This window comes from Streptomyces sp. NPDC059477, assembly GCF_042749375.1.
GTDB lineage: Bacteria > Actinomycetota > Actinomycetes > Streptomycetales > Streptomycetaceae > Streptomyces.
Genome location: NZ_JBHYUG010000011.1, coordinates 1 through 44,474, shown reverse-complemented (window position 1 = coordinate 44,474; position 44,474 = coordinate 1). Strand labels below are relative to the sequence as shown.

Annotated in this window: 32 protein-coding genes, 1 tRNA gene, 1 rRNA gene and 2 pseudogenes; 13 read left to right on the top strand and 23 right to left on the bottom strand. The window is 71.3% G+C overall.

Annotated features, from left to right (window positions below):
• On the bottom strand, positions 1 to 1,271 hold a 1,271-nt coding region (locus tag ACFXAZ_RS08270), incomplete at its 3' end, for a HAMP domain-containing protein (RefSeq protein ID WP_384586589.1).
• A gap of 9 nt (positions 1,272 to 1,280) precedes the next feature.
• Positions 1,281 to 1,967, bottom strand: coding sequence for a response regulator transcription factor (locus tag ACFXAZ_RS08265; RefSeq protein WP_384586587.1), 687 nt, complete (start codon positions 1,965 to 1,967; stop codon positions 1,281 to 1,283).
• Positions 1,968 to 2,305: 338 nt separating this feature from the next.
• Here ACFXAZ_RS08265 and ACFXAZ_RS08260 point away from each other — a divergent pair, with 338 nt between their 5' ends.
• From ACFXAZ_RS08260 to ACFXAZ_RS08225, 8 genes are all read left to right on the top strand, one after another.
• Positions 2,306 to 3,082 (top strand): amino acid ABC transporter ATP-binding protein, encoded by a 777-nt coding sequence (locus ACFXAZ_RS08260; protein WP_384586585.1) that lies wholly within the window; start codon positions 2,306 to 2,308, stop codon positions 3,080 to 3,082.
• Positions 3,083 to 3,200: 118 nt separating this feature from the next.
• Positions 3,201 to 4,052: a glutamate ABC transporter substrate-binding protein gene (locus ACFXAZ_RS08255; protein WP_384586583.1), complete on the top strand. Its 852-nt coding sequence runs from the start codon at positions 3,201 to 3,203 to the stop codon at positions 4,050 to 4,052.
• Positions 4,053 to 4,249: 197 nt separating this feature from the next.
• A complete protein-coding gene (locus tag ACFXAZ_RS08250) occupies positions 4,250 to 4,927 on the top strand; it encodes an amino acid ABC transporter permease (RefSeq protein ID WP_384586581.1) in 678 nt (225 codons plus the stop codon).
• Positions 4,924 to 5,847, top strand: a complete 924-nt coding sequence (locus ACFXAZ_RS08245) for an amino acid ABC transporter permease (protein WP_384586579.1) — start codon at positions 4,924 to 4,926, stop codon at positions 5,845 to 5,847. The genes ACFXAZ_RS08250 and ACFXAZ_RS08245 overlap by 4 nt, the downstream gene beginning before the upstream one ends.
• Before the next feature lie 185 nt (positions 5,848 to 6,032).
• Positions 6,033 to 8,057, top strand: coding sequence for an FAD-dependent monooxygenase (locus ACFXAZ_RS08240; RefSeq protein WP_384586577.1), 2,025 nt, complete (start codon positions 6,033 to 6,035; stop codon positions 8,055 to 8,057).
• A 222-nt stretch (positions 8,058 to 8,279) separates the two neighbouring features.
• Positions 8,280 to 8,327 carry a hypothetical protein gene (locus tag ACFXAZ_RS08235; RefSeq protein ID WP_365319592.1) on the top strand — a complete coding sequence of 16 codons (48 nt, stop codon included), beginning with the start codon at positions 8,280 to 8,282 and terminating at the stop codon, positions 8,325 to 8,327.
• 77 nt (positions 8,328 to 8,404) lie between these two features.
• The gene (locus ACFXAZ_RS08230) at positions 8,405 to 8,950 is read left to right on the top strand and encodes a cysteine dioxygenase (protein WP_384586575.1); all 546 of its coding nucleotides are present in this window, start codon (positions 8,405 to 8,407) and stop codon (positions 8,948 to 8,950) included.
• A gap of 64 nt (positions 8,951 to 9,014) precedes the next feature.
• Positions 9,015 to 9,446 carry a rhodanese-like domain-containing protein gene (locus ACFXAZ_RS08225; protein ID WP_384586573.1) on the top strand — a complete coding sequence of 144 codons (432 nt, stop codon included), beginning with the start codon at positions 9,015 to 9,017 and terminating at the stop codon, positions 9,444 to 9,446.
• 376 nt (positions 9,447 to 9,822) lie between these two features.
• On the opposite strand, the gene ACFXAZ_RS08220 is transcribed toward ACFXAZ_RS08225, so the two are convergent.
• The 3 genes from ACFXAZ_RS08220 to recA all read right to left on the bottom strand — a co-directional run bounded on the left by ACFXAZ_RS08220 (position 9,823) and on the right by recA (position 12,295).
• A complete protein-coding gene (locus ACFXAZ_RS08220) occupies positions 9,823 to 10,038 on the bottom strand; it encodes a hypothetical protein (RefSeq protein WP_384586571.1) in 216 nt (71 codons plus the stop codon).
• Between the two features lie 313 nt (positions 10,039 to 10,351).
• Positions 10,352 to 11,167 (bottom strand): recombination regulator RecX, encoded by an 816-nt coding sequence (gene recX, locus ACFXAZ_RS08215; protein WP_384586569.1) that lies wholly within the window; start codon positions 11,165 to 11,167, stop codon positions 10,352 to 10,354.
• A gap of 3 nt (positions 11,168 to 11,170) precedes the next feature.
• Positions 11,171 to 12,295: a recombinase RecA gene (gene recA / locus ACFXAZ_RS08210; RefSeq protein WP_384586567.1), complete on the bottom strand. Its 1,125-nt coding sequence runs from the start codon at positions 12,293 to 12,295 to the stop codon at positions 11,171 to 11,173.
• A gap of 273 nt (positions 12,296 to 12,568) precedes the next feature.
• Between recA and ACFXAZ_RS08205 the strand changes: the two genes are divergently transcribed.
• The gene (locus ACFXAZ_RS08205; RefSeq protein ID WP_384586565.1) at positions 12,569 to 12,889 is read left to right on the top strand and encodes a hypothetical protein; all 321 of its coding nucleotides are present in this window, start codon (positions 12,569 to 12,571) and stop codon (positions 12,887 to 12,889) included.
• Between the two features lie 36 nt (positions 12,890 to 12,925).
• Here ACFXAZ_RS08205 and ACFXAZ_RS08200 read toward each other — a convergent pair whose 3' ends face one another.
• The gene (locus ACFXAZ_RS08200; protein ID WP_384586563.1) at positions 12,926 to 14,296 is read right to left on the bottom strand and encodes an AI-2E family transporter; all 1,371 of its coding nucleotides are present in this window, start codon (positions 14,294 to 14,296) and stop codon (positions 12,926 to 12,928) included.
• A 60-nt stretch (positions 14,297 to 14,356) separates the two neighbouring features.
• A complete protein-coding gene (locus ACFXAZ_RS08195; RefSeq protein WP_382692666.1) occupies positions 14,357 to 14,551 on the bottom strand; it encodes a DUF3046 domain-containing protein in 195 nt (64 codons plus the stop codon).
• Between the two features lie 80 nt (positions 14,552 to 14,631).
• Between ACFXAZ_RS08195 and ACFXAZ_RS08190 the strand changes: the two genes are divergently transcribed.
• Positions 14,632 to 15,573 (top strand): hypothetical protein, encoded by a 942-nt coding sequence (locus ACFXAZ_RS08190; RefSeq protein WP_384586561.1) that lies wholly within the window; start codon positions 14,632 to 14,634, stop codon positions 15,571 to 15,573.
• A gap of 12 nt (positions 15,574 to 15,585) precedes the next feature.
• On the opposite strand, the gene ACFXAZ_RS08185 is transcribed toward ACFXAZ_RS08190, so the two are convergent.
• The 3 genes from ACFXAZ_RS08185 to ACFXAZ_RS08175 are packed head-to-tail and all read right to left on the bottom strand — an operon-like array spanning position 15,586 to position 17,671.
• Positions 15,586 to 15,894 carry an AzlD domain-containing protein gene (locus tag ACFXAZ_RS08185; protein WP_384586559.1) on the bottom strand — a complete coding sequence of 103 codons (309 nt, stop codon included), beginning with the start codon at positions 15,892 to 15,894 and terminating at the stop codon, positions 15,586 to 15,588.
• Positions 15,891 to 16,808 carry an AzlC family ABC transporter permease gene (locus tag ACFXAZ_RS08180; protein ID WP_384586557.1) on the bottom strand — a complete coding sequence of 306 codons (918 nt, stop codon included), beginning with the start codon at positions 16,806 to 16,808 and terminating at the stop codon, positions 15,891 to 15,893. The genes ACFXAZ_RS08185 and ACFXAZ_RS08180 overlap by 4 nt, the downstream gene beginning before the upstream one ends.
• Positions 16,709 to 17,671 carry an AraC family transcriptional regulator gene (locus ACFXAZ_RS08175; protein WP_384586555.1) on the bottom strand — a complete coding sequence of 321 codons (963 nt, stop codon included), beginning with the start codon at positions 17,669 to 17,671 and terminating at the stop codon, positions 16,709 to 16,711. Before ACFXAZ_RS08175 ends, ACFXAZ_RS08180 begins: the two co-directional genes overlap by 100 nt.
• 171 nt (positions 17,672 to 17,842) lie before the next feature.
• Between ACFXAZ_RS08175 and ACFXAZ_RS08170 the strand changes: the two genes are divergently transcribed.
• The gene (locus ACFXAZ_RS08170; protein ID WP_384586553.1) at positions 17,843 to 22,849 is read left to right on the top strand and encodes an ATP-dependent helicase; all 5,007 of its coding nucleotides are present in this window, start codon (positions 17,843 to 17,845) and stop codon (positions 22,847 to 22,849) included.
• Between the two features lie 210 nt (positions 22,850 to 23,059).
• Entirely contained in the window at positions 23,060 to 23,905 is an 846-nt protein-coding gene (locus ACFXAZ_RS08165; RefSeq protein ID WP_384586551.1) for an Fpg/Nei family DNA glycosylase, read from the top strand.
• A 1,087-nt stretch (positions 23,906 to 24,992) separates the two neighbouring features.
• Here ACFXAZ_RS08165 and ACFXAZ_RS08160 read toward each other — a convergent pair.
• The 10 genes and pseudogenes from ACFXAZ_RS08160 to ACFXAZ_RS08115 form a co-directional block, all read right to left on the bottom strand.
• Positions 24,993 to 25,463 carry a Dps family protein gene (locus tag ACFXAZ_RS08160; protein WP_384586549.1) on the bottom strand — a complete coding sequence of 157 codons (471 nt, stop codon included), beginning with the start codon at positions 25,461 to 25,463 and terminating at the stop codon, positions 24,993 to 24,995.
• A 218-nt stretch (positions 25,464 to 25,681) separates the two neighbouring features.
• Positions 25,682 to 26,065, bottom strand: coding sequence for a helix-turn-helix domain-containing protein (locus ACFXAZ_RS08155; RefSeq protein ID WP_384586547.1), 384 nt, complete (start codon positions 26,063 to 26,065; stop codon positions 25,682 to 25,684).
• 109 nt (positions 26,066 to 26,174) lie between these two features.
• Positions 26,175 to 26,351, bottom strand: a pseudogene (locus ACFXAZ_RS08150) (damage-inducible protein CinA); the annotation flags it as partial.
• A 231-nt stretch (positions 26,352 to 26,582) separates the two neighbouring features.
• Positions 26,583 to 26,951: pseudogene (locus tag ACFXAZ_RS08145) on the bottom strand (CinA family protein); the annotation flags it as partial.
• Positions 26,948 to 27,844 (bottom strand): CDP-diacylglycerol--glycerol-3-phosphate 3-phosphatidyltransferase, encoded by an 897-nt coding sequence (gene pgsA / locus ACFXAZ_RS08140; RefSeq protein WP_384586545.1) that lies wholly within the window; start codon positions 27,842 to 27,844, stop codon positions 26,948 to 26,950. The pseudogene ACFXAZ_RS08145 and the gene pgsA, both read right to left, overlap by 4 nt.
• Complete coding sequence (rimO, locus tag ACFXAZ_RS08135) at positions 27,841 to 29,328, bottom strand: 30S ribosomal protein S12 methylthiotransferase RimO (protein ID WP_384586543.1); 1,488 nt, start codon at positions 29,326 to 29,328, stop codon at positions 27,841 to 27,843. Before rimO ends, pgsA begins: the two co-directional genes overlap by 4 nt.
• A gap of 186 nt (positions 29,329 to 29,514) precedes the next feature.
• Positions 29,515 to 30,363, bottom strand: a complete 849-nt coding sequence (locus ACFXAZ_RS08130) for a helix-turn-helix domain-containing protein (protein WP_384586541.1) — start codon at positions 30,361 to 30,363, stop codon at positions 29,515 to 29,517.
• Between the two features lie 306 nt (positions 30,364 to 30,669).
• Positions 30,670 to 33,432: a DNA translocase FtsK gene (locus tag ACFXAZ_RS08125; RefSeq protein WP_384586539.1), complete on the bottom strand. Its 2,763-nt coding sequence runs from the start codon at positions 33,430 to 33,432 to the stop codon at positions 30,670 to 30,672.
• 251 nt (positions 33,433 to 33,683) lie between these two features.
• Positions 33,684 to 34,364, bottom strand: a complete 681-nt coding sequence (locus ACFXAZ_RS08120; RefSeq protein ID WP_384586537.1) for a two-component system response regulator — start codon at positions 34,362 to 34,364, stop codon at positions 33,684 to 33,686.
• A 422-nt stretch (positions 34,365 to 34,786) separates the two neighbouring features.
• Positions 34,787 to 40,246 (bottom strand): HAMP domain-containing protein, encoded by a 5,460-nt coding sequence (locus tag ACFXAZ_RS08115; RefSeq protein ID WP_384586535.1) that lies wholly within the window; start codon positions 40,244 to 40,246, stop codon positions 34,787 to 34,789.
• A 410-nt stretch (positions 40,247 to 40,656) separates the two neighbouring features.
• Here ACFXAZ_RS08115 and ACFXAZ_RS08110 point away from each other — a divergent pair, with 410 nt between their 5' ends.
• On the top strand, positions 40,657 to 43,404 hold the full coding sequence (locus tag ACFXAZ_RS08110) for a SpoIIE family protein phosphatase (protein ID WP_384586533.1): 2,748 nt from the start codon (positions 40,657 to 40,659) through the stop codon (positions 43,402 to 43,404).
• A 57-nt stretch (positions 43,405 to 43,461) separates the two neighbouring features.
• Here the strand turns inward: ACFXAZ_RS08110 and ACFXAZ_RS08105 are convergent.
• From ACFXAZ_RS08105 to rrf, 3 genes are all read right to left on the bottom strand, one after another.
• Positions 43,462 to 43,534 (bottom strand) — tRNA-Thr (locus ACFXAZ_RS08105).
• A gap of 76 nt (positions 43,535 to 43,610) precedes the next feature.
• Positions 43,611 to 44,273 (bottom strand): DegT/DnrJ/EryC1/StrS family aminotransferase, encoded by a 663-nt coding sequence (locus ACFXAZ_RS08100; RefSeq protein WP_384586730.1) that lies wholly within the window; start codon positions 44,271 to 44,273, stop codon positions 43,611 to 43,613.
• Positions 44,274 to 44,386: 113 nt separating this feature from the next.
• A 5S ribosomal RNA gene (gene rrf, locus ACFXAZ_RS08095) occupies positions 44,387 to 44,474 on the bottom strand; the annotation flags it as partial.

Here is a 44,474-nt window from a genome sequence, read left to right as displayed (position 1 = left end):
CGGGGGGTGGATTGCTGTTTCGGGGCGGGGCCTGGGGGCAGCTCCGGCGCGCGCGCGGGGGGCTGTTCCCCGGCGGACCGCGGGGGGCGGGGGGGGGCGACGACGACGGTCACGGTGTCGCCGTGGGAGGCCACGGTGACGGTGACGGCCTCGCCGGCCGGGGTGAACTTCAGCGCGTTGTCGATCACCGCGTCCAGCGCGCTGGAGAGCGTGACGGGGTCGGCCCAGCCGGTGGTGGCCGGGCAGTCCCCGCTGAGCAGCACCCCATGGGCGTCGGCCGTGGGTGTCCAGGCCGCGACGCGCTCGGCGGTGAGCGCGCCGATGTCGGTCAGCCGCAGGTCGGCCTCGGTGTGCTCGGCGAGGGCGAGGCCGAGCAGATCGTCCAGCACCTGGGCCAGGCGCTTGCCCTCGGTCTGGACCGAGGCGATCTCCGCGTTGCCCTCCGGCAGTTCGAGGGCGAGCAGTTCGATCCGCAGCAGCAGCGCGGCGAGGGGGTTGCGCAGCTGGTGCGAGGCGTCGGCGACGAAGGCGCGCTGCTGCTCCAGCACCTCCTCGACGTTGTCCGCCATCTCGTTGAACGACCGGGCCAGCCGTCTGAGTTCCGGCGGCCCCCCGGCCACCGCGACCCGGGACTTCAGCCGCCCGGTGGCGATGTCGTGGGTCGTGGCGTCCAGGACCCGTACGGGCCGAAGCACCCAGCCGGTCAGCCGCAGCGCGGCGCCGACGGCCACCAGCATCGCGGCGAGCAGGCCCGTGGCGATGACCGCCCAGGACCGCAGGATCCGTGAACGCAGCTGGCCGGTCGGCGAGTCGGTGACCACGACGGCGACGACATCGCCGTCCCGGATCACCGGCGAGGCGACGACGAGCCGTCCGCTCTGCCAGGGCCACACCTGCTCCGGATCGTCGCTGCGCCGGCTGAGCAGCGCCTCGTCGAAGGCCGCGCGCACCTCGCCCGTCTCGGGCAGGGTCCAGTCCCCGGGCGCGTGCGCCATGGAGTCCTTGTTGTTGTAGAAGACGCCGACACGGATGCCGTACACCTTGTGGTAGCTGTCGAGTTCGCTCTCCAGCGTCTCCTGGCGCTGGTCCGTGGTCAGCGGCAGGGGGGAGACGAACTGGGCGACGGCCGCGAAGAACGCCGTGTCGTCGATCCGGTCGACGACCACCTTCTGCTGCTCGGCGGAGGCCGTGCTGACGGCGAGCGGCACGCCCAGGGCGAGCAGCACGGCCGCCATCAGGACGATGAGCAGCGGGAGAAGCCGTGTGCGCACGTGCCCCCGCTAGGCGGCCGGGGCGACGAGCCGGTAGCCCACGCCGCGTACGGTCTCGATGAGCGCCGGCATGCGCAGCTTGGAGCGGAGCGAGGCGACATGCACCTCCAGGGTGCGCCCGGTCCCCTCCCAGCTGGTGCGCCACACCTCGCTGATGATCTGTTCCCGGCGGAAGACCACACCGGGCCGCTGGGCGAGCAGGGCGAGCAGATCGAACTCCTTGCGGGTCAGCTGGACCACCGTGCCGTCCACGGTGACCTGCCGGGTGGGCAGTTCGATCCGCACCGGGCCGAGGTGCAGTCCGCCGCCGCCGCTCCCGGTGGGGTCCTCGTGGGGGGTACGGCGGCTGACGGCATGGATCCGGGCGAGCAGCTCACCGGTGTCGTACGGCTTGACCACGTAGTCGTCGGCGCCCAGGTTGAGGCCGTGGATACGGGATCGTACGTCCGACCGCGCGGTCACCATGATCACGGGGACGCTGCTGCGTTTACGGATCTTGCCGCACACCTCGTAGCCGTCCTGGTCGGGCAGGCCCAGGTCGAGCAGGACCACCCCGAAACCGGCGCTGTCCGGGACGAGGGCCTTGAGGGCCTCCTCGCCGTTGCGCGCGTGGGTGACGTCGAAGCCGTGCCGGGCGAGCACCGCGGACAGGGCGGCGGCCACATGGTTGTCGTCCTCGACGAGGAGCAGTCTCATCGTGGCCTCCTCCGGTTCATCGAACGTACGGTCTCGACGGATAGAAAGATCCGGGCCGCCGGATCCTCGGCCGAAGGGCCCCCGTCACGCGCGTGAATGCGAAAGGCACGCGCGCGTGCACCCTCGCAGTCAGGCGGATGGACGACAGTGCCGTCAAGGGGGTTCCGCGGGAGTACTCCTACCGTTACCCGGCCGAAACGCGCTCGGGCCCGCTCTGCTACGAGGCGTGTCGGACCGCTACCGGATCGTGATACTCAAATTCGGCTCAGATGTAATGACGCTGGTTGCGCAGGGTAGCTACTGTCCTCCGAAACCGAGGAGGACGGAGCCAGTGAGCGATGACCGAAGTATCGGTGGTTAAGGACGCTGTGGCCGCGAGCGGTGAACTGGTCGTCCTGAGGAGCGTCAACAAGCACTTCGGCGCGTTGCACGTACTCCAGGACATCGAACTGACGATCGCCCGCGGCGAAGTCGTCGTGGTCATCGGGCCCTCCGGGTCCGGCAAGTCCACCCTGTGCCGCACCATCAACCGTCTGGAGACCATCGACTCCGGCGCCATCACGATCGACGGAAAGCCGCTCCCCCATGAGGGCAAGGAGCTGGCCCGGCTCCGCGCGGACGTCGGCATGGTCTTCCAGTCCTTCAATCTCTTCGCGCACAAGACCGTGCTGGAGAACGTGACGCTCGGCCAGGTCAAGGTGCGCAGGTCCGACAAGCGCGCGGCGGAGGAGAAGGCGCGCGCGCTGCTCGACCGGGTGGGCGTGGCGAACCAGGCCGACAAGTACCCCGCGCAGCTCTCCGGCGGCCAGCAGCAGCGGGTCGCCATCGCGCGGGCGCTGGCGATGGACCCGAAGGTCATGCTCTTCGACGAGCCGACCTCGGCCCTCGACCCGGAGATGATCAACGAGGTGCTGGAGGTCATGCAGCAGCTCGCCCGCGACGGCATGACCATGATCGTCGTCACCCATGAGATGGGCTTCGCCCGCTCGGCCGCCAACCGTGTGGTGTTCATGGCGGACGGCCGGATCGTCGAAGAGGCGACGCCCGATCAGTTCTTCAGCAATCCTCGCAGCGACCGCGCCAAGGACTTCCTGTCGAAGATCCTGCACCACTGACCGGCGCGGCCCGGCCGCCCCGCCGCCCGCGCGGCGGCCCCGGCGGACCGGACCGTGGCACCCGAAACGACGCAGGTCACCAGGTCACCATCTCCTCACCAGACGAAGGATGTTCACCATGAAGCTCCGCAAGGTCACCGCAGCGGCAGCGACCGCGCTCGTCCTCAGCCTGACCGCGACGGCGTGTGGGAGCGACGACAGCAGCGACGAGGGCAGCTCCCCCTCCGGCTCCGGCGGCAGCGAGACGATCAAGGTCGGCATCAAGTACGACCAGCCCGGTCTGGGCCTGAAGGAGCCCAGCGGGGACTTCTCCGGCTTCGACGTGGACGTGGCGACGTACGTGGCCGGGGAGCTGGGCTACGAGCCGGACCAGATCGAGTGGATCGAGACCAAGAGCGCCGACCGCGAGAACGCCCTCTCGCGCGGTGACGTCGAGTTCATCGTCGCCACCTACTCGATCACCGACGAGCGCAAGGAGAAGGTCGACTTCGCCGGCCCGTATCTGCTGGCCCACCAGGACCTGCTGGTCAAGGCGGACTCGGACATCGCCGAGGGCACCGACCTCAATGGCAAGAAGCTGTGCTCGGTGACCGGTTCGACGTCCGCGCAGAACGTCAAGGACGAGATCGCGCCGGACGCGCAGCTGCGTGAGTACGGCACGTACTCGGAGTGCATCGCGGGTCTCCAGAGCGGTGCCGTGGACGCGCTGACCACCGACGACTCGATCCTCGCGGGCTTCGCCGCGCAGGACCAGTACCAGGGCCAGTTCAAGCTCGCCGGCCTCAAGCTGAGCAACGAGAACTACGGCATCGGCGTCCAGAAGGGCGACACCGAGACCCTGAACGGCATCAACACCGCGCTGGAGAAGATGGTCACCGACGGCGCCTGGGACAAGGCCGTCCAGGACAACTTCGGCCCGGCCGACTACAAGAACGAGCCCGCTCCGAAGATCGGCGACATCGTCTCGTAGTCGATTCGCAGGCCCTCGGGCCGTTGCGCGGCCGGCGGGCCGCCGGACACCCCTGCGCGGCCCGCCAGTGAGCGGGTGTCCGCGTGTGACGCGGGTGCCCGCGACCGACGCGGAACTCCCCGGATCCGCCGCCGTGCGCACCGCGGCGGCGGGCCTGGTCCGCCACGTACGTCACACACCCGGAAGCGCGGGAGATCGTGTTCGACTTTCTTTCTGACTATGACGACCCGAGCCTGCTGGGCGCCTTCTGGGTGACGGTGCAGCTCACCTTCTTCTCGGCCATCGGCTCCCTGATCTGGGGCACCCTGCTGGCGGGCATGCGGGTCAGTCCGGTACCGCTGATGCGGGGCTTCGCCACCGCCTATGTGAACATCGTCCGGAACATCCCCCTCACCGTCATCATCGTCTTCACCTCGCTCGGCCTCGCCGACATCTTCGGGGTGACGATGGGAGCGCCGGACGACTTCAAACTCCAGGGCTTCCGGCTGGCCGTCCTCGGTCTCCTCGCCTACACCGCCGCGTTCGTCTGCGAGGCGCTGCGCTCCGGCATCAACACCGTGCCGGTGGGACAGGCGGAAGCGGCACGCGCGCTGGGGCTCAGCTTCATCCAGGTGCTCACCCTCATCGTGCTGCCGCAGGCGTTCCGCTCGGTCATCGGCCCGCTGGCCAACGTACTGATCGCGCTCACCAAGAACACCACCGTGGCCGCCACCATCGGTGTGGCCGAGGCCGCTCTGCTGATGAAGGAAATGATCGAGAACGAGGCCCAGACACTGCTGATCGGCGCGGTCTTCGCCTTCGGTTTCGTGGTGCTGACCCTTCCGACCGGCCTGTTCCTGGGCTGGCTGAGCACGCGACTGGCGGTGAAGCGATGACCTCCGTCCTCTACGACGCCCCGGGCCCCCGGGCCAAGCGGCGCAACATCATCTTCTCGGTGGTGTTCTTCGCCCTGCTCGCCGTGGTGCTGTGGTGGGTCTGGCGGACCCTGGACGACAAGGGGCAGCTGGAGTGGGCCCTGTGGAAGCCGTTCACCGAGTCCGCGGCGTGGACGACGTATCTGCTGCCCGGTCTCGGCGACACCTTGACCGCCGCCGGGCTCGCCATGCTCATCGCCCTGCCGCTGGGCGCGGTCTTCGGCATCTCCCGGATGTCGGACCACAAGTGGGTGCGGGGCCCGGCCGGCGTGGTGGTGGAGTTCTTCCGGGCCATCCCGGTGCTGCTGCTGATGCTGTTCGCCAACGAGTTCTACGCCCGGTACACGGACGTCAGCAGCGCCGACCGGCCGCTCTACGCGGTCGTCACCGGCCTGGTGCTCTACAACGCCTCGGTGCTGGCCGAGATCGTCCGGGCCGGCATCCTCTCCCTGCCCAAGGGCCAGGCCGAGGCCGCGCAGGCGATCGGCCTGCGCAAGGGCCAGACGATGACGTTCATCCTGCTTCCGCAGGCCGTCACGGTGATGCTCCCGGCCATCGTCAGCCAGCTCGTCGTCATCGTGAAGGACACGGCGCTCGGCGGCGTGATGCTCGGCTTCACCGATCTGCTGAACGCGCGCGGCACCCTGGCGGCCAACTACGCCAACGTCATCCCGAGCTTCATCATCGTCGCGATCATCTACATCGTCGTGAACTTCGCCCTGACCAGCTTCGCGAGCTGGCTGGAGAAGCGGCTGCGGCGGAGCAAGCGGAGCACGGGGGCGGCCATCGGCCCCGCTGACACGGACGAACTCAACCCGGCGGCCGTGGGCGGCGCCTACGGAACCGGCGGCGAGGGCGGGTTCACCTTCAAGGGACGGTGAGTGTCCTGACATACGGTCAGGTGACCTGAGGGACACCGGGGCAGTGGCATGATCGCCACTGCCCCGGGTCACTTGACGCAGGCACTGGCAATGGGTTGCATACGTTCTGTGATCGTGCACCCTGCTCCCACCTTCTGTTCACATATGTCCCCCCGGACACCACTGCGCACAGGGGGCGCCGCGCCGTGGACCCGGTGATCATCGTCGGCGCGGGGCCCGTCGGGCTCACGCTCGCCCTGGCACTGGCCCGCCAGGAGGTGCCGAGCGTCGTCCTGGACGAGTCCCCGGGCGCCGACGAACCACGACCGGCCCGCACGGTCGTGCTCCGCGAGGACACCACCGCCCTCCTGCACCGGCTCACCGGCATCCCCCTCGACCGGGCCGGCCTCCACTGGGCCGGATGGCGGTCGATGCGGCGCAGACAGGTGATGCGCGAGATCACTTTCGACGACGGGTTCCATGGCGACGAATTCCACGGCGACGGGTTCCATGGCGGTGGGTTCCATGGCGGTGGGTCCGGGGACGGCGTCGGCGACGGGTCGGGCGACGGATTCGGTGGCGGATTCAGTAGTGGTTCCGGTGGGGGTCGTGGTGGCGGTCCCGGTGGCGGGTTCTACGACGGCGAGGGCGCCGGACGTGGTGCGCGCGGCGCCCGTGCTGCCCGGGACGGCCGCGATGCCCGCGACGGCCGTGACGACGCCGAGGCCCCCGAGAGCGCGGGCCCGGCGCCGCTGCACATCGCCCAGCATCTGCTGACCGGCGCCCTGCGCGCCGCCCTCGCGCGCGAGCCGCTGGTGCGGCTCGCCACCGAGAGCCGCCTGGACACCATCGAGCAGGAGCCGACGGGCGTGACCGCGCACACCCGCGGCCCCAGCGCGACCTGGTGGCGCGGCAGCTACCTGGTCGGCTGCGACGGCCCTCGTTCCACCGTGCGCAAACTCCAGGACATCCGCTTCCCGGGCCGTACGGCGGTGCAACGTCACGCCGTGGCCGCGCTGCGCACGGAACTTCCGTGGCCGGACCAGGCATTGATCCATCGGCTGCCGCCGTGGCGGACGTCCTGGCCCTCGGGCGGGGAGGTGACCGGACGCCCGCTGCCGGACGGCGTCTGGCGCCTGGACTGGCTGCTGCCGCCCGGCAAGGACCTGGTCACCCCCGAGCTGCTGGTGTCCCTGATCCGGGAGACCCTGGCCGGCTGGGCGGACGGCGAGTCGACCCCGCCGTACGACCTGCTGGACACCGGCGTGCACACGGTCCATCACCGGCTGGCCCGTCGCTGGCGGGTCGGCCGGGTCTTCCTGGCGGGCGACGCGGCCCATCTGCTCGGCGCCTTCGGCACCCAGGGGCTCGACGAGAGCCTGCGCGACGCCGACAATCTCGCCTGGAAGCTGGCCCTGGCCTGGCACCACGGGCCGCACGAAGCGCTGCTCGACAGCTACCAGGCCGAGCGGCGCGCGGTGATCGCGGCCCGGCTGCGCGCCGCCGACCAGGCCCTGCCGCTGCTGCGCGGTGGCGGTGGCCTGCGCGCCTACGTCCCCGGCGCGGCCCGCGGCCACGACCAGCTGCTCACCGACGCCCACCTCGGGCGCGGCCCCCTCGGCGCGCCGGGCTGGTACACCGACTCGCCCCTCACGCCCCGCCACCTCCAGGCGGAGGTCCCGGTGGACACGCCCCCGGGAGCGCCGGTCGTGGACGTCCGCGTGACCGCCGAGGACGGCTCCTTCGTCCAGCTGCGCGACCGCCTCGGGCACGGCACCCTGCTGGTCGTCCTGATCGCGCCGGGCACGGGCGTGTGGGAGCGCCGCCACTGGGTCACCGCGGGCATCATGCCCCGTCTGGCGGCGGCCGTGACCGCCCTCCCCCACCCCGCCGAGCTGCTGGTCGCGGAGAGCTACCCGGGAGCGGGCGCCCACACGGTCCTGCTGATCCGCCCCGACGGCCACCTGGTCACCGCGCTGAGCGGAGTCCGCCCGGCCGACCTGTACGCGGCGGCGGAGGCCACGGTACGGGGCTCCGGAGGCACGGAGGGGGATGCGACCGGGTCCGGCGCCACGCCGAGGCGTGGGTCGGGGGCCGGCTCCGGCTCCGGCTCCGGCTCCGAGGCACGGGACGGCTCCGAAGCAGGGTCTGCCTCCAAGGCACGGGACGACGCCAAGGCAGGGGCGGACACCGACACGGACGTGGAAGGGGCTGAGGCCGGGGTGCGGTGAGGCGCCCGCGCCGCTCCGGCCCCTTCCCGTCGGCTGCCCGGCTGCCCGGCCGCCCCCGGACCGCCGCCTCCGGGCAGCCTCCCCCAGCACTCCAGAGCCCCCCGACACCCCCCGTCCCACCACACGGTCCGCATAGTGACTGCCAGTTGACCTGCGAGAAACCGGCGTGGTGTACTCCGAATCGTGATCGACACCTGTGTGCACCTGTGGCGGAGGGTCCATATGGACCTCGTCCGCTATGCGGGCTGCGTGTGTCGCACGTCCTGCTGAACTCGCTTCTTTACTCCTCGCGCGCGCCGCCCGAAGGCCGCAGCGCGCTCCCGCGAACTCATCAGGACGGTGCACCCTTGTCTGCCTCCCCCACCCCCGCTGTCTCCACCCCCGCCGCCCCGCCCCCGGCCGGACCGACCCAGGCCGATCTCCTGGACTTCGTACGCCGTACCGCCGCCGACACCGACCTGATCGCCTCCCTGCCGCTCGACCCGGAGGGCCGGACCTGGGTCCGTCTGGAGGGTCCCGGTGGCAGCGAGGCATGGCTGATCGGCTGGCCCCCCGGCACCGGCACCGGCTGGCACGACCACGCCGACTCGGTGGGCGCCTTCCTCACCGCCCAGGGCGAGCTGAAGGAGCACTCCCTCACCGCCCGCCTCCCCACCGACGGCTGGCGCACCCTGGAGCTGGCCGACGGCATCGACCGTGAACGCCGGCTGCCCGCCGGCAAGGGCCGCACCTTCGGTCACCACCATGTCCACGAGGTGCTCAACGAGTCCGCCGAACAGCACGCCATCTCCGTCCACGCCTACTACCCCCCGCTCCCCCGCATCCGCCGCTACAGCCGCACCGGCCAGGTACTGCGCCTGGAGCAGGTGGAACGCCCCGAGGACTGGCAGTGAGCGCACTGCCCGTGACCGATACGCCGAAACGGCCCCCGCACACCGACGAACCGGAGGGACGACGATGACCACCACGGACGGCACGGGCACCGGCGGCGACGCCGAGCACCCCGTCGGCATCGACGAACTCCTGGAGCGGGTCCGCACCGGCTACGAGCGCGTCGGCCCCGATGCGGCGTTCGACGCGGCGCGGACCGGCGAGGTCCTCCTCGTCGACATCCGCTACGCCGCCCTGCGCGAGCGGGACGGCCTGGTCCCCGGCGCGGTGATCGTCGAGCGCAACGAACTGGAGTGGCGCCTCGACCCCCACGGCAGCCACCGTCTCCCCGAGGCCACCGGCCATGACCTGCGGGTCGTGGTGTTCTGCAACGAGGGCTACGCGTCCAGCCTCGCCGCCGAGTCCCTCCACCGCCTGGGCCTGTACCGGGCCACCGACCTGGTCGGCGGCTTCCAGGCCTGGAAAGCGGCGGGCCTCCCGGTCATAGCGACCGCCTGAGCGCCTGACCGCCGCGCAGGCGACTGCCGGACGTGTGTCTGTCCGGAATCCGACTTCCGATGCCTGCCCTTCCGGGATCCGGCTGTCTGACGACTGTCTGCCGGGGATCCTTTTTCCGGCGCCTGGCTGTCCGGCATCCGCCTGCCTGGCGTCTGGCATCCGGCTGTCTGACGACCGCGACCCGACAGCTGACCCCACAAGCCGCTTCTCAGGGACGCCAGCCTTTCCGGCCTGGCGTCCCACGGCTCTCCGCGACCTGGTCGGCACGGCCCGACCGGCACAGGCTTGCTGGCACAGGTTTGCCGGTACGAGCACACCGGTACAGGCCAGTCGGAAAGCAACCCGGCGGCCGGGCCACGCCCCCGAGCCAGCCAGGTCAGTCCGAAGGCTCAAGGGCCTCAAGGGCCCGTCTGGCCTCGACCCACAGCCGCTCGAACTCCTCCGCGGAGATCTCCGCCGCCCGAGGCTGGTCCCGCCAGCCCTCCAGGACGGCATCGGCGAGCACGCCGTACCGCTGTTCATAGCGGCCCGTCGCCGCCGGACCGGCATGATCACGCAGGTGCAGCACCTCGGCCAGGGAGGCCGCCGTCACCGGCCGGGAGTCCTTCCCCCGGACCTCTACCTGACGCACTGCCCAGCCCTCGTCATCCGCCTCGAAGTACAGCCACAGGTCTTCCTCCTCGTAGTACGTGCGGAACCAGATCGCCAGATCGCCACACCCCCCTCCTCACCACCAACCGCCCCGACCACCTGGACCAAGCAGTCCGGGGCACCCTGGCCCGGGGCCGGGAAGCAGAGCCCGTCATCGGCCCGGTCCCGAACGCGATCGACGCCCCCGCGCGACCACCGTGCTCCAGACCCCGCCGCCCCCTCTTTCCCCGGGTACCGACGCGCTCTCCCCCGGTTCAGTACTCCCCGTCCCCCAGGAACTCCGTCTCCTCGCCCTCCTCTTCCAGCGCCTGCCGTACCACCCGCAGGGCGAGCCCCTCGGAGTACCCCTTGCGCGCGAGCATCCCCGCGAGGCGGCGCAGCCGCTTGTCCCGGTCGAGCCCCCGGGTGGCCCGCAGCTTGCGGGCGACCAGCTCACGCGCGGTCGCCTCCTCCTGCTCGGCGTCGAGCCGGCCGACCGCCTCGTCGATCAGCGCGGAGTCGACGCCCTTGGTCCGCAGCTCCCGGGCGAGCGCGCGGCGGGCCAGTCCTCGGCCGTGGTGCCGGGACTCCACCCAGGCGTCCGCGAACGCGCTGTCGTCGATCAGCCCGACCTCCTCGAACCGCGACAGCACCTCCTGCGCGACCTCGTCCGGGATCTCCCGCTTGCGCAGGGCGTCGGCGAGCTGCTTGCGGGTGCGCGGGGTCCCGGTGAGCAGACGCAGGCAGATCGCCCGTGCCCGCTCAGCCGGGTCCCCTGAAGACTCCCCCGCCTCGGCCCTCGACGAGGAAGGGGCGCCTTCGTCCCTGTCGGACGGCTCCGCGGAGCCACGCCGACGACGCCCACGCCCACCGCGTGACCCGCCCTCACCGCGCGCTCTCCGGTCGCCCCCGAGGCGACCACCGCCCGCATCACCACCACCGGCGTAGCGGTCGTCTCCGGCACGGACGCCGTCTTCGACCCACTCGCCACCGTCGGCCCGGTCACCGTCACCGTGGTCCGGCCGATCGCCCCCGTCCAACCGGCCGTCGGCAGGCAGGGCGTACTCGGCCCAGTCGGTTCGCCGTGTCACGGATCAGCTCTTGGCAGCCGGGGCCTTGGTCTTGGCGGCCTTGACCGCCGGTGCCGGAACCGTCTTGGCATCCTCCACCGGAGCGGCGGTGACCGCGGCGTCCGCGCCCGGCTCGGCGGTGGGCTCCACGGGCCGCACGCCGACGCCCAGCTTCTCCTTGATCTTCTTCTCGATCTCGTTGGCCAGATCGGGGTTGTCCTTCAGGAAGTTGCGCGCGTTCTCCTTGCCCTGGCCGAGCTGGTCGCCCTCGTACGTGTACCAGGCGCCGGCCTTGCGCACGAAGCCGTTCTCCACGCCCATGTCGATCAGACCGCCCTCGCGGCTGATGCCATGGCCGTAGAGGATGTCGAACTCGGCCTGCTTGAAGGGGGGCGCGACCTTGTTCTTGACGACCTTGACCCGGGTGCGGTTGCCGACCGCGTCGGTGCCGTCCTTCAGCGTCTCGATACGGCGGATGTCGAGCCGCACCGAGGCGTAGAACTTCAGCGCGCGGCCACCGGTCGTGGTCTCCGGGGAGCCGAACATCACGCCGATCTTCTCGCGGAGCTGGTTGATGAAGATCGCGGTGGTCTTGGACTGGTTGAGCGCGCTGGTGATCTTCCGCAGGGCCTGGCTCATCAGCCGGGCCTGGAGGCCCACGTGGCTGTCGCCCATCTCGCCCTCGATCTCCGCGCGCGGCACGAGCGCGGCGACGGAGTCGATGACGATGAGGTCGAGGGCGCCGGAGCGGACCAGCATGTCCACGATCTCCAGGGCCTGCTCGCCGTTGTCCGGCTGGGACAGGATCAGGTTGTCGATGTCGACGCCGAGCTTCTGCGCGTACTCGGGGTCGAGGGCGTGTTCCGCGTCCACGAACGCGACCTGGCCGCCGGCCTTCTGCGCGTTGGCCACCGCGTGCAGGGTCAGGGTCGTCTTGCCGGAGGACTCCGGTCCGTAGACCTCGATCACCCGGCCGCGCGGCAGTCCGCCGACGCCGAGGGCCACGTCGAGCGCGGTCGACCCGGTCGGGATGACCTCGATGGGCTCCTTCGACCGGTCACCCATGCGCATGACCGCGCCCTTGCCGAACTGTCGTTCAATCTGTGCGAGAGCGGCTTCGAGAGCCTTCTCGCGGTCGGTTCCTGCCATGGGTTCCACCCGATTTGCTTGAGTCGATCGCTTCACGTCAAAAACGCTATCGCCTGCCACTGACAATGCGTCCCGACGCAGGTCCGGCCTGTGGATAACTCGGGCCCTTTTCCACCTGAACCAGGCTGAAACGCCCACCAAGGGCGCCGCCCGGAGCCTCCATAAGAATGGATGTTCGATTTACGTGTCAAGCGCACCACGCACAGACCCACATCACGGAAGCTCGCGGCACCGCACACCGGGCGCCGGCCACTCAGGGCAATAGTCGATCCGGTGCAGACCCGCCCCAACCCGTACGCGGCGCTTTGCTGCGGCGACGGGATCGCGTTCCAGCTCTACGGCCACAAGTCGGTCGTCCCGGCCGATTCCTGGTCCGCCTGCTACCTCACCACCGACCACGTCGACGAGCTGTACGTCGCCTCCCGCGCCGTTCCGAAGGCCGCGTACGGCCGTGTCCCGACCCGTGGCATCCCCCGCATCGGGCCGCCCCACCGGCGCACCCCTGGAACACGCTCCCGCCCCGGGAGAACCTTCGCCCGCGCCCGCCTGTCCGACCCACTGCCGCGCAGAGCCACCGACCCCGCAGAGCCGTGAAGCTACGACCCCACCGACCCGCGGAGCCGCCGATCGTCAGCCGCCCGAGCCCTTCCGATCCCCCAGCTCCCCGCCCCGCACGTCCCGCGAGCCTTCTTCCCCCGAGGCCTGCTGCCCCACGTGCGTCCCCTGGTCCCCCGACCCGTCCCGCACGTCCTGCGAGTCCTGCCCGTCCCGCGCCCCGGTCGCCCGTCGCTCCCACAGCGCACGCGCGCGCCCGTACAGGCTCGCCTGTGGCGCGCGGTTGCGGTGGCCCTGCACGCGCGCGTCGTCCGCGACGTCGTACCGCTTCACATACGCCCCCAGGAACGCCTGGAGCGTGGCCACCGCGGGGATGGCTATCAGGGCGCCGACGGCGCCGAGGAGCGCCGTGCCCGCGATCACCGAGCCGAAGGCCACGGCGGGGTGGATGTCGACCGTCTTCGCGGTCAGCTTCGGTTGCAGCACATAGTTCTCGAACTGCTGGTAGATCACGACGAAGATCAGCACCCAGAGCGCGTACCAGGGATCCTCGGTGAAGGCGATCAGCATCGGCAGCGCGCCCGCGAGATACGTGCCGATGGTGGGGATGAACTGCGACACCAGGCCCACCCACACGGCGAGCACGGGCGCGTACGGCACACCCAGCGCCTCCAGCAGGATGTAGTGCGCGACGCCGGAGATCAGCGCCATCAGGCCGCGCGAGTAGATGTAGCCGCCGGTCTTGTCGACGGCGATCTCCCAGGCGCGCAGCACCTCGGCCTGGCGGGACGGCGGCAGGACGGAGCAGATCGCGCGCCGCAGCCGGGGGCCGTCGGCGGCGAAGTAGAACGAGAACAGGGTGACCGTCAGCAGCTGGAACAGGCCGCCGAGTACCTGCGCGGACACGTCCAGCACTCCCGTGGCGCTGTTCTGCACGTAGTCGCGCAGCCAGTCGGAGTTCAGCAGGCCCTCCTGGACGTCCACCCGCTTCAGCTCGGTGTTGAAGTGGGCGTTGATCCAGTTGATGACGGAGTCGAGGTACTCGGGAAAGCTCTCGACCATCTTGACGATCTGGCCGGCCAGCAGGGAGCCGAGCATCGTGACGAAGCCCGCGGCGACGATCATCACGCCCAGGAAGACGGCCGCGGTGGCCAGTCCGCGCCGCAGCCCGCGCGAGGCCATCCAGCTCACCGCGGGCTCGATGGCGAGGGCCAGGAAGAACGCGATGAGGATGTTGATCAGCAGCCCGGTGAGCGCGTGGAAGGCCCAGCTGCCGAGCTGGAACACGGCGACGAGCGTCAGCGCGAGCACCATGGCACGGGGCAGCCAGCGCGGCATGCGCGCGCTCGGCCCGGCGGCGCGTCCGGCCGGGGGCCGTGCGGGCGGCGTCGGGCCGGTCGTGGATATGGGCGGGGCTGCGTGCCCGGTGTCGTCAGTGGGTGCCACGGAGCAAGTCTCGCCCACGCCGCCGGCAATCGGGGACGGTCCTGCGATCTTCGTGACCGGTCAGCGCTTGTCCTGTGGCACGTTCATGACCAAACAGACCGCTCGCCACACGTCCTTCGTCTCCCAGCCGGCGTCCAGCGCCTCGCGCACGGTCCGCCCGCCCAGCTCCGACATGACGTGATCGCGCGCGAAGGTTTCGGAGTACCCCGTACCGAAATGCTCCGCCATCCGCTCCCAGAAGACCGTCAACCGCATGACCCCAGTATCCCGCCCCTGAGGGTGGGCCCCGGCCGGGACGGCTCACCGGCGCCGCTTGGCGCCCTACGGTCTGACGCATGGCCGCAACCGGAGCTTCCCCCCTCATTTCCACGCCCCCGGCGCACACCGCGCTCACCCGCGCCGGGCAGTTCGTCTGGCTCACCGCGCGCGTACTGGAGCAGCGCCTGTTCGCGTATCACTTCCTGAGCGGTGACGCCGATCCCGTCGAGACCGCGCTGGACGCCTACCGCAACGCCGACGGCGGGTACGGCCACGCCCTGGAGCCCGATCTGCGCGGCCCGGTCAGCCAGCCCCTGCACACCGCGCACGCGCTGCGCGTGCTGGACGCCATCGGGCGCTGCGGCGGGCAGCGCGTGGAGCGCCTGTGCCGCTATCTGACGGACATCTCCACGCCGGAGGGCGCGCTGCCCGCCGTCCATCCCGCTCAGCGCGGCTATCCGGCGGCCCCGTTCGTGCCGGTCGCCGACGATCCGCCGAGCGCACTGCTGACGACCGGCCCGGTGGTCGGCGCACTGCATCGCAACGACGTGTGGCACGCGTGGCTGTTCCGCGCGACGGACTTCTGCTGGAAGGCGGTCGAGTCCCTGGAGCGGTCGCGTCCATGCGAGATCCACGCCGCCGTGGCCTTCCTGGAGTCCGCGCCCGATCGCCCCCGCGCGGAGGCCGCCGCCGACCGGCTGGGCCGGCTGGTCCGTGAGCAGCGCCTGGCGGTCCTCGATCCGGAGCACCCGGAGACCCTCCCAACGGCGCCGGGCCACGCGCCCGGCGAGCACCACTACCCGCACGACTACGCCAGGACATCGCACTCGCTCGCGCGCGCGTGGTTCACGGACGACGAGATGTCCCGCTCCCTGGACCTCCTGGCGGACGGGCAGCAGAAGGACGGCGGCTGGCCGGTCCGCCGCCGGTGGGCGCCCGCGCCCGCCCTGGAGGCCCGCCCCATGGTGACGATCGAGGCACTGCGCACGCTCAGGGCGTACGGCCATCTCGTGGACTGACCGCGTGGGGCGTCAGCCGCCAATGGCACGCACCCCGGCCGTCACCAGCACGGCCGCCGCGACGACGACCAGGAAGGGCGCCCGCAGCACCAGCGCCACGGCCGCGGCGGCGAGCCCCGCGGCCCGCGCGTCCAGGACCAGCGCCTGCCCGTCGGCGAAGGTCTGCTGGGCGGTGAGGGCGGCGAGCAGGGCCACGGGCAGCAGTGCCGCGAGCCGCCTCACCAGGGGCCGCTCCAGCACCCCCGCCGGGACGAGCAGTCCGACGAGCTTGACGGCGTAGCAGCCGAGCGCGGTGACCCCGATGGCGATCCAGATGATCAACGGTCCTCCTCCGGCCTGTCGGAACCCGCGGGAGCGGCACGCCGGGGCGTGGTCCGAGCGGCCTCCTGTGCGGCGGCGCACCGTTCCGCGTCGCCCCGCGCGGGCGCGACCCCGGCGTCCACCGCACCCCGCGCGGGCGAGGCATCGGCGTCCGCGGGCGAGGCACCCGCGCCTCCCCCGTCCCGCGCGTCGGGGGCGCCGCCCCCTTTGCGCCGCCCCTTCGCCCACAGCACCAGGGGCGCGGCGAGTGCCGCCGCCAGGACCGGCACGCCCGCGGGCAGCACCGGCAGCAGGCCCAGCCCCAGGACGACGGCGAGCCCGGCGGCGGCCCGCTCGGTGGGGGTGCGCAGCATCGGTGCGAGCAGTGCCAGGAAGACGGCGGGTCCGGCCGCGTCCAGCCCCCACGCGTCGGTGTCACCGATGGCCTCGGCGCCGAGCGCGCCGAGCAGTGTGGTGAGGTTCCACAGCAGGTAGAGGGTCAGTCCGGTGACGGTGAAGCCGAGCCGGGCCGCGCGCCGCGTGGGCTGGGCCAGGGCGACGGCCGCCGTCTCGTCGATGACCCACTGGGCGGCGAACGGCCGCACCGCGCGCGGGAGGGCCAGCAACTGCGACAGCCGCAGTCCGTAGAACGCGTTCCGTACGCCCAGGAAGAACGCTCCGGCCGCCGCCGTGAACGGGTTGCCGCCCGCCGCGAGCGCGCCCACGAGGGCGAACTGGGACGCGCCGGTGAACACGAGCAGGCTGAGCACACAGGTCTGCGCGAGCGTGAGCCCGCTGCCCGCCGACGTCACCCCGAAGGCGAATCCCGACAGTCCTACGGCGACCCCGACTCCGAGGGCGTCGCGGACCACCGCCCGGTCAGGTCTGTCCGGGGCGTCGGCCCGTATGTCCGCGAAAGCTGTCCGTTCTGCCACGCGTCGGACGGTAGGGGCAGCCGCCGCCGCGCGTCTTGTACGTTCTTGCGCTCACGCTGGTAGGCGCCCGGGGGGACGCCGACGATCCGGGCGAAATGCCGGTTCAGGTGCGGCTGGTCGGTGAACCCGACCGCCAGAGCGGCCTCGGCGGGCGTCGTGCCCGCGTCCAGCAGCCGCCGGGCCCGCCGGACCCGGGAGTCGGTCAGCCAGGCGTGGGGCGGCATTCCGTAGGTGTCGCGGAAGGCCCGCAGCAGGGCGAACGGGCTGGTCCCCAGGTCGGCCGCGAGCCTCTCCAGGGTCGGCGGCCCGGCCATCCGCTCCTCCAGCACGGCCCGCGCGCGTGCCGCGATCCGGGCTCCGGCCGTACGCACCTCGCGCTGCGGCAGCGTCCCGCCGTTCAGCCTCAGCAGCCGGGTCACCGCGACCCGCAGCAGCGTGTCGGCGGCCAGGGCGTTCCCCTCGTCGGCGGCGCGCAGCACTTGGTGCACCAGCCCGACGGTGTACGGGTCGTCGAGCACGGGACGGGCAAAGCCCGGGGTGCCGCGGAGGGTCGTGGTCTCGGCGGCGATCTCCGCCACGACCTCCGGCGACGGATACACGGCCCCGTAGCGCCAGCCCTCGGGCACACCCGCCCGCCCGGTGTGCGAGGTGTCGGGATTGACCAGCGCGAGGGCTCCGGCACCGGCGTACTGATCGGCGCCTCCGTGGTGGAAGACCTCCACGCCGTCGGCGATCGCGGCGATCACGAAGTGTTCGTGGGTGTGCCGGACGAACGTCTTGCGGATGTACCGGGCACGCAGCAGATCGACACCGGGCAGCTCCGCGTACTGCCAGTGCCGCGCCCGCTCGTCCCGGCCCGCCATGCCTCCATTCTCCGCCACGGCGCCGGAACCCCTGACGGACCGCCCGGCGCCCCAGCCTCTGCCACGGAACATCACCGCGGGTCAGAGTCGGCGCGGCTCCCTCAACCGAGCATCACCGCAGGTCAGAGCCGCTGCGGGCCGATTGTCAGTGCCGGGGTGCAGGATGGACGCATGGTCAGCGCACATCGAGCCCTCGACGGCTTCTCACCCGCCACCCGCGGCTGGTTCACGGGCGCGTTCTCCGCGCCCACCGCCGCCCAGGCCGGTGCGTGGCAGGCCATCGGGGCCGGCTCGGACGTGCTGGTGGTCGCCCCGACCGGCTCCGGCAAGACCCTGGCCGCCTTCCTCGCCGCCCTCGACCAGCTGGCCTCCACCCCGCCCCCGGCCGACCCGAAGAAGCGCTGCCGGGTGCTGTACATCTCGCCGCTGAAGGCCCTCGCGGTGGACGTCGAGCGCAATCTGCGCAGCCCGCTGACCGGCATCCGCCAGGAGTCCGTGCGCCTGGGCCTGCCCGAGCCGGAGGTGAAGGTCGGCATCCGCTCCGGCGACACCCCGCCCGCCGAGCGCCGCGCGCTGGCCACCCGCCCGCCGGACATCCTGATCACCACCCCGGAGTCCCTGTTCCTGATGCTGACGTCGGCCACGCGCGAAGCGCTGACCGGCGTGGAGACGGTGATCCTGGACGAGGTGCACGCGGTGGCGGGCACCAAGCGCGGCGCGCATCTCGCGCTGACCCTGGAGCGCCTGGACGAGCTGCTGCCCAGGCCGGCCCGCCGCATCGGCCTGTCGGCGACCGTCCGCCCGGTGGACGAGGTGGCCCGGTTCCTCTCACCGCGGCGCAAGGTGGAGATCGTCCAGCCGAAGTCCGGCAAGGAGTTCGACCTCTCCGTCGTCGTCCCGGTCGAGGACCTCGGCGAGCTGGGCGGCTCCCCCGTGGCCGACGGTTCCGAGGGCGCCGAGCGGCCGTCCATCTGGCCGCACGTGGAGGAGCGGATCGCGGACCTGGTCCAGTCCCACCGCTCCACGATCGTCTTCGCCAACTCCCGCCGGCTCGCCGAGCGCCTGTGCAACCGGCTCAACGAGATCGCCTACGAGCGGGCGACCGGCGAGATCCCGGGCGAGCACCACTCCCCGGCCGAGCTGATGGGCAACTCCGGCGCGGCCCAGGGCGCCCCGCCGGTGATCGCGCGCGCCCATCACGGCTCGGTCTCCAAGGAGCAGCGCGCGCTGGTGGAGGAGGACCTCAAGGCGGGCCGCCTGCCCGCGGTGGTGGCCACCTCCAGCCTGGAGCTGGGCATCGACATGGGCGCGGTGGATCTCGTCGTCCAGGTCGAGTCCCCGCCGTCGGTGGCCTCCGGCCTCCAGCGCGTGGGGCGCGCGGGCCACCAGGTGGGCGCGGTCTCCACGGGCGTGGTCTTCCCGAAGTACCGGGGCGACCTGGTGCAGGCGGCCGTGGTCACCGAGCGGATGCGGGTGGGCGCGATCGAGTCCCTCAGGGTCCCCGCCAACCCGCTGGACGTCCTCGCCCAGCAGCTCGTCGCCATGACGGCGATGGACACCTGGCAGGTGGACGACCTGCTCGCCATGGTCCGGCGCGCGGCCCCCTTCGCCGCGCTCCCGGAGTCGGCGTTCACCGGGGTCCTCGACATGCTGGCGGGCCGCTATCCGTCGGACGCGTTCGCGGAGCTGCGCCCGCGCGTGGTGTGGGACCGCGTCATGGGCACGGTCACCGGCCGTCCGGGCGCCCAGCGCCTCGCCGTGACCTCCGGGGGCACGATCCCCGACCGCGGCCTGTTCGGCGTGTTCCTCGCCGGGGCCGACCCCAAGAAGGGCGGCGGCCGGGTCGGCGAGCTGGACGAGGAGATGGTCTACGAGTCCCGCGTGGGGGATGTCTTCACGCTCGGCACCAGCTCCTGGCGCATCGAGGACATCACCCGCGACCGCGTCCTGGTCTCCCCCGCGCCGGGCGTGCCGGGCCGGCTGCCCTTCTGGAAGGGCGACCAGCTGGGCCGCCCGCTGGAGCTGGGCCGCGCGGTCGGCGCGTTCCTGCGCGAGATCGGCTCCCTGGCCCGCGACGACGCGCGCCTGCGCCTGGTCGCCGCCGGCCTCGACGCCTGGGCGGCCGACAATGTGCTGTCGTATCTGGACGAGCAGCGCGAGGCCTGCGGCCATGTCCCCGACGACCGCACGATCGTGGTGGAGCGCTTCCGCGACGAGCTGGGCGACTGGCGGATCGTGGTGCACTCCCCCTTCGGCGCCCAGGTCCACGCCCCGTGGGCGCTCGCCCTCGGGGCGCGCCTCGGCGAGCGCTACGGCATGGACGCCCAGGTCATGCACGCCGACGACGGCATCGTGCTGCGGCTGCCCGACGCCGACCTGATGGGCCTTGACCTGCTGGACCGGGAGCCCGGGAAGGCGGGCACGGAGTACGACGCCGAGCAGGCCCCGATCGGCGCGGCGGACGTCGTCTTCGACAAGGGCGAGGTCGACCAGGTCGTCACCGACCAGGTCGGCGGCTCCGCCCTGTTCGCCGCCCGCTTCCGCGAATGCGCCGCCCGCGCGCTGCTGCTGCCCCGCCGCAGCCCCGGCAAGCGCACCCCGCTCTGGCAGCAGCGCCAGCGCGCCTCCCAGCTCCTTGAGGTCGCGGGCGAGTACGGCTCCTTCCCGATCGTCCTGGAGGCGGTCCGCGAATGCCTCCAGGACGTCTTCGACGTCCCCGGACTGGTCGAGCTGATGGGCGACCTGGAGTCCCGCAAGGTCCGCCTGGTCGAGGTCACCACCCCCGAGCCGTCCCCCTTCGCCCGCTCCCTCCTCTTCGGGTACGTCGCCCAGTTCCTGTACGAGGGGGACTCACCGCTCGCCGAGCGCCGCGCGGCGGCCCTCTCCCTGGACTCGCGGCTGCTGGCGGAGCTCCTCGGCCAGGCGGAGCTGCGCGAACTGCTCGACGCGGAGGTGCTGGCCGAGCTGGAGCGCGAGCTGCAATGGCGCACCGAGGACCGCCGCGTCAAGGACGCCGAGGGCGTGGCCGATCTGCTGCGGATGCTCGGTCCGCTCACCGACGCGGAGCTGGCCGAGCGCGGCGCCGAGCCGCCGTGGGCGCCGGAGCTGGCCCGCGCCCGCCGTGCCATCAAGGTCCGGGTGGGCGGTGCCGACCACTGGGCGGCGATCGAGGACGCCGGGCGCCTGCGCGACGCGCTCGGCACGGCACTGCCGGTGGGTGTCCCCGAGGCGTTCACCGAGCCCGTGAAGGACCCGCTGGGCGACCTCCTCGCCCGCTACGCCCGCACCCACGGCCCGTTCACGTCGGTCACGGCGGCGGGCCGGTTCGGCCTCGGCGTGGCCGTCACGGAGGGCTGTCTCCAGCGCCTCGCGGCGGCGGGGAGGGTCGTCCAGGGCGAGTTCCATCCCGCGGGCATCGGTCAGGAGTGGTGCGACGCGGCCGTACTGCGCCGGCTGCGCCGCCGTTCCCTGGCCGCGCTGCGGCAGGAGCTGGAGCCGGTGCCTCCGGCTGCCCTCGCGCAGTTCCTGCCGCAGTGGCAGCACATCGGCCCGGGCCACGCCCTGCGCGGAGCCGACGGCCTGGTCCGCGCGGTCGAGCAGCTCCAGGGCGCCTCCGTGCCCGCCTCCGCGCTGGAGAAGCTCATCCTGCCGTCCCGCGTCACGCACTACACGGCCGCCCTGCTCGACGAACTGACGGCGGCCGGGGAGATCGTGTGGGCGGGCGCCGGTTCACTGCCCGGCAAGGACGGCTGGGTCTCGCTCTATCTGGCGGACGCGGCCCCCCTGCTGCTGCCCGAGCCCCACCCCTTGGAGCTGACGGCCCTGCACGAGTCCGTGCTGACCACCCTGGCCGGCGGCTACGGCCTGTTCTTCCGCCAGATCGCCGACCAGGTCCGCGCCACCACCCACCCCGACGCCACCGACCCGCACCTGGCCGATGCCCTCTGGGATCTGGCCTGGTCCGGCCGGCTCACCAACGACACGCTGACCCCCATGCGGGCCCTTCTGGGCTCGGGCCGCACGGCGGGCTCCACGGCCCACCGGGCCAAGCGGGCCGTCCCGCGCGGTCGTTACGGCTCCCTGACGGCCGCCGCCCGCCCCGCCTCCCGCAGCGGCCCCCCGACCGTCGCGGGCCGCTGGTCCCTGCTCCCGCCCCGCGAGCCGGACCGCACGGTCCGCGCCCACGCCCTCGCCCGTACGCTCCTCGACCGGCACGGCGTGGTGACCCGGGGCGCCGTCGCCGCCGAGGGCGTGGAGGGCGGCTTCTCGGCGACGTACCGCATCCTGTCCGCCTTCGAGGACAGCGGCCAGGCCCGGCGCGGCTATGTGGTCGAGGGTCTGGGCGCCGCGCAGTTCGCCATGGACGGCGCCGTGGACCGCCTCCGCGCGGTGGCCAACGCCCGCGAACGCGGCGGGACGCTCACCGCGCCGGGCACCGGCCTGCCCTACGACACCGGCGGCTTCCCCGACGGCAGCCCCCACGCCGGCGGCCCGGCCGCCGGGACGACCCCGCACACCGACCACGACTGGGCAACGGCGTTCGACACGGACTCCCAACAAACCTCCGGCTCCCCCTTGGACCCGGCCCCGGTCTCCGGCGCGGACTCCCCCGCCGACACCGACCGGGCGACCGCGTTCCCAGATTTCCGGGACTTCCCGGATTCCCCGGATCTCCGCCCCTCCCCCGGCGACCACACCTCCCCGCGCGACCACCCCCGACAGGACCCCTCCCCCTGGCTGACCACCCCCCGTCCGCCCCACACCTCCAGCTCTCGAAGACCACCCGCTCCCCGGGCCCTCGTCATGGCCGCCGCCGACCCCGCCAACGCCTACGGTGCCGCCCTGCCCTGGCCCGAGCCCCCGACGGGCGCGGGGCACAAGCCGGGCCGCAAAGCGGGTTCCCTGGTGGTCCTCGTGGACGGCGAACTGGCGCTCTACATGGAACGCGGCGGCAAGACCCTGCTGGCCTGGCCCGCGGACCCCCAGGCCGAGGTCACCGACGACCCCCGGCTACGGGAAGCGGCCGAGGCCCTGGCCACGTCCGCCCGCGCGGGTTCACTCGGCACGGTCACGGTCGAACGCGTGAACGGCACAGCGGCCCTGACCTCCCCCTTCGGCACCCTCCTGGAGGCAGCGGGCTTCATCGCCACCCCCCGCGGCCTCCGCCTGCGCGCATGACCCCGACCACCAGGCACACCATCCCCACGCAGTCCACCACGCCGACGCAACCCACCGCCCAGGCCCAACCCGCTGCCCAGGCCCAACCCGCTGCCCGGCACCAGCCCACGCCCCCGACCCAACCCACTGCCCCGCACCAGCCCACCGCCCCCGACGGACCACACCCCCCAGCCCGGACCACCACCCCGCCGCCCATGCCACCCTGGACCCATGCCCGAGGGTGACACGGTCTGGCAGGCGGCGCGGCGGCTGCACACCGCGCTGGCCGGCCGGGTCCTGACCCGCTCCGACCTGCGCGTACCGAAGTACGCCACGGCCGACCTCACCGGCCGCAAGGTGCTGGACGTCACCCCGCGCGGAAAGCACCTGCTGACCCGCGTCGAGGGCGGAGTGACCCTCCACTCCCACCTGAAGATGGACGGCGCGTGGAAGGTGTTCGCAAACGGTCAGCGCTGGAGCGGCGGCCCCGCCCACCAGATCCGCGTGATCCTGGGCAACGCCGACCACACGGCCGTCGGCTACCGCCTCCCGGTCCTCGACCTCCTGCGCACCACCGACGAGGACCGTACGGTCGGCCACCTCGGCCCCGACCTCCTGGGCCCGGACTGGAACCCGGACCGCGCCCTCGCCCGCCTCCTCACCGACCCGACCCGCCCCCTCGGCGAGGCCCTGCTGGACCAGCGCAATCTCGCCGGCATCGGCAATGTCTACAAGAGCGAGCTGTGCTTCCTGCTCGGCGCCACCCCCTGGCTCCCCGTCGGCGCCCTCCCCGCCGAGCGCGCCGCCCAACTCCCACCCCTGGCCAAGAGGCTCCTCGAAGCCAACCGGGACCGCCCGGTCCGCAGCACGACCGGGCGCCGAGGCCAGGACCTGTTCGTGTACGGCCGCGCGGCCCGCCCCTGTCTGCGCTGCGGGACGCCGATCCGGGTGGCCGACCAGGGCGACGGCTCACGCGAGCGCCCCACGTACTGGTGCCCGGCATGCCAGCAAGGCCCCGCCCCGGCACCGGGCTCCCGCCGCACGGCCAGCAACCACCCACCCCACCGCATTAATTGACAACCCATCAGAACCACTCGTACCGCCCCCGTCATGGCCGTCACCGCGTACGCCCCCACCGCAGGCGCCGCCTTCACCACCAGCGCGGCGAGCGACATCGGCCGCACCACGGCGGCGCTGCTCGCGTGAGCCCGAGCCACCGTGCGCTGCACGGACCTGGGGATCATGCACAGCAGCCCGGCTCCAGGCCGTCCTCCACCTAGCCTCCGACGACTCGGCCTTTCACCACCGGCCAGATCCTCCGCCCGAACGGCGGGTGACAACGCCATGGCAGCCGGTAGCCGGTAGCCGGTAGCCGTACGAGCTTGCCCGCGCCCCCGGCCAGGCCACCCCACCCCGACCCCGACCCCGACCCCGACGAACCATCACCCCGACGAACGCCCTCTCACTCCCGCCCCGGCGGCCTCCGCCGCCACCTCCGCGCCGCCCGCCGACGCCACCCGGCCCCACCGGATGAACGGGAATCACAAGAAGCACGGGATTCAAGCAACCCCCCGGAGCCCGCCGATATCCCGGACACCCCGGACACCTCCGGCACCTCCGGCACCCCCGGAACTCCCGGCACCCCCACAGCCAGATCCCCCGCCCCACCCCCCAAACTCACACCCGCACCCGCACCCGCACGAACCCCACTCCCCACCCCAACCCCCCGCCAAGCCGCCCGCCACCGCCCAGTCCCCACCGCCCCGGCCGCCCGCGACTTGGGCACGCAATGCACCGGCAGCAGACTCAGCCCCCACCCCCCGGCCGCAACCGCGCCCTCCACCGCCCCGGCGTCGGGCGCCACGGCGAGCCGGACAACGGCCCACCACCACACCGCCCCGAACCCCAGTCCAGCCCCCCAGCGCACTATCCGCCCCGCCATGGTCACCTCCTCCGGCCCGACGCTAGAACGCGGCCCGCACGGGCCGACAGGGCGCACCGGCGGCAGACAGGCGCGCAAACCCACACCACACCCGCCCCCACCCCACCGCCTGCGCCCTGCCAGCCCCTAAGCCCGCCAAGCCCCGAACCCGGACCCGAACCCGGACCCGGCCATCAAACGCGGACCGACCCCGGTCGCACCCACCCCCACCCCCCACCCTCGTCAATTGCTCGCGGCCTGGAACATCCAGTGATGCTTCTCAAGATCCGCCGTGATCCCGATGAAGATGTCCTGCGACACCGGATCCGGCTTCTCGGTCGCCGTCACCCGTTCCCGCATCCGGGTGATCGCCGCGCCCAGCGCATCCGTCAGCTCCCGCACGGCGTCGTCGTCCTTGACCCAGTCGTTCGGCACCGCCCCGATCCCGCTGCCGGCGGCGACGGTCTTCGCACGCCCGTCCGGGGACACCCCGAGCGCCGACGCCCGTTCGGCGACGGTGTCGGAGTGCGTTCGCGCGGACGCCACGACATCGTCCAGTTGAAGGTGTACGGATCGGAAGCGGGGACCGACGACATTCCAGTGGACCTGTTTCGCGACCAGCGAGAGATCCACGAGGTCCACGAGGGCGGACTGAAGTGCCTCGGCCACGACTTTCAGGTCCGCGTCGGGCAGCGGGCTCTTGACGACGTACATCACACCTCCGTTGACGGCCCCGAGAACTGTTCCTCCACGATGACCGCAACACCCAAGACCGGCAAACGGAGCAAAACCTCCACCAAAAGCGACCCGTCCATCACCACCGGGAACGCAAAAACCCCGACCCGGCTCCCAGGGAACTCACTCCCTGGAGAAGCCCGGACCGGGGCCTCGACACACTCGCGCGCCGCCTCAAGGGCAGACGCACAGGCATCTCACGCGGCGACCACATCCACCGCCTCGGCGGCGGGCGCCTTGATCGTGACCCGTTCCGGCGGCACACCGGCCACCGAGACGGAACCCAGCATCGGTCGGACCGGCCTGGGTACTGGTTCGCTGGGAGTGACCGCAGCGGACTGGGCCAGCTCGGCGAGGGCGAGCTCGTCGCTCACCTCGCGCATGAGCTCGGACATCCGTACGTCCAACGCGTCGCAGATCGCGGCGAGCAGCTCGGAGGAAGCCTCCTTCTGCCCCCGCTCCACCTCGGAGAGATAGCCGAGCGAGACTCGGGCGGAGGAGGAGACTTCGCGCAGAGTACGGCCCTGGCGCTGGCGCTGCCGACGCAGCACGTCACCCAGCAGGCGACGGAGCAGAATCATCGGTGGCTCCCTCCTCGGACCGCGTAACCGCATCCTTCACGCCCCACCGTACCGCCTTGCGCCGCGGCCGTGCGGGGAGCGATGTCGTGTTCACTCAGGGCTGCAAACATCAAAACCCCCCGTTCTGTTCCGTATCCTGTGCCCGCTCATTCCCGGTCTGTTCGCCCGCTAGCTGCTCAAGAAGCAGCGCGAGTACGCTCCGTACACTCTCCATACGGATTTCCTCGCGGTCGCCGTTCAACCGCAGGGCCAGCACTTTTCCGCCACCGGCAGAATCGGAAACCGCTCCACCCGATGCCGAAACGACCGCGTCCGTCCCGGAAACGACACCATCCGACGCCGAACCGACCCGGTCGGCCCCCGAAACAATTGCATTCGCTCCCGAGGCAGCTGTCCCGGCCCGCGATATGGCAGTGTCCGCCGCCGAATCAACCGCGCTCGCCCCGGAAACGGCTGTCTCCGCTCGCGAAGCGCCATCATCCGGCTCAGAAGCGCCGTTTCCCGCCCTGGAATCCCCTCTCCCAGGTCCGGCAACAGCCACAAAAACCGTCCCCACCGGCTGACCGTCCTGCGGCTCGGGACCCGCGACCCCGGTCGTCGCCACACCCCAGTCGGCGCCCAGCACCCCCCGCACACCGGCCGCCATCTGCCCCGCGACCTGCGCGTCCACCGCGCCGCGCGCCGCCAGGAGCCCGGCGTCCACCCCCAGCACCCGGTGCTTGAGGTCGGTCGCGTACGCCGTCACCGACCCCCGGAACACCTGGGACGCGCCGGGTACCGCCGTGAGCGCCGCCGCGACCAGTCCGCCGGTCAGCGACTCGGCGACGGCGATGGTCTCGCCTCTCACCCTCAGTAGTCGCACCACGTCGGCGGCCGTGGAACTCACCTGTCCGTCTCCTGTGCCGCCGCCCTGCGCTCGGCGATCCCCTGCCGACGCAGCACGATGGCTTGTCGTACATAGTCCAGACCGGTCAGCACGGTCAGGACGACAGCGGCGGCCATCACCCACCACCGCAGGGTGGCCAGCCAGCCCGTCAGCGCCAGGACATACATCCCCACGGCCACACCCTGGGTGAGGGTCTTGACCTTGCCGCCCCGGCTCGCCGGGATGACGCCGTACCGAATGACCAGAAAACGCAGCAGCGTGACGCCGAGTTCCCGGCCGAGGATGACGGCCGTGACCCACCACGGCAGGTCGCCCAGGGCCGAGAGACAGATCAGCGCCGCCCCCATGATGGCCTTGTCGGCGATGGGGTCGGCGATCTTCCCGAAGTCGGTGACGAGATCGTAGGTACGGGCCAGATGGCCGTCGAACAGATCGGTGATCATGGCGATGGCAAAGGCGGCCCAGGCCAGTGACCGCCAGGCCGGGTCGTACCCGCCGTCGGCCAGCATGAGCGCGACGAACGCCGGCACCAGCACCAGCCGCAGCATGGTCAGCAGGTTGGCGATGTTCCACACACTCGCCTGATTGACGGCCGCCGCGGCCAGCTTCCCGCCCCGCACGGCACGGCCCCCCGCCTCCCCACCATCGGCCTCGCCGCCCCCTTTCGGGGAACCGTCGCCCTCGCCACCACGCGCCACACCCGCGAAGCCCGCCCCGGAGCCCCCGGCAGCAGCACCGACACCGGACACCCCAGACACTCCGGAATCCCCGCCCCCCGCGGCACGATCCCCCTCGCCGGAGCCTCCCGCACGGCCGGCTCCGGCTCCGGCGGAGCCACCCACACCGTCCACCCCGGCGGAGCCCCCCGCGGCCGATGCCGGGACTCCCGTCATCTGCCCGCCTCCTCACGGCCCGCGTACGAGCCCCGCAACGGCTCGGCCATCAGCGGCTCGGCCACCAGGTCGACACCTTCCGTACCGACCACCTTCGCCTCGACCATACGGCCGACACTCAGCCCCGCGCCGCTCGTGAGCAGCACCTGGCCATCCGTCTCGGGCGCCTGGTGCTCCCCGCGGCCGTACACCCCGTCCGCGGTGTCGACCGACTCGACGAGCACCCGCAGCGTTTCCCCGAGGCGCTCCTCGGCCCGCTGCGAGACAAGTTCCTCGGCCCGCCGGGAGACATGGGCCAGCCGCTCGGCGACCACATCGGAGTCGAGCTTGTTCTCGTACGTCGCCGCCTCCGTGCCGTCCTCGTCGGAGTAGCCGAACACCCCGATGGCGTCGAGCCGCGCGTGGTCGAGGAACCGCTCCAGCTCGGCGAGGTCGGCCTCGCTCTCGCCGGGGAAGCCCACGATGAAGTTGGAGCGCACCCCGGCCTGGGGCGCCTTGCCCCGGATGGTGTCGAGCAGCTCCAGGAACCGGTCGGTGTCCCCGAAGCGCCGCATCGCGCGCAGTACATCGGGCGCGGAGTGCTGGAAGGACAGATCGAAGTACGGGGCGATCTTGGGCGTGGACGTCAGGACGTCGATCAGACCGGGCCGCATCTCGGCCGGCTGGAGGTAGCTGACCCGCACCCGCTCGATGCCGTCGACCTCGGCCAGCTCCGGCAGCAGCGACTCCAGCAGCCGGATGTCACCGAGGTCCTTGCCGTACGACGTGTTGTTCTCGGAGACCAGCATGATCTCCTTGACGCCCTGCTCGGCCAGCCACCGCGTCTCGTTCAGCACATCGCTCGGCCTGCGGGAGATGAAGGAGCCCCGGAAGGACGGGATGGCGCAGAAGGTGCAGCGCCGGTCGCAGCCGGAGGCGAGCTTGACCGAGGCGACCGGGGAGCCGTCGAGTCTGCGGCGCAGCGGCGCGCGCGGGCCGGAGGCAGGCGCGAGGCCGTCCGGGAGGTCGACCGGAGCGTGTCCCGGCAGGGCGACGGACGCGGCGGACTCCTGCCGCTCGGCGGGGCTGATCGGCAGCAGCTTGCGCCGGTCGCGCGGGGTGTGCGAGGCGTGCACCCCGCCGGAGAGGATGGTCTGCAACCGGTCGGAGATGTCCGCGTAGTCGTCGAACCCGAGCACACCGTCGGCCTCGGGGAGGGCCTCGGCCAGTTCCTTGCCGTACCGCTCGGCCATGCAGCCCACGGCCACCACGGCCTGGGTCCGGCCGTGTCCCTTGAGGTCGTTGGCCTCCAGCAGGGCGTCGACGGAGTCCTTCTTGGCGGCGTCGACGAATCCGCAGGTGTTCACGACGGCGACGTCGGCGTCCTCGGCGTCCCCGACCAGCTCCCAGCCGTCCGCCTCCAGACGACCCGCGAGCTCCTCGGAGTCCACCTCGTTTCGGGCGCAGCCAAGCGTGACGAGTGCGACGGTACGGCGTTCAGACATGGGCTCAGACTACTTCGTCCCACTGACACCCCACGCCGACGGGGCCACGGCGATCTTGCCCGCACCGGCCCCGCACACCTGCTCGAAGCCGCCCTTCAGACCCTGCTCACGGCTCCGGCAAAGCCACCTCACAGCGACCGCACAACCACCGCGGGCCATCCGGCGAACCGCACCCACCCCTCATCCTCACCCCACCTGCGGATCCCCCTTCGTGTACGTCAACCGCTCCACAGCCCCCGGCTGCCAGTCCTCGTCGATCTTCTTCCCGTTCACATGCATCTGGATGGCGCCCGCGTCGCCGAGCACCAGGTTGATCTTGGAGCTGTCCTGGAAGGTCTTGGATTCGCCCTGCTTGAGCAGCCCGTCGAACAGCAGCCGGCCGTTGTGGTCCTTGGCGGAGATCCAGCTGCGTCCGTCGGTGGCGCTGACCTGGACGGTCACCTTGTCCTGCGGCGCCGCCGCGATCGCGCTCTCGGTCGGGTCGGCCTTGGGGTCCGCGGGCTTGCTGGTCTTCGCGGACGGCGAGGAGGACGTGCCGGCCGACGGCGTCGTGCCCCCGGCGACCTGGTCCTCGGAACCGCCGTCGGCCTCGCCCTTGAACATCGTGAACCCGGCGAAGCCGATCACGGCGACGATCGCGGCGACCATGGCCGCCGTCCAGTTCGGCCCCCGGCGCTCCGGGCGGATCCGCTCCGCCTCAAACAGCGGGGCCGCCGGCGTGGGGGCGGGCCGCCCGCCGTGCTCGGCGTCGTACTGCGCGAGCAGCGGGCCGGGATCGAGATGCACGGCCCTCGCCAGGGTCCTGAGGTGCCCGCGCGCGTAGACGTCACCGCCGCAGGGCGAGAAGTCGTCGGCCTCGATCGCGTGCACGATGGCGATCCGGACCCGGGTGGCGGTACTGACGTCGTCGACGGTCAGTCCGGCCGTGATCCGCGCCTGGTGGAGCGCGCGGCCGATCGAGAGGCGGGGCTCATCGGTTGCATCGGATACGTCTTCGAACGGACGCTCGTCTTCTGGGAAGTTGCCGATGGACACGGGGGCGCCTTTCGAGGTGTAGCCACCTGTGCTGGAAGTTCAGTTTGCGGGGGTGCGAAAGGGTGGGGCAACCGGGCACTAGCACTTTGTACGCCATCGGTATGGCCTGTCGTACCGATGGTCGTACCGATGGCGGGACAGCTGTTTCCCGCTTTCCTCAACTTGACGTACGCCGAAGGGAAACGGTTGCTCAATGATCCCCTACGACCGCATCACGATGATCCCCTAATAGGAGTCACCCACGATGCGAATGGATCACGATCACGCATCCACCCATATCACCTTCCCGGGCCGGACCCCCCACGGCTACCCCGCCGTCTCCCCACGAATCACCGCGAGCACCCCGTCCAGCTCATCCGGCTTCACCAGGACGTCCCGCGCCTTGGACCCCTCGCTCGGCCCGACGATGTTCCGCGACTCCATCAGATCCATCAGCCGGCCGGCCTTGGCGAAGCCCACCCGCAGCTTGCGCTGGAGCATGGACGTCGATCCGAACTGCGTGGACACGACCAGCTCGGCCGCCTGGCACAGCAGATCGAGGTCGTCGCCGATGTCCTCGTCGATCTCCTTCTTCTGCTTGGTCCCCACGACGACGTCGTCCCGGAAGACCGGCGCCATCTGGTCCTTGCAGTGCTGGACGACGACCGCCACCTCGTCCTCGGTGATGAAGGCGCCCTGCATACGGGTCGGCTTGTTGGCCCCCATCGGCAGGAACAGCCCGTCGCCCTTGCCGATCAGCTTCTCGGCGCCGGGCTGGTCGAGGATGACCCGCGAGTCGGCCAGCGAGGAGGTGGCGAAGGCGAGCCGCGAGGGCACGTTCGCCTTGATCAGACCGGTGACGACATCCACCGACGGCCGCTGCGTGGCCAGCACCAGATGGATACCGGCCGCGCGCGCGAGCTGCGTGATGCGCACGATCGAGTCCTCGACGTCCCGTGGCGCCACCATCATCAGGTCGGCCAGCTCATCCACGATCACCAGCAGATACGGATACGGCGAAAGCTCGCGCTCACTGCCCTCGGGCGTCTTCAGCTTGCCGGTGCGCACGGCCTCGTTGAAGTCGTCGATGTGCCGGTACCCGAACGCCGCCAGGTCGTCGTAGCGCAGATCCATCTCCCGTACGACCCACTGGAGCGCCTCGGCGGCCCGCTTCGGGTTGGTGATGATCGGCGTGATCAGGTGCGGAATGCCCTCGTAGGCGGTCAGCTCGACGCGCTTGGGGTCGACCAGCACCATCCGGACGTCCTCCGGGGACGCCCGCATCATGACCGAGGTGATCAGGCAGTTGATGCAGGACGACTTGCCGGAGCCGGTGGCGCCGGCGACCAGCAGGTGCGGCATCTTCGCCAGCGAGTGCATGACATAGCCGCCCTCGACGTCCTTGCCGAAGGCGACCAGCATCGGATCGTCGTCCTCCGCCGACTCCGCGAGCCGCAGCACGTCCCCGAGGTTGACCATCTCCCGGTCGGTGTTCGGGATCTCGATGCCGACCGCCGACTTACCGGGGATCGGGCTGATGATCCGCACATCCGGGCTGGCGACGGCATAGGCGATGTTCTTGGTCAGGGCGGTGATCCGCTCGACCTTCACGGCCGGGCCCAGCTCCACCTCGTAGCGGGTGACGGTCGGCCCGCGCGTGAAGCCGGTGACGGCGGCGTCGACCTTGAACTCGGTGAAGACATTGGTCAGCGAGGCGACGACCGCGTCATTGGCGGCGCTGCGCACCTTGCCGGGCCCGCCGCGCTCCAGCAGGTCGAGCGGCGGCAGGGAGTAGGTGATGTCGCCGGACAGCCGGAGCTGCTCCGCGCGGGGCGGCAGATCGCGCACCTCCGCCGGTGGCGCCTTGGTGAGGTCGAGGACCTCCGGCTTGGGCTTCTCCTTCTGGGGCCGCGCGGCCCGAACCGGCGCCGGCACGGGCAGGGGCGTCGGCGTGGTCTCCTCCCGGTCGCCCACCCGCACGCCCTGGGTGAGGTCGGCTACCAGCGGCGAGGGCGGCATGCCGTGCAGCACGGCACCGTCCAGATCCGCCGCTGCCGCCGCGGCGATGTCCACGGCGTCCAGCTGCCGGTCCATCGCGGGCTGCGGCACCGCGGAACGCCTGGGCCGCCCGCGACGCCGCGCAAGGGCCTCGTGCTCGGCTCCCTCGGGGTCGTACGGCTCGGGACCCGCCCCGAGCCGTTTGCGTGTGCGCGCGGGCAGCGCCTCGCGCCACTGTTCGTCGTAGCGCTGCTCGTCGTAGCGCCGATCGTCCTCGTCCCGCTCGTCCGTCTCCGGGTCGTGGACGAGTCCGAGGCGCACCCCGAGCTGCCGCAGCCGCTGCGGAACCGCGTTGACCGGCGTGGCGGTGACGACCAGCAGCCCGAACACGGTCAGCAGCGCCAGCAACGGCACGGCCAGCACATCGGTCATCGTGTACGACAGGGGCGTCGCCGCTCCCCAGCCGATGAGCCCGCCCGCGTCCCTTATCGCCTGCATGCCGTCGCTGCGCGCGGGCGAGCCGCACGCGATGTGCACCTGGCCGAGGACCCCGATGACCAGTGCGGACAGCCCGATGACGATCCGTCCGTTCGCGTCGGGCTGTTCCGGATGGCGGATGAACCGCACGGCGACGACCGTGAGCAGGATCGGCACCAGCAGATCGAGCCGCCCGAAGGCCCCGGTCACCAGCATCTCGACCAGGTCCCCGACCGGTCCGCGCAGATTCGACCACGTACCGGCGGCGACGATCAGCGCGAGTGCCAGCAGCAGCAGGGCGACGCCGTCCTTGCGGTGCGCCGGATCGAGATTCTTGGCGCCTTGCCCTATGCCGCGGAACACCGCCCCGACGGCGTGCGCCAGTCCCAGCCAGACGGCCCGCACCAGACGGTAGACACCGCCGGTCGGATTGGGCGCCGGCTTCGGCGCGGGCGCCGCCTTCTTCGCGGGGGGCTTCTTCGCGGCGGCCTTCTTGGCGGGGGCTTTCTTCGCGGGCGCTTTCTTCGCGGGAGCCTTTTTCACGGCGGCCTTCTTCGCCGGAGCCGCCGCCTTCCTAGCGGGCTGCTTCTTGGCTGCGGAGGGACGTGAGGCCATGGGTGTGAGATTACCTGTGGAGACCCCAGGGGACACGCGTGCGCACACCTTCACCCATTCGTGTCGCCGTCACCGAGACGCGATGCTGACGTGGGGTCATGAAGCCGTATCCAGTGGCCGTCGAGCCGTTGAAGGCCTGCGCGCGAGGAAGCCGAGGCCGGGTGCGGTGGGGGCAGCCGAGGAGGGTGAGATCAACGCCGCGCCCGGTACAGCGGGCGCAGGACGCGGCTCAACGCCCTGGCGCGTCAGGGTCAGTTCGGCGAGGGCACCGGGGCGGCGCCGCCGGTGCCGGGCTCCAGCGCGTCCAGCGCCCGCCGCAAACCCGTGAGCTTGCGCTCCAGATGCGCCGCCGTGGCCACCGCCGCCGCGTCCGCGGACTCGTCGTCCAGCTGCTTGGACAGCGCCTCGGCCTGCTCCTCGACCGCCGCGAGCCGCGCGGACAGCTCGGCGAGCAGCCCGGCCGGTTCCTTGCCGGGACCGACGCCGCTCCGGCCGCCGCCCTCCAACTGGAGCCGCAGCAGCGCCGCCTGCTCTCTCAGCTGGCAGTTCTTCATGTACAGCTCGACGAACACCGACACCTTCGCCCGCAGCACCCACGGGTCGAACGGCTTGGAGATGTAATCGACCGCACCCGCCGCGTACCCGCGGAACGTGTGATGCGGTCCGTGGTTGATCGCGGTGAGGAAGATGATCGGGATGTCCCGCGTGCGCTCCCGCCGCTTGATGTGGGCGGCGGTCTCGAAACCGTCCATGCCCGGCATCTGGACATCCAGCAGAATGACCGCGAAATCGTCCGTGAGCAGTGCTTTGAGCGCTTCCTCCCCGGACGATGCCCGGACCAGCGTCTGATCGAGCGCCGAAAGGATCGCCTCCAGCGCGAGCAGATTCTCCGGCCGGTCATCGACCAGGAGGATCTTGGCCTTCTGCACCATGGCCCGCCCTCCTCGCCCCGGCATGGGGCCTCCCCTGTCCGCAGGACTTGGGGAAGCGCCGTCGGGAGCCACCCCAGGGGACGACTCCGTCTCGCCGCCCGTCCTCGTGCCGGTCATCGTAGCCGCACCCCGCCTGTCGCCACACCCTGTCACCGAGATGTCACTGTGCACGTAGCAGAAACGCGGCGGGAGACCAGAAGGTTCCCCGAATCGCGTACGTCCGCGCGACGCCGAGCACACTGCGTCAGCAACTCCGCGTGAACACTCACCGTTCCCGCCTCCCGCGCCCCCGCGCGGGCCCGCCCACGCGGGGGCGACCCGACGCGCCCGCCCGCGTCACGCCAGGTCACTCCACGTCATTTCGGGGTCATCTCCGGGCCGCCTCCGGGCCACCTCGGGGGCGTCTCCGGATCGTCCCCGGGTCACTCCACCCGCATCCACTGCCGCATCACCGCCAGCAGATGGTCCGGGTCGACCGGCTTGGTCACATAGTCGGACGCGCCGGACTCGATCGCCTTCTCCCGGTCGCCCTTCATCGCCTTCGCGGTCAGCGCGATGATCGGCAGCCCGGCGAACTGCGGCATCCGCCGGATCGCCGTGGTCGTCGCGTACCCGTCCATCTCCGGCATCATGATGTCCATCAGCACGACCGCCACGTCGTCGTGCTGCTCCAGCACCTCGATGCCCTCCCTGCCGTTCTCGGCGTACAGCACCGAAAGGCCGTGCTGCTCCAGGACGCTGGTCAGGGCGAAGACGTTGCGGATGTCGTCATCGACGATCAGCACCTTCTCACCGCCGAACCGCAGCCCCTCCAGGGGCTCGTGGTCGGCCATGCGGCCCTCGGCCGCCCAGCTCTCCGGATGCTGCATGGACGCGCGCGAGAACGCCTCCGTACCCCGGCGCCGCCGCCGGAAGAGCGCCGCCGCCCCGTTCTGCGTCTCCTGGTACGACTTCACCTCCGCCGGCGTCTCGATCTCGGGGACGGCCGGACGCGCCTCGATGGCCGTCAGCTCGGGCGGCTGCGTGGCCTGCTGGTAGCCCTGCGCGGGCAGCTCGGTCGGGTGCAGCGGCAGATACAGCGTGAACGTCGAGCCGCGGCCCGGCTCGCTCTGCGCGTAGATCTCCCCGCCGAGCAACTGCGCGATCTCCCGCGAGATCGACAGCCCGAGGCCCGTACCGCCGTACTTGCGGCTGGTCGTGCCGTCGGCCTGCTTGAACGCCTCGAAGATCACCCGCATCTTGCCGGCCGCGATACCGATCCCGGTGTCCGTCACCGAGAACGCGATCAGCTCGGCGCCCACCTCCGTCACGGACCCGGCCTCCAGCAGCTGCTCCCGGATGAACTGCGGTACGTCCGCCCCGGCCGGCCGGATCACCAGCTCGACCGAGCCGGAGTCGGTGAACTTCACCGCGTTGGACAGCAGATTGCGCAGCACCTGAAGGAGCCGCTGCTCGTCGGTGTGCAGGGTGGCCGGCAGCTCCGGTGACACCCGCACCGACAGATCCAGGCCCTTCTCCGCGGTCAGCGGCCGGAAGGTGGCCTCGACGTAGTCCACCAGCTGGACCAGCGCGATCCTGGTCGGGGAGACGTCCATCTTGCCCGCCTCGACCTTCGACAGATCGAGGATGTCGTTGATCAGCTGGAGCAGATCGGATCCGGCGCCATGGATGGTCTCGGCGAACTCGACCTGCTTCGGGGTGAGGTTCCCGTCGGCGTTGTCGGCGAGCAGCTTGGCGAGGATCAGCAGCGAGTTCAGGGGCGTCCGCAGCTCGTGCGACATATTGGCAAGGAACTCGCTCTTGTAGCGCATGGACACCGCGAGTTGCTCGGCGCGCTCCTCCAGGACCTGCCGGGCCTCCTCGATCTCGGTGTTCTTCACCTCGATGTCCCGGTTCTGCCGGGCCAGCAGCTCGGCCTTCTCCTCCAGCTCCGCGTTGGACGCCTGGAGGGCCTTCTGCCGGTTCTCCAGCTCCTCGGACCGCTCCCGCAGTTGCTCGGTCAGCTCCTGCGACTGCTTCAGCAGCACCTCGGTCTTGGTGTTGACGGAGATGGTGTTGACGCTGGTCGCGATCATCTCCGCGATCTGGTTGAGGAAGTCCTTCTGGATGTGCGTGAACGGCGTGAAGGAGGCCAGCTCGATCACCCCGAGCACCTTGCCCTCGAACAGCACCGGCAACACGATCACCTGCGCGGGCGCCGCCTCGCCGAGCCCGGAGGAGATCTTCAGATAGCCGCTGGGCGCGTTCTCCACGAGGATCGTGCGCTTCTCGTGGGCCGCGGTGCCCACCAGCGCCTCACCCGGCCGGAACGACGTCGGCATGGAGCCCATCGAGTAGCCGTACGAGCCCAGCATCCGCAGCTCGTAGTCGTCGTCCGAGCCGGTCGCCACGTCCTTGCCGTCCAGCAGCGGCATGGCGAGGAAGAACGCCCCGTGGTGCGCCGACACGACCGGCGTCAGCTCGCTCATGATCAGCGAGGCCACGTCCTCCAGGTCCCGGCGGCCCTGCATCAGGGCGGAGATCCGCGCGAGGTTGCCCTTGAGCCAGTCCTGCTCCTTGTTGGCGATGGTGGTGTCCCGCAGGTTGGCGATCATCTTGTTGATGTAGTCCTGGAGCTCCTGGATCTCGCCGGAGGCGTCCACGTCGATCTTCAGGTTCAGATCGCCCCGGGTCACCGCGGTCGCCACGCGCGCGATGGCCCGCACCTGCCGGGTGAGGTTTCCTGCCATTTCGTTCACGGACTCGGTGAGGTCCCGCCACGTCCCGTCGACGTCCCGCACCCGGGCCTGACCACCGAGCTGCCCTTCCGTGCCCACCTCGCGCGCGACGCGGGTGACCTCCTCCGCGAACGACGAGAGCTGGTCGACCATGGTGTTGATGGTCGTCTTGAGTTCGAGGATCTCGCCGCGCGCGTCGATGTCGATCTTCTTGGTCAGATCGCCCTTGGCGATGGCGGTCGTCACCATGGCGATGTTGCGCACCTGACCGGTCAGGTTGGACGCCATCTGGTTCACCGACTCGGTGAGGTCCTTCCAGGTGCCCGCCACGCCCGGTACATGCGCCTGGCCGCCCAGGATGCCGTCCGTACCCACCTCGCGCGCCACCTTGGTGACCTGCTCGGCGAACGAACTCAGCGTCTTGACCATCGTGTTGAAGGTGTCGGCGAGCTGCGCGACCTCACCGGCCGCCTCGATCGTCACCGTACGCGTCAGATCGCCGTTGGCGACCGCCGCCGCGACCTGTGAGATGTTGCGCACCTGCATGGTCAGGTTCTTGGCCATCAGGTTGACGTTGTCGCTGAGGTCCTTCCAGATGCCGACGACACCGGGGACATGCGCCTGACCGCCGAGGATGCCTTCGGTGCCCACCTCGCGGGCCACCTTGGTCACCTGTTCCGCGAAGGACGACAGCTGATCGACCATCGTGTTGACGGTCGTGACGAGTTCGAGGATCTCGCCCTTGGCGTCGACGGTGATCTTCTTGGAGAGGTCGCCCTTGGCGACCGCGGTGGTGACATCGGCGATGGACCGCACCTGGACGGTGAGGTTGTTCGCCATGAAGTTCACCGACTGGGTGAGGTCCTTCCAGGTGCCGGAGACACCCTGCACCTCCGCCTGGCCGCCCAGCTTGCCCTCGGTGCCGACCTCGCGGGCGACCCTGGTGACCTCCTCGGCGAACGAGGACAACTGGTCCACCATCGTGTTGAGGGTGTTCTTCAGCTCCAGGATCTCCCCGCGCGCGTCGACCGTGATCTTCTGCGACAGGTCACCGCGCGCGACCGCCGTGGCGACCTGGGCGATCTGCCGCACCTGGGCAGTAAGGTTTCCTGCCATTCCGTTCACGGAATCGGTCAGGTCCCGCCACACCCCGGCGACGCCCAGCACCTGCGCCTGACCGCCGAGCCGCCCCTCGGTGCCCACCTCGCGGGCCACCCGCGTCACCTGGTCGGCGAAGGCGGAGAGCTGGTCGACCATCGTATTGACGGTGTTCTTCAGCTCCAGGATCTCCCCGCGCGCGTCCACGGTGATCTTCTGCGACAGATCACCGCGCGCCACGGCGGTGGTGACCTGGGCGATCTGCCGCACCTGGGCGGTCAGATTGCCGGTGATGGAGTTCACCGAGTCGGTGAGTTCCTTCCAGGTCCCGGAGACCCCCGGCACCTGCGCCTGCCCGCCGAGCCGGCCCTCCGTCCCGACCTCCCGGGCCATCCGCACGACCTGCTCGGCGAACGACGACAGCTGGTCCACCATGGTGTTCACGGTGTTCTTCAGCTGGAGCATCTCGCCGGAGACATCGACGGTGACCTTCTGGGAGAGATCCCCGTTGGCGACCGCCGTGGTCACCTGGGCGATGTTGCGCACCTGCCCGGTGAGGTTGCGGAAGGCGGTGTTGACCGAGTCCGTCAGATCCTTCCAGGTACCGGCCGCGCCCATCACCTGCGCCTGACCGCCCAGCTCGCCCTCGACCCCGATCTCCCGGGCGACCCGGGTGACCTCGGAGGAGAACGCCGAGAGCTGATCCACCATCGTGTTCACGGTGTTCTTCAGCTCAAGCATCTCGCCGGCCACGTTCACGGTGACCTTCTGCGACAGATCACCGCTGGCCACGGCGGTCGTCACGGCCGCGATGTCCCGCACCTGCGTGGTCAGGTTCCGGAAGACCGTGTTGACCGAATCGGTCAGATCCTTCCAGGTACCGGCCGCACCGGGGACGTTCGCCTGTCCGCCGAGCCGGCCCTCGCCGCCCGTCTCGTTCGCCACCCGCGTGACCTCGTCGGCGAAGATCCGCAGCGTCTCGGTCATCTGATTGATCGTCTCGGCGAGCTGCGCGACCTCCCCGCGCGCCTGCACGGTCACCTTCTGCGACAGATCGCCATTGGCGACGGCGGTGGTGACCTGTGAGATTCCCCGCACCTGGGCAGTAAGGTTTCCTGCCATGGTGTTCACCGAGTCGGTGAGTTCCTTCCACACCCCGGCCACCCCGGACACCTGGGCCTGACCGCCCAGCTCGCCCTCCGTGCCCACCTCGCGCGCGACCCGGGTCACCTCCGAGGAGAACGCCGAGAGCTGATCCACCATCGTGTTGACGGTGACCTTCAGCTCCAGCATCTCGCCGGCCACGTCGACCGTGACCTTGCGCGACAGATCACCCTTGGCGACCGCCGTGGTCACCAGCGCGATGTCCCGCACCTGCGCGGTCAGCCGGTTCGCCATCGTGTTGACGGACTCCGTCAGGTCCTTCCACGAACCCGACATCCCGCGCACCCGCGCCTGCCCACCGAGCTTGCCCTCGGTGCCGACCTCACTGGCAACCCGCGTGACCTCGTCGGTGAACGTCGACAACTGATCGACAAGGTTGTTGACAGTCCGCCCGACCTTCAGGAACTCCCCCCGCAGCGGATGCCCCGGCCCCTCCGCCGCCTGCGCCCGCAACTCCATCCGCGGCGACAGATCCCCCTCGGCCACCGCCGACAGCACCCGGCCGACCTCGGAGACCGGCCGTACGAGATCGTCGACCAGCGCGTTCGAGGCGTCGATCGCGGCGCCCCAGGAGCCCTCCAGGGCCCCGGCCTCCAGCCGCTCGGTGAGCTTGCCGTCCCGCCCCACCACACGCCGCACCCGCGACAGCTCACCGGTCAGATGGAGATTGCGCTCCGCGACCTCGTTGTAGACGGCGGCGATCTCCGCCATCACTCCGTCGCCGGACACCGTGAGCCGCTTGCGGAAGTTCCCGTCCCGCATGGCCACCAGAGCGGTCATCAGCCGGTCCAGGGCGGCCGTGTCCACCTCGGTGGTCCCAGTGCGTGGTTTACGCTGGTTCTTCAGGGACTGTCCGCCTTTCGCGCGCGTCTTCGTGCTCCGCGTCGCTGCGCCAGACTCCACTGTGTCCCTCCCGCAGGGATCGACCATTTCTGCTGTGCTCAGGTGGTTCCGGTCGTGCACTTCCGTGTACCAGATCGCTGCCGCACGACATCGCCGCACCGCACCGCCCGGCTCCGGGACGGCCCACAGGACCGCACTCAGGGCTGCTGCCCATCTCGCGCGCGTCGCACTCGGCCCGCCCGGACCTTCACCGGAAGCCTGCCCAGTGTTTCACCCCGGCTGAACCAGGCCATAACAGTTCGGCAGCTTCGCACACCGTCCGCACACCCTCCGGACGGAAACACCGGCGACCGGCATCCGCGTGGACGGGGAAGGTAAGTAACCTTGCATGCGGCTGTCCAGCCACGCCGGTCCGACCGGCCTGGGCGGTGGTACGAGAACGAGCGGGCATCGGAGGGGCGGCCGTCACCATGACCACCGGACTGATTCCCGGGGGACACCCCCCGGACCCCCGGCCGACGGGCGGGCTCCCGTCGCAGTCACGGCGCGAGCCGGTCGGCCAGGGAGCCCCGCACCTGGACGAGCGGCCGAGGAGTTCTGTGATCACCGCGCGGGCAGCCGCCAGCTTCGAGCCCGTCGGGCGCTCGGTCGCGTCCGCCCGCTCCTTCGTCCGCGACACCCTCCAGGGCTGGGGCTTCGCCGACATCGTGGACGACGCCGTGGTCCTCACCAGCGAACTGGTGACCAACGCCGTGGTGCACGCGGGCACCGCCGCCGACGTCCTGTGCCTGCGCAGCGACGACGGCGTCCGCGTCGAGGTCTCCGACCGCTACCCCGAACGCGAGATCCCGCTCCAGGGCCCGTCCGCCGCCATGGGCAACCTCGACCGCGAAGGCGGCCGGGGCCTCCAGCTCTGCGCCGCCCTGGCCGGCCGCTGGGGCGTCGACTACACGCCCACGCACAAACAGGTCTGGTTCCGGCTCGACCTCCCCGAACGGGCCGTGGGCACCCGCGCCGCCGGCCCCTGCCTCCCCGCCGAGCTGCTCCCGCTCGCCGACGGCCGGGTCCGCGTCGCCGTCATCCAGATCGACCGCGCGGGCGCCATCTCCGCCTGGAACGAGGACGCCGAAGACGTCTTCGGCTACCCCTCCGAACAGGTGACCGGAAAGCCTCTTACCGATCTCGCCGCCTGGCCGCACACCCCCGGCACCAGCACCGGCATCGCCGAAGCCCTCCAGCTCTCCCGCTGGGAAGGCAGCTACGGCATCCGCGACGCCGCCGGCCGGGTCGTCCCCGTCTACGCCTCGCACCTGCGCGTCCGGGACACCGACGGCGAGCCCTCCACCGTCTGCCTCCTGGTCCGCGACCACGAGCGCGCGGTGCTCCAGACCCCGGTGCGCGTCTCCACGACCGACACCACCACCAACGCGGAGGGACAGAGCACCGACCCCTTCGAGATCTTCATCGGCTCCCCCGCCCCCGACGACCTCGACGGCCTGCTCCAGCGCACGGTCGAGCGCGCCCGCGACATGCTCGACGCCGACTCCGCCTTCCTCCTCCTCGCCACCGACGACGAGACGGAACTGGAGGTCCGTGCCTCCACCGGCCTGCCCTCCGCCCGCCAGCGGTTCGCCCGCGTCCCCGTCGAGGCCGGCCCCGGCCGCTACGGCTCCGCCCGCATGCCCGCCGTCCACGACGACCTCTCCTCCGTCCCCGGCGCCGTCCCCCTCCTCAACGGCACCGGCATGCGCTCGGTCGTCACCGTCCCGCTCAAGGTCGAGGGCCGCCTCACCGGCTCCCTCGGCGTCGCCGCCGAATCCCCCGGCCGCTACTCCAACGAAGAGGCCCTGCGCCTCCAGTTCGCCGCCGACCGCATCGCCCTGGCCGTCGAATCGGCCCGCCTCGGCGAACTCGAACGCCTGCGCAGAGGCTCACTCAGCTTCCTCGTCGAAGCCTCCGACCTGCTCGCCGGCACCCTGGACCGCGACCAGACACTCGCCCTCATGGCCCAGATGACCGTCCCCACCCTGGCCACCTGGTGCGCCGTCTACACCATCGCCGACCAGGCGGCGGACCCCTACCTCTCCTACGTCCTGCACGAGGACGAGGAACTCATCGACGGCATCAAGTCGTTGCTCTCGAAGATCCCCCCGCCCGACCCGGTCCCCACCCCCGGCGCGCACGTCTGGACCGCCCCCGCGGAAGCCGCCCACCAAGCCGCCCTGCGCACCTCCATGCGCAGCCTCGGCCTCAGCGAGCCCGCTTCCATCGCCGCCGGCATCGGCACCACCCTCGCCACCGCCTCCGCGGTCGGCGGCGAAACCGTCGTCCTGCCCCTGGTCGCCCGCAACCGCGTCATCGGCATGCTCACCCTCGGCAAGCCCACCGACGAACACTTCCGCCAGGAGATCCTCGAACTCGCCGAGGACCTCTCCCGCCGCGCCGCCCTGGCCCTGGACAACGCCCGCCTCTACTCCGAGCGCACCGCCATCAGCCAGGCCCTCCAGCGCAGCCTCCTGCCACCCGGCCTCCCCCAGATCGACGGCGTGGAAGTCGACGTCATCTACCGCGCCGCAGGCGAGGGCAACGAAGTCGGCGGCGACTTCTACGACGTCTTCCCGATCGGCGAGAACACCTACGGCTTCGCCATCGGAGACGTCTGCGGTACGGGCCCCAACGCGGCGGCCGTCACCGGCCTCGCCCGGCACGCCCTGCGCCTCCTCGCCCGCGAGGGCCTGAGCGGCCCAGCCGTCCTCCAGCGCCTGAACTCCGCGATCCTCGACGAGGGAGCCCGCAGCCGCTTCCTGACCCTCCTGTACGGCGAGCTGCGCCCCCGCGAGGACGGCAGCGCCGAACTGAAGATCGTCTGCGCCGGCCACCCGCTCCCGCTCCGCCTGCGCCAGGACGGCACGGTCGAGACGGCCGCCGAACCCCAGCCCCTCCTCGGCGTTCTGGAGGATCTGGAACTGTACGAGCAGACCATCACCCTCGACCCCGGCGATGTCCTCCTGTGCGTCACGGACGGCGTCACCGAACGCCGTGAGGGCACCCGCATGCTCGGCGATGACGGCCTCATGGAGGTCCTCACCACCTGCACGGGCCTCACAGCCGGCGCGGTCGCCGCCCGCATCATGCGCGCGGTGGACCGCTTCGCTTCCGACGCCCCGTCCGACGACATGGCGATCCTGACGATGCGCGTCCCGGACCTGCCCAACTAACCACCCGCACAACGCAAAGAAGCCCCCGCCCAACCGGGCGGAGGCTTCTTTCTACAGAGCCCCCAAACGGAATCGAACCGTTGACCTTCTCCTTACCATGGAGACGCTCTACCGACTGAGCTATAGGGGCCTGTCACCTTTTCGAGGTTTCCCTCGCGGCAACGGGATAGATCATACCCTGACCGGACCGGTGTTCCCAACCACGATCAGAAAGCGGGCTGAAGCAGTCCGCCGAGGGTATTGCAGGCCGACACCACCCGTTGCATGTCGCGCTTTGTCAATCCGGCTTCCACCGGCAGCGCCAGCGTCTCATCAGCAGCTCGCTCGGTCTCCGGCAGCGAGGCATATCGCCGGAATTCCGGCAGCCGATGCACCGGAGTCTTCACCGGAACCCGGCAGTCAACTCCCCTGGCCCGCAGGGCCCGCGCGAACGCGTCCCGATCCGGCCGCCCATTGCCCAGCACCCGCACCACGTACTGCTGGTACGTATGCCCCACCGCCCCCTCGGGCGTGCACACCCCCCGCAGCTTCGCGTCGAGATAGGCGGCCCGCTGCCGACGCTGGGCCACTTCGTCGTACGGCACCTCGGATTCCCCCGACTCCAGCACCAGCAGCCCATGCCGCTGCCCGACGGCATGCATCCCGCCGATGTCCGCCGGCCGCCCGAAGCGGTGCACGACAACCACCGCCGCCGTCCGAGGAGTTACGGCCGCCCCGACCGCAGCGGTGTCCAGGCAGTACGTCACCGGATCTATGTCCGCGAACACCGGCACCGCACCCGCCAGCGCCACGGCCTCGGAGACCTCGACGTTGCCGAACGCGGGCACGATGACCTCGTCACCGACGCCGATACCGGCGGCCCTGAGCAGTGCAGCAATACCCATGCCCCGGATGCTGGTTGCGCAACGTGAACTGCAAGTGACACCCAACAAAAAAGGGCTGGACCCCAAACCGAAGTTCGGGGTCCAGCCTCTTAATATTTGTTCGGCGGCGTCCTACTCTCCCACAGGGTCCCCCCTGCAGTACCATCGGCGCTGTAAGGCTTAGCTTCCGGGTTCGGAATGTAACCG

Bases quoted from the DNA above. Each gene is read 5' to 3' on its own strand.
- ACFXAZ_RS08265 (WP_384586587.1), bottom strand. From the start codon at position 1,967: ATGAGACTGCTCCTCGTCGAGGACGACAACCATGTGGCCGCCGCCCTG.
- ACFXAZ_RS08260 (WP_384586585.1), top strand. From the start codon at position 2,306: ATGACCGAAGTATCGGTGGTTAAGGACGCTGTGGCCGCGAGCGGTGAA.
- ACFXAZ_RS08255 (WP_384586583.1), top strand. From the start codon at position 3,201: ATGAAGCTCCGCAAGGTCACCGCAGCGGCAGCGACCGCGCTCGTCCTC.
- ACFXAZ_RS08245 (WP_384586579.1), top strand. From the start codon at position 4,924: ATGACCTCCGTCCTCTACGACGCCCCGGGCCCCCGGGCCAAGCGGCGC.
- ACFXAZ_RS08225 (WP_384586573.1), top strand. From the start codon at position 9,015: ATGACCACCACGGACGGCACGGGCACCGGCGGCGACGCCGAGCACCCC.
- recA (WP_384586567.1), bottom strand. From the start codon at position 12,295: ATGGCAGGAACCGACCGCGAGAAGGCTCTCGAAGCCGCTCTCGCACAG.
- ACFXAZ_RS08195 (WP_382692666.1), bottom strand. From the start codon at position 14,551: ATGCGGTTGACGGTCTTCTGGGAGCGGATGGCGGAGCATTTCGGTACG.
- ACFXAZ_RS08190 (WP_384586561.1), top strand. From the start codon at position 14,632: ATGGCCGCAACCGGAGCTTCCCCCCTCATTTCCACGCCCCCGGCGCAC.
- ACFXAZ_RS08175 (WP_384586555.1), bottom strand. From the start codon at position 17,671: ATGGCGGGCCGGGACGAGCGGGCGCGGCACTGGCAGTACGCGGAGCTG.
- ACFXAZ_RS08170 (WP_384586553.1), top strand. From the start codon at position 17,843: ATGGTCAGCGCACATCGAGCCCTCGACGGCTTCTCACCCGCCACCCGC.
- ACFXAZ_RS08165 (WP_384586551.1), top strand. From the start codon at position 23,060: ATGCCCGAGGGTGACACGGTCTGGCAGGCGGCGCGGCGGCTGCACACC.
- ACFXAZ_RS08160 (WP_384586549.1), bottom strand. From the start codon at position 25,463: ATGTACGTCGTCAAGAGCCCGCTGCCCGACGCGGACCTGAAAGTCGTG.
- ACFXAZ_RS08155 (WP_384586547.1), bottom strand. From the start codon at position 26,065: ATGATTCTGCTCCGTCGCCTGCTGGGTGACGTGCTGCGTCGGCAGCGC.
- pgsA (WP_384586545.1), bottom strand. From the start codon at position 27,844: ATGACGGGAGTCCCGGCATCGGCCGCGGGGGGCTCCGCCGGGGTGGAC.
- rimO (WP_384586543.1), bottom strand. From the start codon at position 29,328: ATGTCTGAACGCCGTACCGTCGCACTCGTCACGCTTGGCTGCGCCCGA.
- ACFXAZ_RS08125 (WP_384586539.1), bottom strand. From the start codon at position 33,432: ATGGCCTCACGTCCCTCCGCAGCCAAGAAGCAGCCCGCTAGGAAGGCG.
- ACFXAZ_RS08120 (WP_384586537.1), bottom strand. From the start codon at position 34,364: ATGGTGCAGAAGGCCAAGATCCTCCTGGTCGATGACCGGCCGGAGAAT.
- ACFXAZ_RS08110 (WP_384586533.1), top strand. From the start codon at position 40,657: ATGACCACCGGACTGATTCCCGGGGGACACCCCCCGGACCCCCGGCCG.